Annotated in this window: 60 protein-coding genes and 3 pseudogenes (1 of these 63 only partly in view); 41 read left to right on the top strand and 22 right to left on the bottom strand. The window is 49.7% G+C overall.

Annotation, left to right across the window (positions count from 1 at the left end; translation table 11 throughout):
* The 9 genes and pseudogenes from RYZ59_RS20740 to RYZ59_RS20700 all read left to right on the top strand — a co-directional run.
* Positions 1–432, top strand: a pseudogene (locus RYZ59_RS20740) (recombinase family protein) (its annotated part extends 18 nt beyond the left edge of the window); the annotation flags it as partial.
* A 93-nt stretch (positions 433–525) separates the two neighbouring features.
* Positions 526–840 carry a hypothetical protein gene (locus tag RYZ59_RS20735; RefSeq protein WP_071444913.1) on the top strand — a complete coding sequence of 105 codons (315 nt, stop codon included), beginning with the start codon at positions 526–528 and terminating at the stop codon, positions 838–840.
* Positions 840–1,289 carry a lysis protein gene (locus RYZ59_RS20730; RefSeq protein WP_318050359.1) on the top strand — a complete coding sequence of 150 codons (450 nt, stop codon included), beginning with the start codon at positions 840–842 and terminating at the stop codon, positions 1,287–1,289. Before RYZ59_RS20735 ends, RYZ59_RS20730 begins: the two co-directional genes overlap by 1 nt.
* On the top strand, positions 1,276–1,908 hold the full coding sequence (locus RYZ59_RS20725) for a hypothetical protein (protein ID WP_071444911.1): 633 nt from the start codon (positions 1,276–1,278) through the stop codon (positions 1,906–1,908). The genes RYZ59_RS20730 and RYZ59_RS20725 overlap by 14 nt, the downstream gene beginning before the upstream one ends.
* Positions 1,905–3,800, top strand: coding sequence for a head protein (locus RYZ59_RS20720; RefSeq protein ID WP_318050362.1), 1,896 nt, complete (start codon positions 1,905–1,907; stop codon positions 3,798–3,800). Before RYZ59_RS20725 ends, RYZ59_RS20720 begins: the two co-directional genes overlap by 4 nt.
* The gene (locus RYZ59_RS20715) at positions 3,797–4,144 is read left to right on the top strand and encodes a hypothetical protein (protein ID WP_071444909.1); all 348 of its coding nucleotides are present in this window, start codon (positions 3,797–3,799) and stop codon (positions 4,142–4,144) included. The genes RYZ59_RS20720 and RYZ59_RS20715 overlap by 4 nt, the downstream gene beginning before the upstream one ends.
* Before the next feature lie 101 nt (positions 4,145–4,245).
* Entirely contained in the window at positions 4,246–7,284 is a 3,039-nt protein-coding gene (locus RYZ59_RS20710; RefSeq protein ID WP_318050364.1) for a hypothetical protein, read from the top strand.
* Positions 7,274–7,567 carry a hypothetical protein gene (locus tag RYZ59_RS20705; protein ID WP_071444907.1) on the top strand — a complete coding sequence of 98 codons (294 nt, stop codon included), beginning with the start codon at positions 7,274–7,276 and terminating at the stop codon, positions 7,565–7,567. Before RYZ59_RS20710 ends, RYZ59_RS20705 begins: the two co-directional genes overlap by 11 nt.
* Before the next feature lie 97 nt (positions 7,568–7,664).
* Complete coding sequence (locus RYZ59_RS20700; protein WP_071444906.1) at positions 7,665–8,156, top strand: TIGR02594 family protein; 492 nt, start codon at positions 7,665–7,667, stop codon at positions 8,154–8,156.
* Here RYZ59_RS20700 and RYZ59_RS20695 read toward each other — a convergent pair whose 3' ends face one another.
* The 3 genes from RYZ59_RS20695 to RYZ59_RS20685 form a co-directional block, all read right to left on the bottom strand.
* Positions 8,157–9,074, bottom strand: a complete 918-nt coding sequence (locus RYZ59_RS20695) for a hypothetical protein (RefSeq protein ID WP_131820534.1) — start codon at positions 9,072–9,074, stop codon at positions 8,157–8,159. It lies immediately after the preceding gene.
* A gap of 566 nt (positions 9,075–9,640) precedes the next feature.
* A complete protein-coding gene (locus RYZ59_RS20690) occupies positions 9,641–10,654 on the bottom strand; it encodes a head processing protein (protein WP_197385910.1) in 1,014 nt (337 codons plus the stop codon).
* A 13-nt stretch (positions 10,655–10,667) separates the two neighbouring features.
* Positions 10,668–12,356, bottom strand: coding sequence for a portal protein (locus tag RYZ59_RS20685; protein ID WP_318050368.1), 1,689 nt, complete (start codon positions 12,354–12,356; stop codon positions 10,668–10,670).
* 88 nt (positions 12,357–12,444) lie between these two features.
* Between RYZ59_RS20685 and RYZ59_RS24825 the strand changes: the two are divergent.
* Positions 12,445–13,287 (top strand): annotated as a pseudogene (locus RYZ59_RS24825) (N-6 DNA methylase); the annotation flags it as partial.
* A 2,760-nt stretch (positions 13,288–16,047) separates the two neighbouring features.
* Here RYZ59_RS24825 and RYZ59_RS24820 read toward each other — a convergent pair.
* The gene (locus RYZ59_RS24820) at positions 16,048–16,170 is read right to left on the bottom strand and encodes a hypothetical protein (protein ID WP_353622687.1); all 123 of its coding nucleotides are present in this window, start codon (positions 16,168–16,170) and stop codon (positions 16,048–16,050) included.
* A gap of 3,155 nt (positions 16,171–19,325) precedes the next feature.
* Here RYZ59_RS24820 and RYZ59_RS20675 point away from each other — a divergent pair.
* From RYZ59_RS20675 to RYZ59_RS20640, 8 genes are all read left to right on the top strand, one after another.
* Complete coding sequence (locus tag RYZ59_RS20675) at positions 19,326–19,763, top strand: olxA (protein ID WP_151237590.1); 438 nt, start codon at positions 19,326–19,328, stop codon at positions 19,761–19,763.
* Between the two features lie 10 nt (positions 19,764–19,773).
* Positions 19,774–20,043 (top strand): hypothetical protein, encoded by a 270-nt coding sequence (locus RYZ59_RS20670; protein WP_071444899.1) that lies wholly within the window; start codon positions 19,774–19,776, stop codon positions 20,041–20,043.
* 151 nt (positions 20,044–20,194) lie between these two features.
* A complete protein-coding gene (locus RYZ59_RS20665) occupies positions 20,195–20,362 on the top strand; it encodes a hypothetical protein (RefSeq protein WP_165612480.1) in 168 nt (55 codons plus the stop codon).
* A 209-nt stretch (positions 20,363–20,571) separates the two neighbouring features.
* On the top strand, positions 20,572–21,129 hold the full coding sequence (locus RYZ59_RS20660) for a VRR-NUC domain-containing protein (protein ID WP_071444898.1): 558 nt from the start codon (positions 20,572–20,574) through the stop codon (positions 21,127–21,129).
* An 89-nt stretch (positions 21,130–21,218) separates the two neighbouring features.
* Positions 21,219–21,425 carry a hypothetical protein gene (locus RYZ59_RS20655; RefSeq protein WP_071444897.1) on the top strand — a complete coding sequence of 69 codons (207 nt, stop codon included), beginning with the start codon at positions 21,219–21,221 and terminating at the stop codon, positions 21,423–21,425.
* Entirely contained in the window at positions 21,418–21,708 is a 291-nt protein-coding gene (locus RYZ59_RS20650; RefSeq protein WP_071444896.1) for a hypothetical protein, read from the top strand. The genes RYZ59_RS20655 and RYZ59_RS20650 overlap by 8 nt, the downstream gene beginning before the upstream one ends.
* Positions 21,709–21,833: 125 nt before the next feature.
* The gene (locus RYZ59_RS20645) at positions 21,834–23,135 is read left to right on the top strand and encodes a DNA-directed RNA polymerase subunit alpha C-terminal domain-containing protein (protein ID WP_071444895.1); all 1,302 of its coding nucleotides are present in this window, start codon (positions 21,834–21,836) and stop codon (positions 23,133–23,135) included.
* Positions 23,136–23,360: 225 nt separating this feature from the next.
* Positions 23,361–23,771, top strand: coding sequence for a hypothetical protein (locus RYZ59_RS20640; RefSeq protein WP_071444894.1), 411 nt, complete (start codon positions 23,361–23,363; stop codon positions 23,769–23,771).
* On the opposite strand, the gene RYZ59_RS20635 is transcribed toward RYZ59_RS20640, so the two are convergent.
* Together RYZ59_RS20635 and parM are read right to left on the bottom strand one after the other, a co-directional pair.
* Positions 23,751–24,242, bottom strand: a complete 492-nt coding sequence (locus tag RYZ59_RS20635; RefSeq protein ID WP_071444893.1) for a hypothetical protein — start codon at positions 24,240–24,242, stop codon at positions 23,751–23,753. The two genes, RYZ59_RS20640 and RYZ59_RS20635, sit on opposite strands and share 21 nt — an antisense overlap.
* A complete protein-coding gene (gene parM / locus RYZ59_RS20630; RefSeq protein WP_071444892.1) occupies positions 24,242–25,321 on the bottom strand; it encodes a ParM/StbA family protein in 1,080 nt (359 codons plus the stop codon). The genes RYZ59_RS20635 and parM overlap by 1 nt, the downstream gene beginning before the upstream one ends.
* A gap of 263 nt (positions 25,322–25,584) precedes the next feature.
* On the opposite strand from parM, the gene RYZ59_RS20625 reads away from it, so the two are divergent.
* Together RYZ59_RS20625 and RYZ59_RS20620 are read left to right on the top strand one after the other, a co-directional pair.
* Positions 25,585–26,814: a hypothetical protein gene (locus tag RYZ59_RS20625; protein ID WP_071444891.1), complete on the top strand. Its 1,230-nt coding sequence runs from the start codon at positions 25,585–25,587 to the stop codon at positions 26,812–26,814.
* Positions 26,814–28,325, top strand: coding sequence for a terminase (locus RYZ59_RS20620; protein WP_185812396.1), 1,512 nt, complete (start codon positions 26,814–26,816; stop codon positions 28,323–28,325). The genes RYZ59_RS20625 and RYZ59_RS20620 overlap by 1 nt, the downstream gene beginning before the upstream one ends.
* 28 nt (positions 28,326–28,353) lie before the next feature.
* Here the strand turns inward: RYZ59_RS20620 and RYZ59_RS20615 are convergent, their stop codons facing one another.
* Complete coding sequence (locus RYZ59_RS20615; protein ID WP_071444890.1) at positions 28,354–29,388, bottom strand: hypothetical protein; 1,035 nt, start codon at positions 29,386–29,388, stop codon at positions 28,354–28,356.
* Between the two features lie 556 nt (positions 29,389–29,944).
* Here RYZ59_RS20615 and RYZ59_RS20610 point away from each other — a divergent pair.
* From RYZ59_RS20610 to RYZ59_RS20585, 6 genes are all read left to right on the top strand, one after another.
* On the top strand, positions 29,945–30,970 hold the full coding sequence (locus tag RYZ59_RS20610) for a tyrosine-type recombinase/integrase (protein ID WP_234105101.1): 1,026 nt from the start codon (positions 29,945–29,947) through the stop codon (positions 30,968–30,970).
* Positions 30,971–31,051: 81 nt separating this feature from the next.
* Complete coding sequence (locus RYZ59_RS20605) at positions 31,052–31,372, top strand: hypothetical protein (RefSeq protein ID WP_081364652.1); 321 nt, start codon at positions 31,052–31,054, stop codon at positions 31,370–31,372.
* 9 nt (positions 31,373–31,381) lie between these two features.
* On the top strand, positions 31,382–31,834 hold the full coding sequence (locus tag RYZ59_RS20600) for a hypothetical protein (protein WP_071444888.1): 453 nt from the start codon (positions 31,382–31,384) through the stop codon (positions 31,832–31,834).
* Positions 31,835–31,916: 82 nt separating this feature from the next.
* Positions 31,917–32,399: a hypothetical protein gene (locus tag RYZ59_RS20595; RefSeq protein ID WP_071444887.1), complete on the top strand. Its 483-nt coding sequence runs from the start codon at positions 31,917–31,919 to the stop codon at positions 32,397–32,399.
* A complete protein-coding gene (locus tag RYZ59_RS20590) occupies positions 32,392–32,862 on the top strand; it encodes a hypothetical protein (protein ID WP_220755902.1) in 471 nt (156 codons plus the stop codon). Before RYZ59_RS20595 ends, RYZ59_RS20590 begins: the two co-directional genes overlap by 8 nt.
* Position 32,863: 1 nt before the next feature.
* A complete protein-coding gene (locus tag RYZ59_RS20585; protein ID WP_318050392.1) occupies positions 32,864–33,538 on the top strand; it encodes a hypothetical protein in 675 nt (224 codons plus the stop codon).
* Between the two features lie 32 nt (positions 33,539–33,570).
* On the opposite strand, the gene RYZ59_RS20580 is transcribed toward RYZ59_RS20585, so the two are convergent.
* From RYZ59_RS20580 to RYZ59_RS20570, 3 genes are all read right to left on the bottom strand, one after another.
* Positions 33,571–34,002 carry a hypothetical protein gene (locus RYZ59_RS20580; RefSeq protein ID WP_071444884.1) on the bottom strand — a complete coding sequence of 144 codons (432 nt, stop codon included), beginning with the start codon at positions 34,000–34,002 and terminating at the stop codon, positions 33,571–33,573.
* 736 nt (positions 34,003–34,738) lie between these two features.
* Positions 34,739–35,230 carry a hypothetical protein gene (locus RYZ59_RS20575; RefSeq protein WP_318050394.1) on the bottom strand — a complete coding sequence of 164 codons (492 nt, stop codon included), beginning with the start codon at positions 35,228–35,230 and terminating at the stop codon, positions 34,739–34,741.
* A gap of 22 nt (positions 35,231–35,252) precedes the next feature.
* Positions 35,253–35,693: a hypothetical protein gene (locus tag RYZ59_RS20570; RefSeq protein WP_071444882.1), complete on the bottom strand. Its 441-nt coding sequence runs from the start codon at positions 35,691–35,693 to the stop codon at positions 35,253–35,255.
* A 145-nt stretch (positions 35,694–35,838) separates the two neighbouring features.
* Here RYZ59_RS20570 and RYZ59_RS20565 point away from each other — a divergent pair, with 145 nt between their 5' ends.
* Positions 35,839–36,477: a Ref family recombination enhancement nuclease gene (locus RYZ59_RS20565; protein WP_126510743.1), complete on the top strand. Its 639-nt coding sequence runs from the start codon at positions 35,839–35,841 to the stop codon at positions 36,475–36,477.
* Positions 36,478–36,723: 246 nt separating this feature from the next.
* On the opposite strand, the gene RYZ59_RS20560 is transcribed toward RYZ59_RS20565, so the two are convergent.
* Both RYZ59_RS20560 and RYZ59_RS20555 read right to left on the bottom strand, forming a co-directional pair.
* Positions 36,724–36,954, bottom strand: coding sequence for a hypothetical protein (locus RYZ59_RS20560; RefSeq protein WP_071444879.1), 231 nt, complete (start codon positions 36,952–36,954; stop codon positions 36,724–36,726).
* Positions 36,926–37,063 carry a hypothetical protein gene (locus RYZ59_RS20555; protein WP_165612481.1) on the bottom strand — a complete coding sequence of 46 codons (138 nt, stop codon included), beginning with the start codon at positions 37,061–37,063 and terminating at the stop codon, positions 36,926–36,928. Before RYZ59_RS20555 ends, RYZ59_RS20560 begins: the two co-directional genes overlap by 29 nt.
* 253 nt (positions 37,064–37,316) lie before the next feature.
* Between RYZ59_RS20555 and RYZ59_RS20550 the strand changes: the two genes are divergently transcribed.
* Genes RYZ59_RS20550 through RYZ59_RS20540 form a run of 3 tightly spaced genes read left to right on the top strand, consistent with a single transcriptional unit; the run spans position 37,317 to position 39,497 of the window.
* Positions 37,317–37,976: a maturation control protein gene (locus RYZ59_RS20550; RefSeq protein ID WP_186805022.1), complete on the top strand. Its 660-nt coding sequence runs from the start codon at positions 37,317–37,319 to the stop codon at positions 37,974–37,976.
* Positions 37,973–38,302, top strand: a complete 330-nt coding sequence (locus RYZ59_RS20545) for a hypothetical protein (protein WP_000121260.1) — start codon at positions 37,973–37,975, stop codon at positions 38,300–38,302. The genes RYZ59_RS20550 and RYZ59_RS20545 overlap by 4 nt, the downstream gene beginning before the upstream one ends.
* The gene (locus RYZ59_RS20540; RefSeq protein ID WP_318050401.1) at positions 38,295–39,497 is read left to right on the top strand and encodes a phage tail protein; all 1,203 of its coding nucleotides are present in this window, start codon (positions 38,295–38,297) and stop codon (positions 39,495–39,497) included. Before RYZ59_RS20545 ends, RYZ59_RS20540 begins: the two co-directional genes overlap by 8 nt.
* Positions 39,498–39,533: 36 nt before the next feature.
* Here the strand turns inward: RYZ59_RS20540 and RYZ59_RS20535 are convergent, their stop codons facing one another.
* A complete protein-coding gene (locus tag RYZ59_RS20535) occupies positions 39,534–39,953 on the bottom strand; it encodes a type II toxin-antitoxin system HigA family antitoxin (protein ID WP_268052073.1) in 420 nt (139 codons plus the stop codon).
* Positions 39,950–40,261 (bottom strand): type II toxin-antitoxin system HigB family toxin, encoded by a 312-nt coding sequence (locus tag RYZ59_RS20530; RefSeq protein ID WP_000558568.1) that lies wholly within the window; start codon positions 40,259–40,261, stop codon positions 39,950–39,952. Before RYZ59_RS20530 ends, RYZ59_RS20535 begins: the two co-directional genes overlap by 4 nt.
* Before the next feature lie 153 nt (positions 40,262–40,414).
* On the opposite strand from RYZ59_RS20530, the gene RYZ59_RS20525 reads away from it, so the two are divergent.
* The 8 genes from RYZ59_RS20525 to RYZ59_RS20490 all read left to right on the top strand — a co-directional run bounded on the left by RYZ59_RS20525 (position 40,415) and on the right by RYZ59_RS20490 (position 48,309).
* On the top strand, positions 40,415–41,176 hold the full coding sequence (locus RYZ59_RS20525; RefSeq protein WP_220755899.1) for a phage tail protein: 762 nt from the start codon (positions 40,415–40,417) through the stop codon (positions 41,174–41,176).
* Positions 41,173–41,937 (top strand): baseplate, encoded by a 765-nt coding sequence (locus RYZ59_RS20520; RefSeq protein WP_240498904.1) that lies wholly within the window; start codon positions 41,173–41,175, stop codon positions 41,935–41,937. Before RYZ59_RS20525 ends, RYZ59_RS20520 begins: the two co-directional genes overlap by 4 nt.
* Before the next feature lie 2 nt (positions 41,938–41,939).
* The gene (locus RYZ59_RS20515) at positions 41,940–42,920 is read left to right on the top strand and encodes a tail length tape measure protein (RefSeq protein WP_318050406.1); all 981 of its coding nucleotides are present in this window, start codon (positions 41,940–41,942) and stop codon (positions 42,918–42,920) included.
* Positions 42,921–42,963: 43 nt separating this feature from the next.
* Positions 42,964–43,569, top strand: a complete 606-nt coding sequence (locus RYZ59_RS20510) for a baseplate protein (protein ID WP_071444875.1) — start codon at positions 42,964–42,966, stop codon at positions 43,567–43,569.
* A gap of 66 nt (positions 43,570–43,635) precedes the next feature.
* Complete coding sequence (rdgC, locus tag RYZ59_RS20505) at positions 43,636–44,544, top strand: recombination-associated protein RdgC (protein WP_318050411.1); 909 nt, start codon at positions 43,636–43,638, stop codon at positions 44,542–44,544.
* A complete protein-coding gene (locus tag RYZ59_RS20500; RefSeq protein ID WP_318050412.1) occupies positions 44,534–47,155 on the top strand; it encodes a Dam family site-specific DNA-(adenine-N6)-methyltransferase in 2,622 nt (873 codons plus the stop codon). The genes rdgC and RYZ59_RS20500 overlap by 11 nt, the downstream gene beginning before the upstream one ends.
* 41 nt (positions 47,156–47,196) lie before the next feature.
* Positions 47,197–47,616 carry a crAss001_48 related protein gene (locus tag RYZ59_RS20495; RefSeq protein WP_318050415.1) on the top strand — a complete coding sequence of 140 codons (420 nt, stop codon included), beginning with the start codon at positions 47,197–47,199 and terminating at the stop codon, positions 47,614–47,616.
* Positions 47,617–48,087: 471 nt separating this feature from the next.
* The gene (locus tag RYZ59_RS20490) at positions 48,088–48,309 is read left to right on the top strand and encodes a hypothetical protein (protein WP_268052069.1); all 222 of its coding nucleotides are present in this window, start codon (positions 48,088–48,090) and stop codon (positions 48,307–48,309) included.
* Positions 48,310–48,358: 49 nt separating this feature from the next.
* Here RYZ59_RS20490 and RYZ59_RS20485 read toward each other — a convergent pair whose 3' ends face one another.
* On the bottom strand, positions 48,359–48,652 hold the full coding sequence (locus RYZ59_RS20485) for a hypothetical protein (protein ID WP_268052068.1): 294 nt from the start codon (positions 48,650–48,652) through the stop codon (positions 48,359–48,361).
* Positions 48,649–49,275 carry a division plane positioning ATPase MipZ gene (locus RYZ59_RS20480; protein ID WP_126510731.1) on the bottom strand — a complete coding sequence of 209 codons (627 nt, stop codon included), beginning with the start codon at positions 49,273–49,275 and terminating at the stop codon, positions 48,649–48,651. Before RYZ59_RS20480 ends, RYZ59_RS20485 begins: the two co-directional genes overlap by 4 nt.
* A gap of 154 nt (positions 49,276–49,429) precedes the next feature.
* Between RYZ59_RS20480 and RYZ59_RS20475 the strand changes: the two genes are divergently transcribed.
* Genes RYZ59_RS20475 through RYZ59_RS20465 form a run of 3 tightly spaced genes read left to right on the top strand, consistent with a single transcriptional unit; the run spans position 49,430 to position 51,002 of the window.
* Positions 49,430–49,714, top strand: coding sequence for a PAAR domain-containing protein (locus RYZ59_RS20475; RefSeq protein ID WP_071444871.1), 285 nt, complete (start codon positions 49,430–49,432; stop codon positions 49,712–49,714).
* Entirely contained in the window at positions 49,711–50,493 is a 783-nt protein-coding gene (locus RYZ59_RS20470; RefSeq protein WP_318050418.1) for a hypothetical protein, read from the top strand. The genes RYZ59_RS20475 and RYZ59_RS20470 overlap by 4 nt, the downstream gene beginning before the upstream one ends.
* A gap of 2 nt (positions 50,494–50,495) precedes the next feature.
* On the top strand, positions 50,496–51,002 hold the full coding sequence (locus RYZ59_RS20465) for a hypothetical protein (RefSeq protein ID WP_318050420.1): 507 nt from the start codon (positions 50,496–50,498) through the stop codon (positions 51,000–51,002).
* A gap of 365 nt (positions 51,003–51,367) precedes the next feature.
* On the opposite strand, the gene RYZ59_RS20460 is transcribed toward RYZ59_RS20465, so the two are convergent.
* From RYZ59_RS20460 to RYZ59_RS20435, 6 genes and pseudogenes are all read right to left on the bottom strand, one after another.
* Positions 51,368–52,240 (bottom strand): RepB family plasmid replication initiator protein, encoded by an 873-nt coding sequence (locus RYZ59_RS20460; RefSeq protein ID WP_318050422.1) that lies wholly within the window; start codon positions 52,238–52,240, stop codon positions 51,368–51,370.
* 1,271 nt (positions 52,241–53,511) lie between these two features.
* On the bottom strand, positions 53,512–53,820 hold the full coding sequence (locus RYZ59_RS20455; RefSeq protein ID WP_081364650.1) for a hypothetical protein: 309 nt from the start codon (positions 53,818–53,820) through the stop codon (positions 53,512–53,514).
* Positions 53,807–54,103 (bottom strand): antitoxin PHD, encoded by a 297-nt coding sequence (locus tag RYZ59_RS20450; protein WP_318050424.1) that lies wholly within the window; start codon positions 54,101–54,103, stop codon positions 53,807–53,809. The genes RYZ59_RS20455 and RYZ59_RS20450 overlap by 14 nt, the downstream gene beginning before the upstream one ends.
* A 7-nt stretch (positions 54,104–54,110) precedes the next feature.
* A complete protein-coding gene (locus RYZ59_RS20445; RefSeq protein ID WP_318050425.1) occupies positions 54,111–54,440 on the bottom strand; it encodes a hypothetical protein in 330 nt (109 codons plus the stop codon).
* Between the two features lie 821 nt (positions 54,441–55,261).
* Positions 55,262–55,669 (bottom strand): annotated as a pseudogene (locus tag RYZ59_RS20440) (DUF550 domain-containing protein); the annotation flags it as partial.
* A gap of 312 nt (positions 55,670–55,981) precedes the next feature.
* A complete protein-coding gene (locus RYZ59_RS20435; RefSeq protein ID WP_318050427.1) occupies positions 55,982–56,170 on the bottom strand; it encodes a hypothetical protein in 189 nt (62 codons plus the stop codon).
* Positions 56,171–56,244: the final 74 nt, after the last annotated feature.

The raw sequence follows: 56,244 nt of genomic DNA, 5'->3' as shown, positions 1-56,244 counted from the left end.
ATAAACCTGGCTGATCTGCTACAAACATTTAAACAGAAAAATATCAAGTTTCTGTCTCTGACCGAAGGCATAAATACCGATACATCAATGGGGCGTTTCACATTCCATATTATGTCGGCGCTAGCGGAAATGGAGCGTGACATGATCATTGAGCGAACGCGCGCGGGCCTGGCTATTGCACGTAAAAAAGGCCGAATAGGTGGTCGCCCCCCCAAATACTCACAGGAAGATTGGGCGCAGATGGGGCGTCTGATCCTCGACGGCATGAGCCGTCATCAGGTCGCCATTATTTTCGATGTTGGTGTCTCGACGCTCTATAAAAAGTTTCCGGCATCACAGATGGAAAGTCTGGACGATGCGTATACGGATGCCGATGAACAAGCCGAGTTCAACAAGCGACCGATATGGGAGCAGGCCTTGGAGGAAGGCTAGAAAAATTCAAACGGCCCCAGCCAACTCCTTTTATTTGCAATACACATACTCACTACTCTGCACCTTTCAAATCAGTAGTTTTACGGAGGGTTTGTGGCAGAAGTAGAAGCGAATCTCATACAGGCGCTTTTCCTGTCGCTACTCAGCGGCATTGGCGTTTTCCTGCATGGGGTGCGCGAGGAAAGGATAAAAGCGTCATCCCTTAACTTGCTCACCGAATTGGTGTTAGCGGTACTCGCAGGATTGACCGCTTATTACATCGCCAGACATAAGGCCTGGGACGATAGCTTGCTATATCTCGCTGTTCTCGTTGTTAGCAACAACGGTCGCGAGGTGTCTACAGCTCTCAAAAACCGTCTTATCGACACAATCCAATATTTATTTGGGCCAAAAGGGGGCCGGGGCTAATGAATGATATTCAACAATATTTCCTTGTGGGAATGGCTGCGATAGCGGTGCTCGATCGTTTTTTGTGTAAAAGAAAGCAGGTCGTGCTACTGGAGGCCGGTGAAGGTGTAGTTAAGGACAATGCTATAGCTTTTCCGGTTAAGTTTAAGGTCAATTGCGAGAAGCTAACCGGCGCGCATATCGAATACTGGTTGCGCGACTCCAGTAACCCCACAGCGGTAATTACGGGTAAGACCAGAACAATGGATTTAACGCCCAAAGGCTTAAACCAGGAGTATTTACTTATTGATACTCGCTATCTGGATACTGGGACCTGGGAACTAACGATCCGTGTAACGCACGGCAATAGTCGAATGAATCCGCTGTATCGTATTTTCCCGCTTCAGGAATCAACTTCCCGTAATTACCTCATCACAAAGGAGAAAGGGGGATACAGTGTCATCAACTAAAGATAAGGGCTACATCACGCTTAACTTTGACGAGTTGAACGAGAAAGGCCTTGATAAGCTGAAGAAGGCTATCTCTAAATCAGGGTATGAGGTTGTCAAAATCATACCTGCAGGCACAGCCCGTCGAAAAGATGGTATCCCGGTAAAAACTTTCGAGCTGAAAGGGATTGATGAACAGGCTATGGTTGTTCAGGTCAACAACACTGGCGATATCTCTGGCATTAAGCTGAACGGCAAGAACGCACCATACACCCCCGTAAAAACTATGGCTGAGCTGGGTAAATCATTAGCTGATTTATTCCGTAAAGGCTCCACCGCATTTCAGAAAGCGCTAGCCAGAAAACTCGCGCGGGCTGCGAAAAAAGATGAGGCTGGCAATAAACCAAAAACTACCAAAGGCGTTAAATCCAGTGTGCAGATCCTCAGCGATGCGCGCGCACGTCGTGAGGAACTGAAGGGCGGTATTACCGCGACTCAAAAGAAAATTGAGTCCTTATCCTCTGATTCCGACATGACGCAAAAGTCGCGTGAAAACATCCAGGCCGAGCTAAATCTGGAGCTGGCAAAAACCAGTCAGTTAGAGAAAGAGATCGCACAACTGCAGAAGGGGGAAAAATGACCGTAATACTGACTGACAAAATTCTTCTGAAAGACGTGCCTGGCTATATAGCGCCTGCAGTTTCTGATGATATTTACAACGAACTAATGAAGGGCCAGAGCGCCGATTTGATGCTGGAAAGCGCCACTATTGAAGAAGTGGACCAGTCTTATCTTGGCGATGAGCTGGTCTATGTCTCTCATGCAGCAATGTTTGAAGCGATTAGCACTGAGCGCATGCGTTTGTCGCAGACCATGCGGGCGTTCGTAAGGGCATTAAATCGCGGTTTGAACGGAACCGACATTAAAGCAGGTACGGATGATGCTGGCCTGGACGATAGCGGTGAAAAAACGATTGGAGGGGCTGTCATCGGTAAGGTTCGCCGGGTGAACAGTATTCCAATTATGACGGCGTTGATTCCATTATCAGATGGGCAGTCAATTTCCCTGGTTTTCCACTCCCCGACTGCAGATAACGGGCGCGTAAAGAACAATGATTTGCTGGTGGCCTTCCGTTTCTTGCTGAACAAGCGCGATGTAACACATATTGTGGCCCCCATTGGCGGTCGCGATGTGTCTTTGCAGCAAGTAACGCAAGCTCTTGCAAACCTGGCAGAGCGTAACAGTGCAAAATTCACGAAGCAGCAAGATGCTCAGGTTAAATTACGCAGTGATATAGACGCGCTGAACGCTGAAAACGATCAGTTAAGCGAACAGCAATCCTCGCTGCTAACTCAAGTTGAATCACTGCAGACCAAGTTAATCACACATCAGAGCGATGAGCGGAATGTGCGGGAGAAGCTCGCTAACCAGCGTCGAATCAATGCCGAACTGGAGGCTAAAATTGTGGCTTTGCGGGGAGTATCTCAGGCCGGTACCACTGATACCGGCTCATCTTTCACAGATGCAACGCGTAAAGTGAAAGAACGTATGGGCATTGATGGTAAGGCAACTCTAAGTAATGGGGCCATAATCCGTTACAACTCCTATGACCATGACGGCGAGCTGCAGGGCAGCGTAATTATTACCGATCCATCTGGTAAGGTTTATGAAATGCCATCCCCATCATCCCAGGGCGGGGCTATGGGGGTTACAGCAACTAAATTACTTAAAGCCTATCGAGAGAACCGCGCTGATCGTTACGTTGTCACGACGCCACCACCAGAACTCCCCCCTGAGCAACCGCCAGAACAACCGCCGGAGTTGCCACCAGAACAGCCGCCGGTACCAACAGCTAAATACCGGTATGCTCTTACAAGTCGCCCAGCAAGTATCGGCTCTGTCCCTGCAGATCACACTGCAATTTTGGATGTACCGGAACAGAGCGATAAATATGGTCGTTTGGCACGTCATGGTTTCATTGAATACGATCGTAAGCTGACAGAGCAGGAGGCCTCTAATTTTGAGTTGAAGCTGATTCCGACCGAGGCGGATCTCGATGTACTGGCGAAAACCGTCGTTAGTGATTCAATGGCTAATTACGCACAGCAATATGTTGAAATGGCTGAGAGTGACCCGGCAACGTTCGGCTCTCAGGTGAAGCTGAATACGAAGAAAGCTGCGCCGAACATTGCTTACCCGGAAGGCGACGATCTCGATTACTTTATGGAGAAAGTTAAGGCCGAGTTGGTAAGCCAAACACCTCCCACGCCGCCGCAGACTAATGAGGAAACTCCCGTGGTATCTGAAGCCGATACAGCAGCGAATGATGCGTTGAGTTATCTGGATGCCGTAATGCAACTGCAGTCGAAAGACATAGCGGAAATCCGTGACGCCCGTAACAAGGTTCGCGGGGCTATTGCCGCACTACAGAATGCTGGTCGTTTTGACGAAAATGAAGACAAAGTGAATGCCGCTGCGCAACACCTGTCTGATTTACTGGTGGCAATTCAAAGAGAGGGGGCTGGAGCATGAATTTAAGCGCGCTGGAACGCCTTGACCTGAATGATCGCCTGGATGAATTGATGGTTCAGGCCACAACAGCTAAAGGGCTGGATTTGCTGGATTTGAATGACGAAATCGACGCTATTTTGGTGAAGCTGGGTTACGGTACCGAATCAATCCCAGCCGACCCAGCTGAAGATAATACGCCGTCTATCGTTAAAGACTTTCTCTCCGGGAAGTTTGTAAAACAGGCCCAAATGGATTTTGTGGATACGCTTCGCCAGGTCGGTGAGTACCTTAACGAATTTCTGACACTGGATGATATGAAGGGCCAGGCCAATGCGTGGGTTGCTCAGAATGACTACGCCATCTGATCTCTGATAACCAGCCCCGTTAATCGGGGCTTTTTCTTCTCCCCTCTGAATAACACACACTCCTTATCCTTCACGAAACCTAAAACGTGGAGGTATGACCGTTGGAAACAGCACAACAGGCCATTAGCAACACACCAGGTCTGGATAGCCTAATTACGCTGGTGGCGTCACTGCAGTTGAGACAAACCCCCATAGGGCGAACGTCGTTTGTTGTGACGAGCAAAGGGGATGAGGTCAAAACGGGCTTTAAAGTTGTTAATGCCAGTAGCCTGATAATTTCGAATAACCTTGATGGGACGATAAACCCTGCATTCCCAACGGAGCTGCAGCCGAGGGATCGTACCCGAATGTCGAGTAAGATTCAGGTGAGCAAGATCGCCGGAAACTTACGTCCAGCACAATTAACCGATTCAGGGTTAAGTAGCCACGGTGCGCCTATTGTCGGCCCTGACAACGTTGTTGAGTCGGGGAATGGGCGCTCAATGGGAATACTACGGGCCTATGAGCAAGGGCAGGCTGACAGCTATCGCCAGTATCTGATCGACCATGCAGCCGACTATGGGGTTAAGGCTGAAGATATTGCCCGGATGGATATGCCGGTGCTGGTGAGGGAGCGTGTCACCGACGTTGATCGTGCTCAGTTTGCCAGAGATTCCAACCTCTCAGATCTGCAGGAAATGGCAGCGAGCGAAAAGGCATTCGTAGATGCCGAAATGCTCGATGAGCGGCTTATGGCGATGTTTTCCCCTTCCGAAGAGGGAAATCTACTTGCCCGGTCTAATGACGGCTTCATTCAGTCGTTTATGCGCGAAATTGGGGATACTGCAACTGCAGGTCTGGTAACGACTGACGGCAGGCCGACCAAGCAGCTGATTGATCGCATTCAGAACGCTATTTTTGCAAAAGCGTACAAAGACGAACGACTTGTAAAAATGGTCGCAGAAGAACCCGATCCCGAGATGCGTAATATCCTGACTGCACTCAACACCGCAGCCAGTGATTTTGCACAAATGCAGATGCTATCTGGTGACGTTCACAAAGAGGCTGTGAATGGGCTGGTGGGTGGTATTGAGGAAGTGGACGGTCTTGATAAACAGGCCATTGCCGCGCTACAGGAGGCCATTAACCTTGTGCGCCGGGCCAAAGACTCAGGCCAGGCAATCGAAGAGGTGATCGCACAACAAGGGCTGTTTGAAGACACCAGCAAAGAGGCTGAGGCCCTGGCGCTATTTATCGTTGCCAATAGTCGCAGTTCCAAGCGTATAGGCGCTGCCTTCAAGAAGATGGCGCAAAAAATAAATGATGAGCTAATCCACCAGCAGCAGGCGCTGGGGGATATGTTTGGCGGCGGTAGCCTGTCACTTGTTGATGTGTTGTCTGCAGTCTCTACCGAAATTGAAGATGAGTTTGGTGAGGGGAAAGGGCTTAACTTTGCGATGTTCGAATCAGCACCGGGTGATAACCGTGCCTATATATCGCAAATGATCACGAGTGCAACAAGCGTTGACGAGCTGGTAAACGTCATCAAAATGACCGGAAAGCTTGCTAAGGCCAATCCGAATACTGAAGAAAATCTCGCGCGCCTGAGTGCTTCTGTGGGCAGAAACATGCTTTATTCACAGCGACCTCTAATTCAGCCATGGGTGGAAGCGCACGGTTATAGCGGCAATCTGCTTGGCGAAATGGCAACTTCTTCAGAAAATAGCGCCTTCTACTACAAGGCGTTGCAGGAAGCCATTAAAAATAATGAACCTGCGCCGTCACTGGCGGATGCCAGAAATATTGATTACCGGGTGAAGTTATTTTTGGAAGCATCAGAGGGTGGGGCCAGTCCGGATCGATTGTTCATGCTTATGCACAAGCTTGAAGACTTAATGCAATCAGACTTGAGCTGGCAGGAGTTGCGTAAGGCCTGCAGAACCTGGCTGGACAAATTCATGAAAATGCCGCATGCCATCTATGCGAAAGTCACGAGTAAGTTTGATAAAAAACTGGCTGATGCAAAAAGTATCCCTGAAACGATAGCCGCTCTGCAGTGGGCGATCGCTGCAGGCAAAAAGGCACTCACGGACATTAGCGATGTAATGGAAAGTGGAAAGGCTTCGCTCGATGCGGTAGGGCTGTCGAAAGACTTTAGCGGCGACGAGCTGGCAGATGCTTACATCGATGTTTTACGCCGCTTGAAAGCGCTTGCCGAAACTAATGATAAGGATGGTCGTCTAAAGCTACCTGAAGAGGTCGATTATTATATTGAGCAGATTAATAAAGTTCGTGACCGGCCTGAAAAGTTGAAACCATATTTGAAAGATGTTTTCACGCCACATGGCGGGATAGGTCTGGAGGTAGATCGGCTTAAATGGTTTATAGACCGTGAATCAGATGAAGCCGTTCAGCTATATGAACTTGAGAGGTTATTCAAGGATAAAGCTCCATACCCGCCTCTAATTGTTGAGAAAATACACAGTAAAGTTAAAGCGGCTATGGATGCCGTGATGCAGGCATCCCCAGTGTCAAAAGAAGATGCCGAAGCGTGGGGCAATGCGATTGAACTGGATAGCGACATTATTGAGAAAACCACTGTTACAGCAGGATGGCGTACTGGGTACGATGCGCGCGATGTTGCGGAAAAGGTCTTTACCTTGACCGGCGGCAAGCTGGATACGATGAAAAAGATTGAGCACCAGGCGAAGGTTAGAGCGAGTGCAAGCCAGAGCCGCCAGTCTGTGACGATCGACGCGGATACGGATGCCGAACATGTTATGTGGCACGAACTTGGACACCATGTGGAATTTTCTAACCCCCATTTGCTGGAGCGCGCAAAAGGCTTCATTAAATCAAAGACTGAAGGACGGTTGGTATACAGCAATTTTGGCGGGTACGGCGATGCTGAGTACAAGGTCAAAACATCACTAAGTCATTACTACATGTCAAAAATCTACATGGATAATAGGGTAAGTCTCGCGAGTGGTAAGTTATTATCGAAAGCACCATCGTTGAACAATTGCCGCTCTACTGAAGTGTTTTCAATGGCGCTGCAGTGCTACGCCGATCCTGAATTGACTGCAACTTCATACTTAAACGGTGACGGCATTATCGAGTTTTTACTGGGATGCTTTAAGGAGCTGCAGAATGCGCATTAAGGTAACAATGCCCGGAGGAAAAGCCGGTATGGTTGAATGCAGTAATGCCGGTACGCTGGTAATAGTTGAGGGAGATATCACCCAGGATGATATGCGCAATGCTCTTAACGGTGTACGGCCTAACTCTGCCGTGGGAGAGGTGAACTCTTTAAATGCTGACGCACATTTGGTCTTACGTAGCCTGGAAAGCGCTGGTTGGCAGGTGGACTGGCCTGAAGTTGACGCTGGCGATGATGATCCGAATGATGAAGATACCCCGAACATAGCCAGCACAATCCACTAAGAAACGCCCACTTCGTGTGGGCTTCTTTTTGCTCGCTACCGGTTGCAAAGTACAGAGCGGTTACTGTTTCGGCTCATTGCTAACAGAGGAAAAAAGCATGAGTCAGCCCAATGAACTCCGTTGGATAGTTGAGGCCCGTAAACACATCGGGTTACGTGAAATCAAAGGTGCGGAACATAACCCCGAGATCCTACAAATGTGGAAGGACATTAAACGTGGTGGCATCAAAGACGATGAAACTCCGTGGTGTGCTGCATTTGTAGGTGCGATGCTTGAGCGTGTAGGCATCCAGTCTACTCGATTTGAATCGGCACGAAGCTACACCTCTTGGGGAACCGCGCTGCACGATCCGGCATATGGTTGCATTGTGACGTTTACCCGTGAAGGTGGCGGTCATGTCGGCTTTGTTGTTGGTCAGGATGCAAACCGTAATTTGTTAGTGCTGGGGGGCAACCAGGGCGATGCTGTAAACATTCGTGCATTCCCGCGTAGCCGTGTAACCGGTTATCGCTGGCCTGCCGGTGAGCCGGGGCCGGAGTCATACAAGCTACCACTGCAGAATGCGCAGACGTCCACCAGCGAAGCGTAATTACCGAAAACCATCCGGTTTTTTGCTGTAATCCACGTCTTTAAAGCTGGCACGGAATATACCGTCATCACGCTGGTGGATAGATTTTTTCATGGTATCCATCAGCTTGATGAACATGTGCTTGTAACGCTTCTCGTTGGCACCGAGTACAGACTGTCGTTCGTGGTAATTGCGTTCTGCTGTATTGAGCTGCCCCTGAATCCGTGTTTTGTTAATGCGCTCATTCCACTGCTTCAGCGTTTTGCCTTTCACTCCTTCTTGCTTATCCACAGGATCACTTTCACCGGTCCCAATATTTGTCTTTTCTTTCTGACTTTTAGAAGGGGTTAATATCTTCTTTTGTGACGCATTTTGCGCCCCCTTTTCGGGTTGCGTTTTGCGCCCCCCTGATTTGTTGAAAAGCACAGCTGACGCGGCTTTCAAAGCGAAGGCCATTACTTTTTGTTTCACTCTGCTGGTGGTTTTACGAAACAGTGCGATCGCAAGGCAAAACAGCATGGCACCGCGCGTTAGTGTGCGTCTGGCAGTTTCAATACCAATTTTGTCTTGGGGTATTTCAGAAGTAAAAATAGCGCGACCGGAAGCGCCTGCAGTGAAGCGGTCGAGTGTGGCTATGGAAACTTCGGCATCGAGCGCGAGCGTTTTACGGCTGGCATAGCAAACGCCGGTGTGGGACGGATTTACTTTGTTGGCGATGCTGGCAGCAATCAGTTTCCCGGTCCGGCTGATAAGCGCCGCTGGCAGGAAAAGAAAAGCGTGACTTAGTTTATATCCCGTGGGGTAGTTCTTTTGTACTTCAAGCCAGAGAGCCTCATTGTCCATGTGGTGATAGTGTTCAAAATCTGGCAGGTCAGCGCTAATGACACAGCCCGTGATAGCCGACGACATGTCATTCCATAGTTCCTTTGCATTATCCATTCTGCTTCATTTCCATCGTTATATTGATTTAGAAAACCTCAAGACGCGGGGCTTCCTGTCACTGAGTAACATTTGGGCAAAGATGGTCACGGGCGAGCAAAAAAAAGACTTGAGTGCCGAGATCGGCGCTAGTAAACTGGACGCTAGTCTAGTAACCAGACAACAAAAGGCCTCCGCTCAGTAAAGAACGTTTTCATCTTTGTGGGCTGGGAAAAACGGATCGGGTTAATTCATATTTGCCTCCTTTTTGTCTCCTTTTATTGTTGCCTCTTTGTTTCGGCATAGTTGTTGGCTTATCACATTGAATTTCAGGGGCTTAACCCCCGGCAAGAACCACCTGGCAGGGTGGTTTTTTGCTTTCAGCGGGTAATATCACCCACAGATTCCCAAAAAGCACGATCTTTTTAGCCGTTACGATCCTGATCGTCGGGAACTGGATACTATTCTGATCTCTTGTTTTTGACAATGCTGTGTTTATTTACACCTTAGAATTAACGTTATTAATTTATTGCTGGAATGGCATAAAAAACCGCCAGTTAAGGCGGTTTGAGCGGTTTGCTACGAAGTTATTTATTCGGACGTAACCAGAGTACATCCTCATCGCTGGCGATGTTGGTTTGTTTCGCCGGATCGTGTTGGCGGGGAGGGTGATCGCCGATAGGTAGGCTGGAAGACATATTTCCTGCAGCTGATTCCAGCATCGCAGACAACACATGAATATCTTCTTCAGATTCCATACGTAGCAGCGCCTGACGTTGTTCTTTGCTGAGAAAAACAGGCAGGCTGTTTAATGTTTCTCGCATAATACGGCGGCGGGTTTTCGCCAGTTCACCGGCGCTTTCCAGCATGGCGTTTTGCTCACTAACTCGCGCCTGCATTTCCGCCAGTTGGCCCTGCAGCGCCCACATCTTACTTTCCAGGTGGCTGGTATGCTCTACGGCCTCAAACATAGCCTGATCTTCTCGCAAGGTTTCAAAGTGATGGCAAAGGTCCGTTGCCGCGTTTTCACTGAAACCTGACTCAATCAGCCCAGCAATCATAAGCTCGGTGCGTGTACCGGCAGACTCAAGCATTAATGACGCCCTGTCCAGGCTGATATAATTTGGCGTGGTTACATAGTCGAAACCATAAAAGCCGGTGACTACTGAACGGAGTGAACTGTCATTGCCGCCGGTAGCCCAACTCCAGCCACCAGCTCTTGACGCCTCCATGCCACTGACAATATGGCCTGGCTCAGTATCAAGAATCTCCTGTGTGTGCGTGACCACGCCATCATCATCTACTGATACTGAAAGGGTGCGGTTGGACGGGACATTCGTCAGAGTTACGGGTTTGCCTTCCACAACCGCTACGGAGACTTCAGGGAGAGTTAGTTTTCCTGTTTTGGCGTAGTGAATTTGTCGGCGACCATGACCATAGTAGCCGTACATTTCACCGAGAGAGATGCATTCTTTTACTTCAGGATCGTTGAAGGTATCTCTAACCGATTTCAGGATGTAATTGCGCGTATTCTGCGGTGTGTGGCGACGAATGGTGTCCACCAGAGAAAAGCGATCGGTAACTGTCTTTAGTGATTTCAAGGTGTGCTCCGTATTACTGTTGTGTCATAACAAATTTGGCGAAGTTAAGCAGTTGTTCCCGACTCCATGTTTCCGGGTTACTGTCATCACCTCTACCTGGGGCGGATTCGTACATCATGTCGTCGTGTTCTCCTGCGTCTTTGGTCGCATTGAACTCTTTGATCATGGACTGCAGCATCTGCTCATCCATTTTTAGCTGGTCGCAAAACAGGTAACGCATGAACGTTTCACTACCAGCCAATTTGGGGCTTTGCTGGATCTGGTCGAGAATTTGCGTGATAACAGCGATGAAGTTGGCACGGGAATCCTGATCTCGGGCTTCTTCCTGCATCAATGCTGTGTTCATTGAGTTGAACTGGACGGAGTAGGGGCGCTGGTTAGACAGGTAGGCTTTACCGTGTTTGTATGCCAGATGAATATCCGTGAGCCGGTAAATCACATCGCTTGCTGCCTGGCGGAGCCATTGAGCACGGATCGCGGCTTGAATAGCTGTTTGCGCCCAACCACCTTCACCTAATCCCCCTGACATTTGGTCTGCCCAGCCGAGCATGGTCGAGTCTATGCCCAGGCTTGAGCACAGCTGGCGAAGATGAAACATGACGTCTTCAATGCCGGTGATATCAGCTGGAATGTACTGGGTATCAATAGTGATGTTGTTCTTGCCATCCCCCATAACTGGTATCAGGTGGTTAAACACCGTCGGCATGGTATTCGCCTGCTGAGAACGGCGTGACAGAGATTCGCTGTTACGCTTCAGGGATTGGCTGACCGTGCGCGTGTAGTTTGCGGCGTTTACCGGATCGAGAGTGCCGGTCGTCAGTGCGATCAGCCGGTCAATTTTTGCAGCGTTGTAACGTGTGGCCTTCAGTGCATTCAGTGCGCCGCAAAGGTTCATAAACGCTTCATACGAGTTTTCCAGAAAGCTGGTCCCGTAGTTCTGCGTTTCGGTGATAGGGTGCTGGTTTTGTTCCGTTAATAGGGAATATCCACGCGTACCGGTTGTGACCGGAATAATTTTCCCTGATGGCATCCAAAACGGGTTTTTCATTGCCACGATCTCCCACGGGTCAGCCAGCATGCGCTGCATTGTTTCCGGTGAAAGAAGGTAATCGCCTGAGAACCCCGCGAGAGTCCCGCCTTTGTTAAATTCCTGAATGAAGTACGGGAGGGTGTAGTAAGACGATTCGATATTTACGATCCCGCGACCAGGCTCACCGTAGGGGCGCATATATCCGACGCCGAAAATAGCCATGAGCAACCCCCACGACGGCAGGCCGGTATCAATCATTTCCCCCAGGTCATTCATTAGCTCATTGCAGCGCGCCACGGTTTCTTTATCCCCTGGGTCTTTAGCAACGATGGAGAACGCCAGGCCCGTCCGTTTACTGGGAGATAAGGCTTGCGCGAGGTGGATATTTAACGCCTGGGAAACCGTGGCGCTTTTTGCCATTTCCTCCAGCACTGTGTACCGCGACAACCTTTCCAGAGGCAGCTCAAGGTTGATACCTATCTGATCCGCCTGTGTTGTCAGTTCTCCAGGCGCGTCTTGCCGGTTGCCAGTCAGAAATGACAGCCCCGACCGTGAAACCACATTGTGACCACTGCTGATGGGGAGTTGTGCCAGTGGCGCGGCAGGCGCACTGGAGAACATTTTTTTCAGGGCTGCAAGTGGCCCGGAGCTTGTCGTCTTTCTGTTAGCCATGTTTTGACCAGTACCTTTGTTAAATACAGACCGCTTAGATTTACGTGGATTTTATTGGGTCTATGTTTTACGGGCATAAGGTTAAAAAATGACAAACCAGCTTTCAGAGGCAATTGGTGGGGCATCAACACTAAGTGAGTTGATAACAGCCATACTTCGCGCGCGTAAGGTGCGATCGGTTGTGCAATTCGGCATAGAAAAGGAGAGCGGAGTAAGTATCCAGCGAGCCAGGCGACAAGCGAACAATGACGCTATGCGATTGCTGAATGAGCTACCTCAAAATTTTAATGGGAACAACCTGAGCGCTGAACAGCGTGAAATTCTTGCGGGTTACACCGGAGAAGGTGGCCTGACCGATGGGGGAAGCCAGTACGAATACTACACGCCGCAATTTATGGCTGAAGGTGTGTGGGATCTTCTGGCTGATTATGGCGTAACGTCTGGTCACGTTCTTGAGCCGTCTGCAGGTACCGGTATTTTCCAGGAAACGAAGCCTGCAGGTGCCATTATGACTGCAGCGGAGATCTCGTTAGTTTCCGGTCGTATTAACCAGTTGCTGCACCCTGAAGACAGCGTACAGCTGGGGGCGTTTGAGACTTTAGCGGCTAAAGTACCGGATGATACATACGACCATGCAGTCGGAAACGTCCCATTTGGCGAAAGCCGAACTGGTTACGCTGAGCTTGATCCCGCTTACAAAAACGAAACGAACGTCGGGCATTACTTCATCCTACGAACCATAGACAAGGTGAAGCCTGGTGGCCTGATTGTGCTGATGGTACCGAACGGTATGACCGACGGCGGAGGGACAAACAAGAAGCTGCGCGACCGCGTATCCCGTAAAGCGGAGTTTTTGGGTGCTCACCGTATGCCGTCCGGTACCTTTGCCGAGAGCGGAACATCAACGGTGGTCGATGTATGGGTGTTACGTAAGCACACGAAACCCCTGGCGGAGATCGTCAATGATGCCACTGACAAAATGCTCACCGGCGCGAATGTGCTGTGGCCTGTATTCATTAAGGGTAAATGGTTCCTTAGCCCCGAGGGGAAACGCTTTGTTCACGGAGAAACAGAGCGCTCATCATTCAATAATATTTTGACGGTCAAGAAGGATGGCCAACTTACCAATGCGGCAATGAAACAGGCGCTGTCACGTCGCTTTGATAGCCGAATTGACTGGTCCATGCTCACCATTGAACAGGATTTGTATCAGGGGGCCGTCGAAGGTGACAAGCGGCTGGTGGGCGATATCTGGCATACGTTCGACGGCGACAAGTGGATACGAGACACAACGACTAACCATACCGCCATTGATGCTGCCAGATTCGGTGTAGCAACGTTTGGGGATTTACAAACGAGATGCCGATCTCTGCAGGGGCTGCTATCACTGACCGCCAGCCAGATCGCCGCCGTCATGGATGTTTACCCGTCCCTTCTTTCCGATCGTCAAAAAGGTATTGTTTCATTTGCTCTAAGGCAGAAAGCCAGCCAGCGTGAACGGGTAATGCGTGGGGGCTTGATTGGCCTGACGATTAACGATGCACAGGACATGATCGCCCAGGGGCGTGACGCGGGTTCTTTGCTGGTGGACGCGGCAAGGATTACCGCCGAAGAGGTAGCGCGAAACGGATCACCTAATGGCCTGCGGTTATCCGGGTTGTCCGATAGTACCGCGAAGGCCTGGCTCACCTTCCAGGCGAACGTAACCAGAGAAGGCCAGCTGTCGGATTTGTTGACCGGTAATATGAATGAGACTGAACTGAAAACGCTGGATACCGCTAATCCAGAGCAAGTAGTCAGTCATTTATTTAGCCAGATTGACCTGATTCCCGTCACGCTGGAGCAATTTAGAGAGGTCTGTACTGCAAAGCTTCCTGAAAGTGATGACGCATTACTGGCGTATCTTGCCGGGTTCCCTGAAATTGCGCTCGATGGCTATGGAAACATGCTGCCAATGTCCCGCGCCACCAGCGGAAATGTACGCGGCAAAATCAACCACCTTGCAGGGCTGGTAAACGAGTACCCGGACGGACCCGAAAAGCAAAACTTTGTTCGCCAGATGGAGCTGATTAATGCCCGTCGAAAAGCGGCCCCAATCGACAAAATTAAAGTCAACCTCAACGCCCGTTGGCTTGACCGTCGCCTGATTAAAGAATTTCTCGCCGAACAGGGTTATGACGCCTTCCGCTATACAAAGGATCTGGAAGTTGAGAATGGCTACCTGGTGTCGGCGGATGATTACGAAGGTAAAGACGGTATTTTTACCGGGTATCAGCTGCGAACCGTCACCAGCAATAGCGGTGTAACTGAGTTTAAAAAGGCTAATAACAGCGATGGTTTCCTCAACCAGCTGGAGAACTACCTTAACGGTGTGAAGCCGCGCGGCCCGAAGGCGGGGGAATACCTTTCTCGCATAGCTAAGCTGGAAGGTAGCTTCAACGATTGGTTGCGATCACATCCTGACGTTGAGGGTGTTGTGAACGACTACAACGATGCCTTTAACAACTACATTCCGTTCGAACATTCCAGTGAGTCACTTCACTTGGAAGGACTGTCTGGCAAGCGCATCCCATTAAGCTATCAGAACTCTGAGGTTCGCCGCCTTTCGGAAGATGGGCGCGGGATCATGGGCTTTGGTACCGGCCTGGGTAAAACGACGACGGCGCTTGCCCTTGAAGCATTCAACTACCAGCACGGACGTTCAAAACGCACTGTTTTTGTCGTTCCAAAGGCGGTCTACCACAACTGGTACCACGAGGCGCGGGACTTCTACAGCCCGGAGGTCTTTGCGCAAATGCTGTTTGTCGGCATTGACGAGGTACGTGGGGAAGATGGCGAGATTCAGACATCCCAGGTTCGCAATGAAAACAACGAGCCGATGACTGATCGTGACGGCAACCCGGTAATGCGTAACGTCATTAAGGATGCCGATAGCGCCACGATTCTGGAGCGAATGAACCGCATACCGGCGTCGAATTTCCGTAGCGTCATCATGACCAAAGAACAGTTTGGCATGATCCCGCTGCGTGAAGAAACCATAGAAGAGAACTCGGCACAGGCGCTCTATAACGCTATTGATATGGGCCGTACCGATCTTCTGAAAAGTAGCCATCGTGCTGAGCTGGCGAAGAACAAAATTAAGGACAAGGCCGCTGACACTGGCACAGCGAAAAAGCACCAGGTTCCGTACTTTGAGGACATGAATTTTGACAATGTGATCGCCGATGAGGGCCACAACTACCGAAATTCACTGGCTGCTGGTCGAGAAACCGCGCAGTTGGCCTATTTGCCGAATCCTGCAGTCTCGCAAATCGCGCGCGACATGGCTGTGAAAAGCGCCTACCTGATGAAGAAATTCAACGGTCGCGGCGTAACCCTGTTAACAGCTACTCCACTGGTAAACAGCCCGTTAGATGCCTTCAACATGCTATCTCACGTCGTGCCGGTTGAAGAGTGGAAAGCCATGGGGATATTAACCCCTGATGACTTTGTTCGCGTATTTGGCGAAACCGCTAATGTGGTGGTGCAGAAGATATCCGGCGAGGTTGTTGATAAGCAGGGGCTGGTGGGCTTTAAGAACCTGGACGGCTTACGCGGTATTTTCCATCGCTGGACCACTCTCAAGACCGCTCAGGACGTCAAGGAAAGCGTCAAAATCCCCGACCTGAACGAAATCAACGTAGACGTGCCGCTAACGCAAGAGCAGGTCGATATCTACGAGGAATTGCGCCAGCGCGCGGCGAAGATCGGGCAGAAAGACGTCATTGAACGCAATGAGGATGGCACGATTTCCATCACGGCGAACAAAAACGATGACTTTATTTTCTCGGTGATCCGCGACATGGATAAGCTGGTCATTGACCCTGATCTATATCGGTCGTCAATGACGTTTATCTTCCCCGAAGACCAACGCGAAAAGGTTATGGCTATTGCCGCCGGTCTTCCCGCTGCGGCTGGTGGGGTAGAGGCTGATGACGATGAGTCTGACACGGGCCTGGTGAGCACGTTATCCAGTAAGGTAGTCGAAACCAAAGTTAGTACCCGTGGGGATGCCGTCGAGCTGGTGGTTAGCGTAGACCTGGAAGCTGCAGTGCTTCAAGCCATTGCGAAGGCCGGGATCGACATGAAGACGGTCACACATCCGATCCCACCGAAATATGCCGCTCTGATTGCCAACCTTAAAGCCGGACTGGTTAACGGTAAGCAAATCATCTTCATGGATGAGAAAAGCCAGCACGGTAAGCTACGCCGCATTTTGTCGAATGCGCTGGGTATGGATGAGAGTCAGATCGGGATCATCAATGCCACCAGCGTACAGCAGGCCACCGGCGTGAAGCTGAAAAAGGTTAAAAAGCCGGTCGAACCGACGGAAAAAGCCGACGGTACATACAAAGACGGTGCTTGGGAGAAATATTACAGCGAGCTGGCAAAATATGAGGACTACATTTCCGCGCTGAATGATATGTCGCTCACCGGCATGGAAGGGATCGCCGCTGATTATAACGAAGGTCGAACGCCGATCGTCATCTGCAACAAAAAGGCTGAAGTAGGGATTAACCTTCACAAAGGTACCACGGATATTCATCATCTGACGCTACCATGGACCCCTGCCAGCATCAACCAGCGCAACGGGCGCGGCGCGCGCGTAGGTTCATCACAGGATAGCGTGAACGTCCATTACTACTGTGGCAAAGGTTCATTTGACGAATTCCGGTTAGGTACGCTGAAACGCAAGGGTAATTGGATTGGCGAAATCATGACGTCTGATGCCTCAACGCTCAAGAACGGCGACATGGATGAAAATGACGATATTCAGCTGCTGCTGGCGGCGAACCAGGATGAGCGTAAAGCGCGTCTTGAAGCGCAGCTTTCAGCCCGACGCGAAGCGGAACGCCGTAAGGCCGAAAAAGAAGCTGAGGTAGCGCTTGATGTGTACCTGCGTTCGTCCATTGCGGCAAACGAAGATCCGACCGCGCTGGCTGACAATCTCAACGAACTGACTGCACAGCTTGGCACCCAGGAGGAAGCGGTAGAAGAGGCGCGCAACGAAGTTACGAAGGAGGAATCCGAATATAACAGCTGGGCGGAGATCCACGGTAAGCGAAGCGCTGATGTTTATCACGGTTCGTCACGACGCAATGCCCGGACCATGTTGAAATATCAGATTGAGAAACTAACCGACCTGAAAGGCCAGGTTAAAACAGCCCGTAATACCCTAACGCGCAATAAAAACGCCGCCACCATGCTAAAGCGCGCCAAAGGCGATCTGGAGCGTAGCATTGCTGCAGGTGTGATCGATATTGACCCGGATGTATTGCTGAATCCGTCTAATTACATGAAAACGAATAGCGGTCGAGTGTTAAAAACCGACGCTTATTACACCATCAATACTGATACCTCACAGCAAGTGATTGTGCGCATTACTCGCCTGTTACCGGAAAAACAGACGGTAGAAACTGAAATCACTTACACCTCAGTTTATCCGTACTCCACGTATCGCATCGGATCGAAGAGAGAAATGCCGGTGAGCGATATTATCAACCAGGTTGATGTTTCACTGGATACGGTAGAGGCAAGACGTCGGGCAGCTGAAGGCCTCACACCAGACAAGGTTGCCAGTGTCCTTACCCGTGCGCAGTTTTACGATGCGGTGACGGAGAACGTCTTACGCGTGAGGGATGATTACTGGATGGCATACAATGACGGCAAACTTGAGCTGGTCTATATCTTGCGTGGAGCCTTGCCGGATGATATCGCGCCAACGTCTTATGTTTACCCGGACAGTAGTGATGATGGCCTAAAACGTGCTCTGTTTGCATACAGCCGTAGCGGTTCGAGCATGTACTCGGCAAGACTCTTTTTCATTGCTGTATTTGGGGAAAACTACACCGCCGAGCTGGAGGCCTTTGGCGAGCAGGGGACCGTAGAGGATGTATTGCCGGTGCTCAATGAATCAATCGCTAAGGCTGAGGCCATGTATAACGATTCATTGGCAGGGGCGTCGGATAGCGACATTCGCGCCCAGTTTAACGGTAACTATGAGTCGGTTAGGGCTATGTGGAAACACCGCATTTCAACGTCATCCCTGTCACAGCTACACGAGCGATTCTCAAATAAGAGCCAGCTGGAAAACCTGTTCCAGAAACTGCGTGATGAGCGCCTGGTGGCAAAGCTACAGGTCATGAAAGATGGCAATGAAAAGTTGGCGCAAAAACTGTATGAGCAATACTCCCGCCTTAGTGGTGTGCGGTCGCTGAAGGTGATCCGCGATCTGGTTGACTCATCCACTGCCGACTTAATTAAACAGGTGAATAGCCATGATTCGCTGCTGACGTCTTCCCTCGCTGATTACCTGATGGCTGGGGTGCTGGTGGGCGCATACTCCGAAAGCCGTATATCGGTTGAGGATTTCCGCAGCGCAGAGCTGGTGCGCCGTCACATTGACGTAATTAAATATAAATTACAGGAGATTAAGCACGGGGGGGTTAAACAATTTGCTTCATCATGGGAAGAATATCTCTCTATGATGGCAGGGGAAAAAACAGCTGAAGAAATTGAAGCCGAAAAGCAGGAGCGAGAGGCAAAACAAGCGGAAGCAACAGAGTTTACCCAAGAGCAAACTGACGAGAAAGAATTAGGCTTCAGCATTCAGCAAAACTCGCTGAATCTTGAAGGAAAGCGCGTCTGGCGTCGTAGAACGTTCAAACTCAGCTATCCGGCTGGTGGTGCGCACGTTTTGTGTGATACGTCGGGACGTGCCACGCTCAAGAAAAAATCCGTGCGGGAAATGCTTAAAGAGAAATACGGTGCGACGTTCTGGAACTTTGAAGACGATCCGGTTGAAGGTAACGAGTTTACCCAGCCTGCGTGGGTAGTCTCAAGCCGGTACGACAAAGCCGAAATCCAAGCCAGCATTCAGGCCATCATTTAATTTTCATGGAGAGGCCCAGGTGACTGGGCCAAAAAGAAATGACGACATTAATCGACACCATTAAGCCGACAGAAGAGTACATAGAGACAGTATTGCTGGAGCATGCCCTGTTAGGTCGCAGCGAAGAAGAGTTTACCGCAGCATATCTAAAGGGGCTGGTGGAGCGCCTGAAAGCAGATGTTAAAACATATCGATCGTTTGGCCCATGGTGGCCCTCGCTCAAGGTCTTGCTATTGAAAGATGGCCATACTGACTTTGGGCAAATCGTTGATGGGGATGTGGCGGCGATTTACACCATGAGTCGCCCAGCTCTGACGCTGGTGGCGGCACACCTTTATGCTGACGAAGTGCTGGAGTCTGGTAATATTCACAGTGCTGTTCATTTTCTCAGTGTTATGCCGTCGGCGGATGATACTGAGCCATACCAATACACCAGCTACGACGAGTCCATCGAAAAATTCAAACTGACCAGATAAAGGAGCATACATGTCAAAAGTCAGACCCCAAACTGAACGCCGGTTTTACACTTCGGACCAGTTGCGGGAAAAGGCTGCAGCAATGGGTTGTTGCTTACGATTTGCGCGGTCACAGGGGGTTTTCGAGTTGACGATTGATAATCAGCAGGAAAAAAACTGGACGTGGGTAATGCGCCCTGGAAGCAATGAGCGGGTACGGCTGGTGCGAGAGTTGACGCGGGATGAGTGGGATCTTGCGCTCGCGAACGCACGGGAAACACTTCTTAGTTTTTCAATCTGAAGTTTTCTAACAGAAAAATACCTTGCTTTAAATATATTAAAGCCTTAGATTTTAATGGAGCAAAAGAAAAGCCCGGCATAGCCGGGCCTCACATTCACCTGTAGGTTTTCGCCGTCAAACTTAGGCCTACAGAGAACAACGGGACTATATCATGAAAACTTACGCGCAACGCGATTTTGTAAACCACCCTCAGCTTTCTGCGAAAAAAAACGACGTTTCCTCTCTGGAAAAGACCCTCATCGTATGGGGCGCACTGCTTCTTTCAACCTTCGGCGCGGCCTGGATCTTGAGTCTTATCTACCAATTCGCGATCCGTTGAACAATCTAACCTAAGCCCACGCGACAACCGAACAATATCATCGGTTTTTGCATTCTCTTCGGCGTTTACATAGCTAACAGCCATAAGCTTGGCTGTTGCTATTGTGTTTTTTTTGAAACGCCGTGAGAATAAATGTAATTATTCATTATCTCTTAGATAGCTTGATATCTTTCGGGGTGTGATACTTCATTAAGCTTCATGGAAAGGGTATGCGATTTTCATCGGAATGGCTTGAAGGATACAAAAAGAAGCGTCCAGTTCGCGCCGCCTCTTCTGACTCAGACTGGTTAAAAACAGTTGTTAAGGTTTCAGTTCACGCAGCAGCACTCGCGGCCCTGATAAAAAAACCAGAGCTGCTTAAAGGCAACCAGGAACACTACGATCAAGTACAAGTTTTTGATCGCATAGAACGGAAACACCCCGATCTCTACTCACTTCTTCATGCGACTCCGAACGGCGGATATCGCACCAAAAAAAGCGCGGCGCAAATGCCAGCGGAAGGGCAGAAAAAAGGCTATCCAGATATGTCTCTTGATAAGCCAGCCGGTATTTATCACGGGATGCGAGTAGAGCTAAAACACGGGAAGAAAAAGCCAACAAAAGAGCAGATTGAATGGCTCAATTTGCTGACAGATCAAGGCTACTACTGCATCCTGGCATTCACACCGGATGAAGCCGTCGCGGAGATGGTGGCTTACTCACAGCTTGCCGCCGGTGAATCGATGCCAGAGCACCCAAATAACAGCTACTGGAGGGCGGCGGCTTAAACGTAAGGCGATGATAGTGAAGTCAGATGTGCTGGTGGCGCGTTGCCAGCAGTTTTTTTTACATAGCATGGGTAGAGGATCGGGGTTACATGGACATTAATTACGTATACAACACACTCGAAAATAACCCCGAAATGATAGGCCAACGGGAAGGCTCTGCCGATTTTGTAACGTATGAGCCAGATGAATCTGAGGAAGGGGGAGTGTTCGTAGTCAATGATATGAAGGGAGGGATGGCACCGTTTGAGCCGTCTTTAGATGATTTGCTTGCTGATAACTGGGTGTGTCATGCGTAAACACTACTACAACCTGTCATTTGTCGGAGAAAAGGGGCATTTCAGGAGTGCGGTACTCGCATTGGATTATGACGTAGTGACCATACCTGATATCAGTTTAGCCAAACAGTCATTGGACATGGATGAGTCCACTGGCCTGATCTCAGTAAGCTATCTTGGCCTCATGACTGAGAACGAATACTTTCATGGGCTGGGGAAAGGTAGGGTATGGCGTAGATGGCTAAACGTCGCTGCATGGTTCGTACCGTTCCTGGTATTAGGTCTGGTGCTATTACTACAGTGATATGCGCATTAAGGGCTGCAGTGCGGCCCTTTTTTATGTCCGTTATCAATAGACTATTAGGAAATTACAGATTATTATTCGCCTTGTTAAATACCATAAATTCTAACAAGGAATCTTAGAGAAAAATGTCTAATGCCGCAGAACAACTCACCACTCCTACCCGCATCACCGATGAGGTTCTTCACCTTTCCTTTGTCGGCGTCTATAACCAACTGAATCTGACATTACGCCGTATCAGCGGTGACGACCTCGACCGGCGCGCGCTGGAAACCAGTATAAGCATGATCGAGCAGCTGCAGAGTGACGTTAATACGCGCCTGGATGATGAAACCAACGACTGTAACGCACTCATTGAACAGCTTGAGACAACGAAAAACCAACTACTGGAGATGAACCTGTACAAAGTAGGTGTGCAGGAAGAGGCACAGGCGAAAGAAGACGAGCTGGAAGGGTTACGTCATGACGCCAAAATGAAGGCGCTTGAGCTGGAAAACTCAATTATTAATTTGCAGAGCCAGATTGAGTCATCAGCACAGGAATTAACAACGATGCAGCTGGCCTACAATTCATTGAAAGCGTCCTTTGATACCTATAAGCGCTTACATCCTGAATCTCTTCTCCGTGAGCGTGACGATCTGACAAAGCAAGTCTCCAGGTTGCGAGCAGAGCGCAAAGACACAAATAAGAGACTTCAAACCATGCAGGGCAAGCTCAATATCGCCGATAAAGAGGTCGCTACAGCCCGTTCGAACCTGATCACCAAACGTCAGGATTTGGACCGGCTTAATGCTTTGTACGAAAACCTTAGAAAGCGGGTGGATTTTCACGACGGTCGCGAACAAGTGAAACTTCATACTGTCGTTACTGAGCAAGGGACTGAGCTTAACCTGTATATCTACAACTTCCACTTTGGGTTATTGGCGCGCAATAGCTACATTAAGGGGCATGTGATTGAGCTGGCTGATTTCCATTTCCAGATCCGCACAGCCATGTTGGTAGCGATGGACGTGGTGCCTGGTGTGTGGGGCAATCCGATTTACGAACGTCTGAGCGTATTTAAAAATGCCTGGAACCCAGCGATAGACGAAGAATTACACCAGCGGATCATGACCCGGTTAGAAATGGACTTCCCGAAAATCCACAAGCGCGCGCTGGATGCTATCGCAGCTGGCATTGATGAGTTGACGTTACCGGCTAAAGTGCTCTCTACCCTGAAATGTGCGGGATTTAAGAACGTTCAAGCCATTGCATCCGTGTTACCTTTTGAGCTGGTGGATATTAAGGGGATTGGAGAGCAGACCGCTACGGAAATCACTAACGCGATAAACAGCTGGGCTATACGCTGGGCGCGCGAGAACGGCGACATTGAAGCGTATAAATCGAATGTGATCAGCAGCGCTAAACCAGTAAAAAACAAACGCAAATAAATTAAATCCTTAGAATTAGCTTGATAATAAATGGAGCAGTACGTAAAGTACGAGGCGACATTACGACATTAATTCCTTTGCAAACGGGCTGACCATTTAATCAGCCCTTTTTTTTATCCATTTTTCTCCAAAACGTATCAGGCGCACTCAAAATTTGAGGGTACGTGATTACCTATGCTTATATTTTCCTTAGAATTAACGGTAATGTTAAGCGGAGGAAATGGAATGTCTGAACGTATAACCAGTGTCGAAGTAGCCGCAGTTATGCTGAAGTGCGGTCGTTACATGACGATTTCTGAAATCATGGCGGCACTCACCGAAGCCTATCCCGAGCTTGAGAACGGGCATACATCAGTCACGAATATCGTGCGTACCTTCATGAAATCCCCGTCTGCCAGCTGCTTCTCTTTCCCCGGCGCATATCCTCGCATGTATCTGCTTACGTCGGTTTCAGGTTATCTATTCAAGATCAGAGGTAACAGGCAGGTTTGCTACGACGATTTGCCGTTTCATAGTGGGAGTAAGAAGGATCTGGAGTTAGAGAATAAAAAAAGCCAGGAGGTTTCCCGGCTGGCTTTTAACTTATTCAACAGCATTTGCCGTGAGCGGATCGCATCAGGTATTACTATCGTCTGAAGGACGGCTAAGCCTTGCTATTGGGCGTGATACACGTTCACTCTCCACCTGGTAGGGCTTAGTGCCAGGAGTGCTGCTTTCCACTGGTTTAACAGACGTTGCATCATTCGGTAGTGGAGCTGGCTCAGACACCTTGCCCGGTACCAAAGCCTCAGACTCAACTGGGGCAGCTTGTCTGTTTTGTTTCTTTGGCTGGTGGTCAGCCGCAACCATTCCCATCAATGACATAGCCATACTGATAAAGCGCTCAGCGCGTTCGCTTTCCGGCAATGCCATCAGATCCTGACGTTCCATTAGTGCAACCAGAGCGCCCAGCCCCATTTTCTCCAGTGCATAACCGTAACGCAGACAATCCAGCATCAGCCGACGTTTAGCGGCGTTACTCTGCAGACCGTTGTATTCATTTGCCAGCGCGTCAGTTAAGGGGCTGTACTCAGCCAGCCCGGTAATCTTGATGGTTTGTTTTGTCATTAATTCCGCTCGCTAAGTTCAGCCAGTATCTCGTCACGCACTGGGTCAAGTGCGAAGTAAACGCCGCGTACAATGCTTGTTTCCGGGTATTCAGGAATGAATACCAAATCATGCCAGTCGGCGGTGTAATCAGGCATGCCATGTAGACGACCACCAATATAGTTTGCACCACCGCCTACCAGCAATAGTGCATCAATATCCAGCATGTTTCTGTGAACCTTGCGAATATCAGCGCGGATAATCTCAGCCAGTTCACTGGCGGCCTGACTGATAACGCCAGATACATCAATGCGCTTGCTGCGAGCTGCTTCCAGGCGCGAACCAATGAACCCCTGACGAATTATCGTATCAATGCTCTCGATGTTAAGGCTCTTGGCGTTGATATTTTTCCCGCTGGTGGCCTCAAACTCCTGCAGTAGAGCATAAACGCGCTCAATCATGCGATGAATACCGTTCTCAGTCGTTCGACGGCTAATAACCTGCAGGTCTTTATCCACCACAGCCATGTCACAGGTGAAGCGCCCTAAATCAACGACCAGGATGCTTTCTGCTTCTAACAAATCTGGAAAGTCAGACTGGGCAGAAATCACGGCAGGAACAGCTTCAGGGAATACCTCAACATGTGCGATACGGGCTGGCTGAATATCGGCGCTGTAATTGCGAACGGGTATCAAAAGGTTGTCGGCTTTAGCCTTGGTACGGACGCGATCAATCTTACCAATGTCAGAGTAGAACTGGTTCACCGGCAGTGTTTCCGCAAGTATCACGTCAGCACCGTCAAGACCGGCACGAACAAGGGCTTCATTAACTAATACACGATGTGCTGCACTTACCTGATAGTCAGGGTCGCAGGTATCAACCAGGTCCGTCCCTTTGTTAACGACAACATAGCTGCGCTCACGACCATCATCGGTGGTTAACCATGAGGATGATGTTTCACTGGCTAACGTTTGCTGGCTACCTGAGCGAATCAGGGACGGAGTTACATAAGTCTCCATCTTGCCATCACGTTCAAAGGTCAGGGCCACATTGCCGGAGCCTGCATCCACTGCAACAAAAACGTAGTTTTTCTTACTCATATCCTAATTCCTATTAGCTAATTTCAAAGTAATAAATCGCAATGGGAATGTACCATAAAGACTTAAAAAGTCCATATTCAAAGAACTATTTAGCAACCATATGGGCAATAAATGTGCTTATTAAAAGGACAGATAATGATCAATAAGCAGGGGGAAATCTAAGTGATCAAATAAGTGATCAAAAAAAAGTGATCATTTGCGTGATCACTCTAAAAACCAGACCGCCTATCCTCGCGGCAGTGTGGTTTTTGGCGGTAGGCGTAATGGCAAAGATTGACTGGGATTGGCACAGGGAAAATTATAAAAAACATAAACTTGAGTCAGGCGTGACTTACAAGGAGTATGCCGAATTCCATTCCTTAAACCCGAATACCGCACGTCGCGAACTGAGCAAAAAGACGGATGAAGAGGGGCTGGCGCCCACGCTGTCGGCGCGTGATCAGGCAGATGATCTAACCATCAGAAGGAAGGGAAGAAAACTCAAGCACAGCAGTGCCTTAGAGGAAATTACAGGAGAGAGTGAACCCGGCGAAACACGAGCAGGCACGAAAAATAAAAAAAATAATTCCAAAGGCACACGCGCCAAAATGATCAAACCAGTGCATGAGGGGGAAGTGATCCCACATGTACCGAAACAACGAGGTAAGGGTAAGCAATTCGAAACCGGCAATGAGGTGAATGTTGTCGCGAATACCAGAGGGAAGCCCCGCGAGGTTGATCGTGATGCGGCTGTCTCATTGTTGGAGGCTGGCCTGGAAGAATGCGAGGCATCCACAGTTAAAACAGCCGTCGAGCATATGCAACTGTTGTCGCGAACCACCGCAAGGGCAGTAGAGCTATTCGAAACAGAAATAGCCAACATGAATACCCCACGAGAAAAGGGTGACAAGGAGGGCGATGACGATGCACCGTCCGGGCCACACCCGCTGTTAAAGCTGACAAAACTCCTGATTGAAGTCGGCTACAGGATGGATGACCACGCTACCCGTATCAGTTCTATCCGTTCCTCACGAGAAAAGCTCAAGATTGACCGTGAAAAGCTGGGCGCAAAAGCGACCGAGGCACAGGTTATTGCCACCGCCTACCAGCTGCGTGATGAAAACGACTGGGATATAGCAGAAACCGCTGAGTACATCGAGCGTCATGGGGTAAAACTGCCGGACTCCATCGCCTTGAGGCTGGCTAAGGAGATCAAGGAAGCAGAACCGCCAGTAAGTGACGCCGGTGCTGTTGATGATGACCAGCTGGAAGAAGAGGCCCGTAAATATCGCGAAGCGCAGGCCGGTAAAGAAGCCTTCCTGAAAGAGCGCCGGGAAACCGTCGCCAGGATTGTAGACGAGGGCGGGTATGGCGATACGAACCATGACGGCATCCGGCGCGAAGGGGAGTTAGACCCAGATGAAGAGGGGTTAGATCTCGATTACGAGGCGACCCGCGAGTTATACGGCGAAGGCGATGAGATCGCGATAGCGCCCCCGGATGAGGACGAATAATGGCATCCGGGAAGAAGAAAATAAAATGCGTAACCTCTGATCCGCGCTGGCGTGACATGGCTATCCGCTATCGTCATGACTGGGGATTAGCGGTCGTTGAATTGTTCGGAATGCAACCGAGCTGGCAGCAGGATGAAATACTGCAGTCGGTTCAGCAGATAAAGAGCATGACGACCGTTACATCGGGGCATGGTACCGGTAAGTCATCCCTGACAGCTATGATGCTGATGATTTACATGATTCTGTACCCGGATGCGCGCGTCGTTATCATCGCGAACAAAATTGCGCAGGTAAAATCTGGCGTCTTCAAGTACGTAAAAACCTTTTGGGCCAACGCCGTAAAACGTCACCCGTGGCTGCAGAACCACTTTGTTTTAACCGACACCATGTTTTATGAAAGAAGCCGGAAAGGTGTGTGGGAAGTTCTCTGTAAAGGCTATCGCCTGGGTAATGAGGAAGGGCTGGCAGGGGAGCACTCCAAACACTTACTGATAATTCTGGATGAAGCGTCCGGTATCTCTGATAAGGCTATCGGCATCCTTACCGGCGCGCTGACGGAAGCTGATAACCGCATGCTCATGCTTTCCCAGCCGACGCGCCCGTCTGGTTACTTCTACGACTCTCATCACAGCCTGGCGAAGACTGAACATAACCCTAAAGGGATCTGGACGTCGATTGTCCTCAACTCTGAAGAATCACCGTTTGTAACTGACGACTTTATTGTCATGAAGCTGGCGGAATATGGCGGTCGTGACAGCATGGAGTACAAAATCAAGGTACTGGGCCAGTTCCCGTCCGTGATTGATGGCTTCCTGTTGGGCCGCGATGCCTGTGAGCGCGCCCAGCGTCGTAAAGTGTACCTTGAGAAAAACTGGGGCTGGGTGGCGCTTGCTGACGTCGGGAACGGTCGAGACAAATCCGTCCTGAACATTATGAAGGTAAGCGGCTATCGTGAGAAACGTCGGTTCGTTCCGTTCGTTGTGCTTGAAATGCCGGGTACCATGAACCCTACAGAGTTCGGTGACTTTATTGCGAACGAATGTACTCAGGAGCGGTTCCCCAATATCACTATAGGCGTGGATAGTGACGGCGTAGGCTCAGCTACCGCCGACCAGCTGGAGCGCAGGGGAGTTAACGTCGTCCGTATCCGCTGGGGTAAGCCTATGTTCGCCAAAACAGATAAGGACCGATTTGTAAGCCAGAGAGCCTATGCCAACATAGCAGCTCGTGACGCCATACAGACAGGCCGGATGAGGCTGGATTCGTCGCCTAAAACAGCAGAACAGGCCTCTAAAATACCCTGGAAGATAAACGAGGATGGGCGTGTTGCGATGATGAAAAAGGACTACATGCGGCAGAAGATGAATATCAAGTCACCTGACCGTTGGGATACGTACTGTTTTTCAACGCTGATATCGTATCGCCCTGCTAATGATGACCTGGGTGGAGACATGGAAGAAACCCGCGCAGATGCACTGGCAGAACTGTCGAAATATGATGATGTGATTTAAGGAGGGGGCTGGTGGCCCCCTGCCAATTTCAATCTTTCTTAATCAGAATGTTAAAATTCTTACCGCGTCGGCTGCGTGTATCTCCAAACATGGAACGCAGCTCTGAGATAGAAAGAATATTGTTATTATCGGTCGCAAATTTTCGCTCAAGTAATTTCCGATCCTCTTCTGTAAGCAATTCGAGCTTACGCCTACCCGCCTCTATTGAGCGGTTAGCTTTTTCTATTTCAGCCTCTGTTTTAGCCTTTGCCAGCTTAGTTTTAGCCCGTCTTTCAAAGTGGGTAATACGGCTTAAAATTGATTGCTCAACGATAGTTTTTTGCGCAGCCTTAGCCTCTGCAATCTCTATTTGATCAATGCCGTAAATATCCCCAACCGTAAATATTGAGCATTTCAATGGTTTTATAAGACTATACTTATTGAAATATTCTGTTTTAGGCTCTGTTGATATTTTTATGTCGTCCTTTGTCCATTGCGGGTGATAAATCATGACGCCATGAGTCCCGCAACGTGCGCGCGTACTCTCGTTTTCACCTTTAAAAACAACATCTAAGACAGTATCCTGATACCCACTAACACGGTGTCGGAACTTGTGTCCTTCGGGGTATGCTTCAAATGTTTCCATTTCCTCAGTGAGCGCTTTAACGGCTTCATTTGTATGAGGAAACTTTCTAAGTTTCTTTATTTGCTTTTCATACCTATTAAGCAAATCCTCGCGTGTATGAGTGCATGTTGTTGCAGCATTAAAAAAACCAATAGCTACGGACACTGGTTCAATTATTAACATTGGAACCGGTGAATATATAGCTGTCGATATGGCTATGCTTTTGTTTTTCTTCATCTCAGTAGCAAGTTCAGCAAACTTTTTCCACCGAATTTGTAAATCAACAGCTTTATTAAAAATAGCCTCATCGTTTGAAAATGCGATAGGACGAATCTTCTCGTCTTTGGCATTTCTGCTGTGACAGATGGCGAGTGAATCAACCAGTTGCATCCAGTCTTTTTTGGTCTGCAAAAACAACTTGTACTGCTGCTCAAACATCACGTCATTAAACGCTGGCATTGTGTGATTGTCCTTTTGGTTGTACTAACACGTTCTTACCCACTTGCTACCCACATTGAAAGTAATCAACGAACACGATAAAGCCTTAGAAAGACAGCGATCTCAATAAAGCCATGCTTCCAGCACCTTATGTGTCACGTCGTCTGGCAGGTGATCACGCAAAATGATCACCAATCTGAGGTAACGACGACCAGGTAACACAATGACCGACCTGAATCCCATCGCCCTCATCCTGAGTTAGCTCATTCATGTGGCCTGTCATGGGTACATACTAAAGCAAACCTTTCCCTTTATATATACTTTTGATTCTAAGCTCACTCACGTTTGAGCCAAAATAGGCAAAAAAATAACTATAGATAATGGGGGTTATATAAAGTTACGTGCTATGATCAGTTTAACGGGTTATCTTGGTGATCATTTTAGAGGCCTGTGAAAGATTGGGACCATTGGCGTTGCTGGTGGCCTTATTTTTTACGTAGCACGTCGTTTCTTAGAAAGTATGTATTTTGCATGAGGCCGTTTCACACGGTTCTCACGTTATCAAGGAGGTCATAACTTGAACTATCCGAATATTATCGACATGAATTCGAGTTTTCCCGAGCTTACGGGGATCACTCCAGAGGAAGTTGCACAGAATCTACGCAAATTCATGGCGGATAAAGAGGCATATTCTGAAAATACGTTCAAAAAACTAACATCGGTTGTCCGGGCGTGGGCTGTGTGGTGCCAGAAAAATCAGATCGCGCCGCTGCCGATTATGCCCGATTGCGCCAGAGCTTATTTTCTGGAACTACATGAAGCCGGTGTTGCATCCACCAGCATCACCAATCATTTTGCGATGCTTAACATGTTGGCCCGAATTTGTGGGCTTCCCGATCTGAAAAACAGTACAGAAGTGCAGCTGGCGATGAAGAAAATTCGCCGCCAGTCCGTTCTTGGCGGAGAGAAAACCGGACAGGCCGTCCCGTTCCGGCTCGCCGACCTGCAGTTAGCCAGTCATATTTTGTCCCAGTCCGACCGGCTTGCCGATTTGCGAAACCTCGCTTTTCTGTATGTAGCCTATAACTCGCTTCTTCGAATACAGGAAATCGCCCGAATCCGGGTAAAAGACTTATCCGTTAACGATGAGCGGATAATCATGGACATTTCTCACACAAAAACAGTCGTGACCGCCGCAGGTGTCATCAAGCATCTGAGTGTTCCAGCCAGTAACATGTTGAAAAAATGGCTAAATACTTCAGAGCTGATCAGCCATCCCGACGCGGTTGTGTTTTGTCGTGTATTTAAAAATGATCGGGTACAGATATCAGAAACGCCGATGACGACGCCTTCACTGGAAAAAATATTCCAGGATACCTGGCGGCTGCTGGGCAGACCATCGCAAACTACCAACAAAGGCAGGTATGAAATGTGGTCTGGACATAGCGCCCGGGTCGGAGCTGCACAAGATATGGCTGAGCGCGGTGTGAGTATGGCGCAGATAATGCACGAAGGAACATGGTCAAAACCAGAGACAGTAATGCGCTATTTACGACGCCTGAAGAACGAAAACAGCGCCATGAGTGACATCATGGAAAGGTAGATACATATTATTCTAAGGCTTTTATTTGTTGTAACGTGACTGTTATTAGGACAAAATCGGACACACGCCAAAGGAGGTGTTATGTCGGATCTTGTCCTGCTTCACAGACACTTTGTCATTGACCATTGCAAGGTTAGTTTTACTGCAGGCATCAAACATGGTCGTGCCGTGGTAGTTTTTGGCATTGCCACCCAATCCGAAGTAACCCCCCTCCTGACGCTTGAAAAAGAGTACCCGGACCGTAACGCCGCTTGCCAGTACGTACAGCGAGTGACCGAAACGGCAGCGCGCAAGTTGCTGGTTTACTACCAGAACGAGCACCAGCCATTAGTTGACCGCATCAATAACGTGTTTTCCGGGCCAATCCGACTGGAATATTCCAGTCGCCACAAACCAGCGTAAGAGAAGCGAATGTCCGTATCGTCAAACGTTGTGCGCCTGTTCGTCGCCGTTGCAAGCGCCCATGACATAAATGATCCAGTCGGCAACTTCAGCAACGGGTCTTATGTGGACTCATACAGTGGATATTACTTCGGTCCTGACATTTTCCAGCATCCCAAGACATTAGCCACTCTGGTTAAGAACGGGGTGATCGAGTTTTGCCGCGACCAGGAGCATGGAGAAGTGATCCGTTTCGACGACCGGCGCGACGTTCTTGACGAGTTCCAGCGCGGGATAATTGACGCGGAGGCCGGTAATCCTGATGACGCGGAGGACTCCACCAGCCCTTACGCCTACCTTGCCGGTAGAAAGTTCTTCAATCAGCGCCAGCGCTACGGGGGAATGGCGTACAGAGAGGACCAGGGACGTGTCTGTCATGGAATGGTGTGTGCTGACACCGGGGAACGATGGGAACAAGGGTGATAGACAGAAAAAAGGGGGCCATTACAGCCCCCCTTCTTCATTGCGATTTAGCCTTTGAAAAAGCCACTGACAGGATAGCAAATTGAACAACGCCTTCCCACAATTACAGATCTTTTCTTCTCCATACCCGGACGTTGCCGCCGCCATTATCGCGATCTATTGCGGTGAAAAGCGCGGCCTGACGCTTTCCCGCCGGGATTTTACCGCCCTTCTACCTGGCGTCAGCACCGATCACATTCGCAAAACGCTACGTGACTTTCTTGAAAACAAGACGCTGGCCCGGAGCGGATGCCGGTACCGGCTCGCGGTTACTCCCGCCAGAATTATTGGCATGAAGCCGTACCGCCTTTATCGCGTGGATTTACAGATTCTGCGACTCATTCAGTCAAGAGGCGTCATTACGGCAAGCGACATGCTGCGGGTAAACGGCGTGTCACGAACGATATTTCTGAGATCTGCCGCAAGGCTGAAAAAGCTGGGACTGATTGAGTCCTATCAAGACAAACCACTCCCGGCAGCATGCCGGTATTACAAATTTAAAACACAGGAAAATATCCATGAGTAAATTACAGATTTGCAAGATTGATGAAGGCGCAACGGTACCAATGCTGGCTGGTGGCTCTACTTTCCCTATTGAGGCTACAGACATTCGTTTTGAGGCCGTCATCCGCAATGCCGGTAATCACGCAAAGGCGTACTGGCTGAAAACAGGGCTGGCGTTTAACGTCCCTGAAGGCCACGTGCTGAAGGTTTATTCTGCACCTGATATCGCAAGAGCTAACCATGCCAGACTTGCCGAATGCGTAGCGCTGGTGGAGCCTGGCGACCATTCAGAGCTTATTCTGCGAATGGTGATCGACGATGGCGGTAAATCATTTGAGCCTAAAGCGGGGATGATTGTCGCCCGTGCAATGCTGGAAAAGATTGTCTGCCCGGAGCTGGAAGAAGTAGACAGCTTTGATGTGCCGAAATCGGCTAAAAACACCAGCCAACCCAAAGGGGATGTAACCGCAAAGGCTGGTAAATAACATGGAATACATCATCGGCAAGGGGGTGAGTGTCTTCACCCTCGATGGCAACGAAATAGACCAGAACAATATTGATCTGGCCTTGTTTACCCTTACCGGCTTCACCCCCATTAATACCAATGGCGTTACGGTATGGGAGCGCGGTAGCGAGCGCTACTGGACGCCACCAGACACGCAGATAGAGGACGCGGATAGCATTTCTGAACATCTGAATGCGAAGGTAATGGTACCGTCACAGGATGCCAGTTTCGCGCAACGGCTTTTGCGCCTGGTGCCGATGGTGGTCAATCCGATCGTGTTTATTGAAGGTCGTTTGGTTGGTGGCTGGCAGGTCGAGAATAACCCGGAGCCGAGCACCGGCGACATTATGACAAATGGTCATCAATCCCATTCTTACCAGGACACCGTTTTGCCCATGGCTATTGCAATGGTGTTTCTGCAGGTGCAGGGGCTGGGCCAACAAGCCTGGGTCTATATTGGGGAGCACGATGGCGCGCAGCCGGAGCTGCATTATGTGGTCCCTCACCCGCGCACACTGGAATTGCTGGAAAGCACACCAGCATTCATCCGCGCGCCGGAGCTTGATAAGTTCGCGGTAGTCGGCCCGTCGCCAGACTTGATACAAGAAGCGTTTACGACCGCTAAGCTAAAGCAGGCCGCGCGCGTTCCTGAGTAATCACCGACCGGCCCCCACCAGGGGGCTGTTATTCACCCTTCAGCATCTTCCGCTAACAATTCAAGCATTGACGGTTTAGGGTTATCAGCCACGATCTGAGTTGGTGAGCTGCAGGCGTCTACTTCCGCCTCTTTGCGGGGCTTGCTGTCGGCATTCAGCCACTGATGGATTAGCGCAGGCATCTGGCCCTTAGTTAAATCGGGTTTAAACCACAAGCTGTACGCCGTCCGGGAGCCACCAGCAGCTGCATACTCCGCGAAATTGACAATGTAACCCTCCACTCCCTTTTTAAACTCTACGTCATCCATTTTATTACCATTTAACGCGACCATGCCTGAGTCCTGATAAATGATAACTTTGCGCGTACCGCACTCGAAATTAAGCGCACGTAAGCTGGTGGATTGTCCTACTGTCGGAACAGAGATTAGCAATGCAGAAATTAAAACCCGTTTTATATTTTTCATATTTCCCTACCAGACTAAAAAGCAATAAATATGCTTTCACTTATATCTGGCGAGATAGGTTATAGGACTTTCCGCAACAATAGTATGTTATTAAGCAATAATCTTTAACGCCCCAACCTGAGCGCGTCAGCTGCCGCGCGCCCTGTGGCTCATGGCTTCTTGCTATGACTGGGCGTGTTGGCTATTAGACATTATTTTCTAAGGGTTTACTTTAATTTTAATTATAACAACTAAAGGAGGGCAATGAGCAGGTTACTATAAAAACTCATTTGCTCACCTGCCCCTGAAGAAAATAACATAGCCACCAACGAGAAATGATAAAAACAAAGGGCTGAACATGAAAATCAAACTAAAGCTTGTTATCTTTACTTTTAAAATAAATCTTCATATTGAAAGATTGTGTAATTGAATAACCAACAGTACGTTTACGCTCCGTAGTGGTCTATGATTAATCCGCTATTCAATAAACAAAAACGAGGCTTTACATGGATGAAGAATATATCGAGGCTTTAAACCTGAACCCAAACCATAGATTTGAGTTAATCAGTAGCCGAAACGAGGACCGCAAAGGGCGTGATACGGACTATTACACGTATCGTGAGTATGACGAACAAGGCAACGACCTTGGTACCATTACAGTCGCCGATACGACGTCACATTTCCCGCCACAAAGACGGACGATTACACGGGCTTAGAAAGTTAGGTAGGAAAGGGGGTAATTGTACCCCCTATATGGTTAGTTACCGACGGCTACTGCAGCATACGCTTCACGCATCGCCTCATGGAGTTCCGCAAACTTCTCTGCCTTGTACATCGTTTCCCATGACAGCCAGTTGGTTGTGACCATGGCCCAATGAGGCCCGCAATTAAGCATAGGGTCCAGAGGCACCTTTGCCCCTTCCTGGTACACCGCCTCTATCATTCGAACGCAGCCCCCAAAATCATCAACGTCACGGGGGTAAGCATGCTCAGCGCTACAGCTCCCCGTCAGCATAGCTGCCATATAAAGACTGCTGGCCCCCACATCATCACTGGCAAGCCACGCATTCAATCCTACCCCCTTCAAGCCCACGACAGGCTTACGGGCGAACTCCTTAACGATTAAATTGGCTGCTTCGATTATCGTGTTGTAACGGTGGTCTACAGTGAGGCCAGGAATCTGGCGGCACAGTTCTGTAGAAATGGCACTTATTAAAGCAATCTGGTCTATCTGGTGGGTGTCGCTCATTGCTGGCTTCCTTGTAATGGATTCAGGCGACCTGGTGGCAGGTAACGCCCATAGAACGGATAGCGGCGCACACGTCCGGGTTATCATCGAACGCACACAAAATGTTTTCGGTACCGATGTTCCTGATCCAGTCGCGCTTAACCTCAGCTGGTGGTCGGTGCTCTTTCTCCCCACGCATGATCAGGCGGTCATAAGGGATCTGGAATAGCGATAACCAGGCAGCGGTTTCCGCATAGGCCACCTCTCCCCGGCTGGTAAGTATGAAAATCCTGTAATGTCTGCTCAGTGCCACCAGCAACGCGATATTCGCCATGATGGGAGTATCTTTCTCACACGCCAGGCTAAAACGGTCCCAGTTCGGCGCGTAACCCATCATGTCCGGGCCAGGAATCAGATACTCACGGTGGCGGTGGTCAGCCAACGTATTGTCCAGGTCAAACACCACGATATCTGCAGTGGTCACAAAAACACTCCTGTCATTCGTAAGTGAACAATAAAAATTAAATGTAATTCTAAGGTGTTTGTATTTATCGAATGGATAAATTACAACATTCCGTTTTATACTCTGAGAATACCATTAATTCTAAGGTATTTTAAAAGGGTTGTTCATGCTTAGTACAGAGGATCGGGATGCACTCTACGAAAAACAGCGAATCGCAGCGCAACGGCAGCGCGAGCGTCAGAAAACCAAGCTGGCTGACCCAGCTTATCGGCAACATCAACAGGAAAAACGCCAGGCGGCAGCACAACGATCCGCCGAAAAACGATTAGCCCGTATCCGTTCGCCGGAGTATCAGGAAGCGCAGCGTGAAAAACAGCGCATTAAGCGACAGGAATCGGCACAGAAACCACGTACAACACTTACCGTTACCAAACCCCGCAAAACCTCAACGCGAGGACTGAAAGGCCGAACCCCGACAGCAGACGAACGGCGCGTAATGAATGCGTTAGCCAAACTCCCCTGCACCGCTTGCTGGCTGCATAAGCACCACCAGCCAATTGTCAGTCTGCATCATGTAAATGGGCGCACTGCAGCTGGCGCGCATATGGATGTTTTACCGTTGTGCCGGTGGCATCACCAGGACGCGGCCCCAAAAGCAGATCGCGAGCAATACCCGTGGCTGGTGCCGGTTCATGCCAGCGGGAACGTTGGCGGAAAGGCCGAATTTACGCGCCTGAACGCCTCGGAAGAGGATTTGCTACTCATGGCCTACAAACAGGCTGGAATAACCAGAGAGGGGCGCTAATGGCTCGCACAACAACGGAACGGGCCTTAAATCCCCACGGTCACGTATATGTACTGGATGGATTGACCAAACTCCATATTTGCAAGATTTGCGGAACCTGTGAGCGCCGGAACGGACAATATTGGTGGGCTGGTAAGTGGAGTAAGACAGAGCCGCCGTGCGGCCTCAATACTGAGGAACAACGGGACTGGCATAAAAGCGCCAACCCCGACAACGAAGACAGCTAACACACTGCCTGCTTTCTTATCACCACATCTTTCTGGCGCGATCAATTTGCTTACGAACATGCTCGCTGGTTGCATTAGGATGCGCGCCACCAAGATACGAAGTCATTTCTTTAGCAAAATCATCAAATGAAGCACCATTCGCTTTTGCGTCTTTTATTGCTGATTTTGCTTCTTTTTGGTCAATTGGATGACCAGCAAAAACTCCATCAGCACATCCAAAGCTACGCCCAACCTTTTTCTTCCAAGGCATCTTCTTCTCCTTTTTTGATTGTCATAATCGCCGAGTACACCGGCTGCGAAAACGTCACCGAAAACAAGCGGTTGAATTCACGCAGACCAGTATGGCGTAAACGATACATAATTCCACCGCTTAAGCTGCCTATTCTTGATTATGAAGGAGGTCAACCAACCCTTACTCAACTCACCGTGACTAATAATTTTTCCTTTGACATGAAAAAACACAAAGTACAAACCGCATAAAATCCTCGCAGCTTTTGTGTTCCCTTGAGGGTACTTTTGACAATTTAACTTCCTGCTTTAGCGCGGTTGGGAACATCAATAGCCAGTAAGGGGCCGCAATCGCGGCCTTTTTGCTTTCTGGAGGATAGAAAATTGAGTCAAAAAATAGCTGTTTTCAGTCTCTCAACATCAAACCCGCTCTATGTCACCGCTATCTATAACGATGACAACAACCTGATAATGAGCATCCCGAAACCACTCCCCAACTCATTAAAACAACAACGAGTAAAAGTGATCCCCGCCATCGAGAAGCTACTTAAAGCTGACTTTAAGGTGCTGGTGGATGAAACCAGTGGGACCATTGCGAGTGAAAGCGGCGCTCACCATGTTTCACTGAAGACGCGACATACAGACTCGCGCGCAGCCGTTCTCGTCGGCATCGAGCGCTACAACGAATTGCGCCTCCAGAAAGCCATTTCTCTTCCTGAGAAAAACCCCGGCGCATATGAGATCCCGTCTTCTATCGTGGACATTGATTACAACGCCGCCGGTGACGAGGTGTATCACATCAACTGGCAGGATATTCGACCCGAGCACCTGCTCACGATCATGTGCTGTTTTGCCACGGTATACCATCCTGTCACCTCTGCTGCGTACATCAAAGCAATGACCGGCGGCGGCGAAGAACGCGAGCAGCACCCGCTATTACGCGTTTTCGGGAACCTCATTAAGCATCAGGAAGTGACCAGTGCAAACGCCGTTCCGCCATCGCTAACCGGGCAGCGAATCAGTGATAACGAGGTCATTCTATGAGTTACAACCGCCTGGATGACCGCACAATTGACGATCCTATCCTGCTGGCATTGTTTCATCAGGAAGTCATTGCACGGGCCACCAGCTACAGCGCCGACAACATCTCTTACACCATCAAGCCCGATGAGGTTTACCGTTCTGATTTGTCGGCGTTTCGCTGTTACGGTAATGAAGAATTACGTTGGGTATTCCGCCTGCTGGTGGGGCATGAATCTGAAACTGAAGCCATGCCGGTTGGCACAACGTTAACCGTGCCGCCGGTGGCCTGGATACGTGACCGGATGCGAGACTATGCGTCGGGAACAGTGGAGTTAATCAGTGGCTGATTTTCCCCGCGCCAGTAACGGGCGATACCAGACAGAAGGCCTCAGCGCGCGCGAGTTCGAACGCCTATTCAACCAGATTGAGAAGGATAAGCGAAGCAAGCGCCGCGCTGCTCGCCGCACTCTGACGCCGTTTTCACTGAAGAACAAAACAGCCGAAGATATCATCTCGCTGGGCAAGAAGAAAAAAGGCGGTACGTTCTTCACCGTCGAAGATCTAAAGGCATTTGAAGGTCGCCGCAAGGATATTCGACAGACGTTCAATTCAGGCATAGCCGGGATCACCTATGCCCAGCTCATAGCCGGAAGTGAGGCGATCGACGTTAAACGTGCTAACAACGCCGTAGACGACGGTTCCGGCATTAAGCGAGCCGTGCCTTCATCATTGAAACATAACGTCGTCACGGTCAGCGTGGAGGCCTCAGAACGCTCCGAAGACCAGCATCACCGCGTGAAAGTGCGCTTTGAGGAATGGGATTCACTGATTGATGAGCTGGGGGATGAGACTAGCGCGGTAAAAGTGACGAAAAAGCTGTGTGCTGGTCGCGTATCCTTCGATTGTGATTGTGGTCGTCATCAATACTGGTATCGCTACATCGCGACCGCCGGTAACTTTGCCCTGGCACCGCCAAAAGAATATGCCTTCCCCAAAATCCGTAACCCTAATCTCAAAGGGATCGCCTGTAAGCACGTGATCCACGCAATGACCCGACTCCAGTCGGCAAGCTGGCAATTGCGGATCGGTCAGGCCATGCTGCAGGCCGCTAAGCGTGTAGGGTTCGGTGACGACAAGCGGCGTACTACTAAGCATTTCACCGAGGAAGACCGGAAAAGATTCAACAAGAACCGTAACTCACAAACTAACCAGGGGGCGATGCGTCAGGAGTGGGATAAATACCAGCGCCGCCAGAAAGCGCTGGGTAATCAGATTGCGCGAGACAGTACAAAGCTACGCACCCTCAGCGATAAACTGCTAAAAGCCCGTAAAATGACGCAAAAACAACGGGCAAAGGCAGAAGAAAGTCAGCAAAAGCTTAAAGCCGAGCAGGATAAAAATAAGGTGCTGCAGCAGCAGCTCGCCGACCGTTTCAAGGTGGAACGCCAGGCGTTTATTGATGCGATGATAATGACTGGTGTATCACGTCAGGATGCCGAGAAGCGCTTCCTGGACTACGTGAAAAACAAAGGCAGGGGTTAATACAAAAGCCCCCAACCTTTCGGTCAGGGGGCTGTTTTACGCGTCCATGAATGAGCTGGGCGGAATGTTGAAGCGCCGCGCAAGTGCTTTCATGTGATCCAGTGTTAATGAGCGAGTCCCGTTAAGGATACGGCTCACCAGCGATTTCTTACCAATCTCTTCCTCAAAATCACTCTGAGTCAGTTTGTGCTGGTCCATCAGGACACGCAGCAGGGCCACGCCGCTTGGTAACGCTGCAATACGGTCGTTGAACTCTGCGAACTCTTCCGCCTCATCTTCATACTGGGCAATTTTCGCAACCAGCATGTCCACCAGCGGATGATCTGGCTCGTGTTCAATCAGGTATTCAACCAGCGTCAGCGCGTCTTCATAGTCCTTGCGAGAGGCATTGCCCCCCAGGAGGGGGACAATGCTAACCAGGCTGTTTGCCGCCTGGATAGCATCGGTGTACATCATTCTTTAGTTCTCCGGTAAAAATCTGTCAGCTTGTCGTATTCGGCGTGTGTGGTTATGTGCTTTATAAAGATTTTTCCACGTTCAAAATCAGCAAAAAACATCACCCTTAAATTCCCACCGCCAACATCGATCACCCACCACTTCTCCCGATATTTCATTCTGTCCAGCGAGGCAAATCGTTTCTTCATTTCGTCCGGTGAAGTGTAGTTCTCTCTCTTCAAAGTCCGGTATACGTCGTCTAGTGCCGCTGCCTGATTGGGGAATTGCCTGGTGGCTGTATCGAAAGGTGCTCTCGATACAACGTGCATCCTTCGCTCTCCTTATGTTTCCATCTTGGAAACATAATATCGCACTCCCGCAGAGTTGACAAGTTGGAAACTGAAAATAATTTGTGCCTCTGCAATTCACAATCTCCATACAGTGCTCACATACGCAAATTAACCCCGTCAGTGAGGCACAGAATGGGCCGTTTTGATGAATGGTTTGACGACACAAGGCCGGTAACAGTCACACCGGTTAGCCCTGCCGTTATCCAGCCAGAGGAAACAACCGAAGCCACCCCACCAGCAATTACCGATATGGATGAGCTGGTGGAGGTGGATATTGCTGCCCCGCAGCAGCCAGAAGAAACGCTTTTTGATGAGATAGGCTCAACAGAAAGCGCGCCGGTCGCAGCATTGCCAGGTGAACTGGCGACACGCGACCAGGACATAAGTCTGAAGCCGCGTTTTAAAGGCCACTCCCCGCTCAATTCGATGGTGCGCCAGGACTGGATGAAATTCATAGACCTGCACCCGGATAACTTTGACGCCCTGCTCTTTCGACCAGACCCCGAGGATGTGGGCGAGGTTGACGAAGAAAGCGGTATTGAAGGCCCGTCCTACACCGAACTGAACAACAACCAGCGTGACCTACGCTATCTCGATCCGGTCCCGGTCAAGGTGTTGGATTGTCCTGATGAACGGGATTCATTTCAGGCCGTTGATTCTGACGGCGAACAGGACGGGCTGAGTGATGAGCTTCAGTTACTGCGTATAGCCGCAGAAAACGTTTCTATCGGTTCAATACTCACCTGGAATGAAGAAATGGCATCCGGGAAGTTGGCCCAGCGCTGGTGGTATGTACATCGCATTTACAGCTTAGGTACACAGCACGTCGGCTCGCTGTATTACTGCATTCCTGCACGAAACATGGATACAACTGAGGGAGGGATCGTTAAATGAGTAGAGAACTTTTAGCCAAAACGCGCCAGTGGAAAAAAACACGTACAGGGAAGTTCGAAATAACCGGATTTTCCGCGATCGATGAAGCAGTGGCGCGGGAAATTAATAAAATTTTCAGCGACGTCGTAGTGACTCACCCCAACAGGGGCCGTGAGCGGTTTGCTGAGTTCCTGAAGCGTAAGCCGGAAGACCGCGTATTCGTGGGCAATTTTGATAACGTGGTTGAATTTTTGGGCGCGGTTCGTCGCGCAGCTGCTGGACGCCGTAGCATTCCATCCGATAAAAATATTAACCGCGATGCCATGCCGTTTATCAACATTTCACGGACCTTTGACGCTGACTACGAAAATAACGACAACCAACGTCATCGGCGCGAAGTAGGAGACTTAATGGCTGATGATGGCGAAACACCGATCGCTGAGGTGGACGCCATGCAGGTATTGCTAACCTACAGCGTTACGTTGATTGCTGCCGAAAAATCCACTCTCAGCCTGATGTGTAACACCTTAGCGTCATCATTACGCTGGCGCGAATCCACCAGCTTTACGGCTATCGACTATCTGGTTAACGCAAAAACGGAAATTGATTGCTCTTTCCAGGATGCAAAGGCTATCGGCTACAGCGATTTATCAACTCCGATTACCGAAAACCGGATATTTGCAGCCCAGGCGACGTTAACGGTTATGGCAGACATGCTAACCGCGTTCGAGGTCGATGCGAGCGAGGTTCGTGTTCATACGTACAGCGGCACTCAGGGTTAGTTATGGCTCAGTTACAGCAATACTTTCTTCAGTCGGCAACGCTTAACGATCAGGTCATCCCCCGAGAATGGATAAATTCGGTTCTCTATATTGAGAAAACAGCGCTTACCGGCCCCCTTCTGCGTCTGGAGGTGAGGGATGCCACGGGTTCTATTGTTGACGAATACAAAGCGGCCTACGGCGCTAAGCTGGTGGTCGAAACGGGCGATCCCACCGGCGACCGCAAGACGGTAAAAGAAACCTTTTTCGTTACGTCAGCACCGGCACAGGGCGATGTGATCCAGATAACAGCGATCCTTGACGCTCTGAAGACAATCAAGACGCCCACCAGCGCAGCAAAACTGTTTTCAAACAGACAGCCAAGAGACATTCTCAAAGACTTTGCAGGTTCTTTAACCGTTGAGGCTGATACGTTTAAAAAAGCAGGAACGTATCACCTAAATATGGGAGAAAAGCCATCGCTGGTGCTCAGCCAAATAGCTGCCGATCATGGCGCTCTGGTGTGGATAGCGCGCGGTAAGTTTTACGTGAAGGAAATGGCGCGCTTAATCAAGACAAAAGCGGCGATGGTGTATGAGTCCAATAACCCCTCAGCTCAATACACGATCAGCCGTTCCGAGCACATCAATCAGGATTTTGCCGCCACACAGGATAGCCAGTATCGCTTTGTTGGTTACTCAGAAACTGATGGGTATGTCGAAACTGGGGACGCCTCCCTGCCCGTTCGCTATGTTTCCGATGCAGATATTTCCACGCTGAAGAACATGCAGCAGGTCCTGGTACCGAAATTAGACATTGAGGTATCAGGTAACACAGATATCACTGCAGGCATGGTGATCGGTATCCAGATCCATCGCTACGACCAGAAAAACCAGGTAGATGAATCCCTCCCGAAAAACTTCATTGTTGAGCGAGTAGCGCATTACGAAGACCGCATATCGTATATCACGCGCATGATATTAGGAGTGCCATACATTGAGTAAGAAAAGAGCTGTCATTGTGGGAACTAAGCACCCTGGCGGATTAATGCGCGCGCAAGTAAGGGTTTTGCCGGATTGGGTTGGCGTACCGGATGAATCGTTACCGTGGGCGGAATACATGATGCCCATTGGCAATGCTTTTACACCAACAGTTACCGGTGATCTGGTGTGGGTAGAGTTTCCATATACCGATGTTCGGGGAAAGCCTGATACACGACGACCGTTGATTGTCGGCGCAGCCTCCGATTCGCCTGGCGGGGTTCCTAACGTTGCGCCTGAAGCGTCCGGGCAAGGTTCCGCGTGGGAGCCGCCGCCGGTTGATGGTGCGCCAGCGCGTCCACAATTCACACCAAGTGAAGATTTTGTTGTGCATCGCAATAACGTTTTTGAGGTTCGTACAGCTGGTGGCGGGTATGAGATAGCCAATACTGCAGCTGGTACGCGCATAGGCATGAATGAGGACGGTAAAGCCTACATTATCGGACCTGGTGATGTGGTCTTTGATGCTGGTGGAGACTTCATTGTAAAAGCTGGTGGAAAAATCAGCCTAAAATCTAAGGGTAAAACAGAAATAACAGCAGGCACAGCAATGGACCTAACTGCAGCTGGCAAGCTGAGCGGCAAAGCATCGCAAGTTGATTTTTCAAAATAAATAACATCAATTCTAAGGCATAATGTGATTTAATCGACCTGTCTTTATCAGGTAGGTAATCACAGGATGAAATCTCCTTTCTTAAAAAACGTCTGTATCTATCGCCTTTCGCGTGATTTTTCCCTGTCACGCGAGGCGTTTCACGAGCAATTAGCCCAGTTCGCTTTCACGCCTTGTGCAGCTCAGGATATGGCTACGTCTGGCTGGGTTAACGTTACCCCGGAGACAATGGTTGTTGAGCATGAAGGCTCTTACCTGATCTGCTATTGCAATGAAAGCAAGATACTCCCCACGCATGTAGTCAACGAGGAAGTGGCGAAGCGTGTAAACAAGGTAGAAAACACGCAAGGCCGTAAAGTTCGCCGCGCCGAACGTCTGGCCCTCAAAGATGAAGCGCTGATGGCTCTCATTCCGCGCGCATTCACTAAGTCCTCCATGCACTACGTCTGGATAGACCTGAACCTGCAGCGGGTTATCGTCGAAGCCGGTAGCGCCAGAACTGCAGAAAACATACTGGCCCTGTTACGTAAAACCATCGGTTCTCTGCCCGTTGTGCCGTTGATGATGGAAAACCCCATTGAGCTGACGATGACCGATTGGCTCAAATCAAATCAGATGCCAGCAGGTTTCACTATCGGTTCTGATGCCGTGCTTAAAGCCATTCTGGAAGACGGCGGCGCACTCCGCGTTAGCAAACAAGATCTGTTTAGCGATGAAATATCTACGCACCTGGAAGCTGGTAAGCTGGCGACCGCTGCGGGGCTGCACTGGCGGGACCGAATGTCGTTTCGGTTGATGGATGATATGACGATCAAAGCCATTAACTTCGCCGACGAGCTGCGCGACCAGAATGACGATATCGATCGTGAAGACGCTCATTCCCGGCTGGTGGCTGATTTCATACTTTTCTCAGGCGAGTTCAACGCCATGATGAGCGATCTCACCGTTGCGCTGGGTGGCGTCTGTGAACGCTGACCAATCTATACACCACCAGCTGACCTATGGCTCAGTATGTAGCGGAATTGAAGCTGCCAGCGTTGCCTGGGAAGTGCTGGGGTTACGTCCCTGCTGGTTTGCCGAAATAGAAAAATTCCCGTCTGAAGTATTGGCACACCATTGGCCTGACACCCCCAACCTGGGGGATATGACAGTTATCGCAGACCGTATCAGTTTGGGGGAAATATCCGCCCCTGACGTGCTGGTGGGCGGCACTCCATGCCAGGCATTCTCTCTGGCTGGCCTGCGCCACGGCCTGCAGGATAAGCGCGGTCAGTTAACTCTCTCATATGTGGAATTAGCCAATGCAATCGACGCAAAGCGCCGCGAATGCGGTGAAAAAGAATCAATTATCGTCTGGGAGAACGTCCCCGGTGTACTCAGCTCCGCAGATAACGCATTCGGTTGTTTTCTCGCTGGACTGGCTGGAGAAAATGAGCCATTTGAACCAGGTCAACGACCTGAGCACGGAAAATCCAGTGCTTTCTGGAATTGGAACAAAAAAACCGGTCAACACGTTCCAAAGTGGACAAAGTGTGGTTGGGTTAATGGACGACAGCGAAAAGTGGCCTGGCGAATCCTTGATGCCCAATACTTCGGAGTGGCCCAACGACGCAGACGTGTGTTTGTTATCGCAAGTGCTCGAACCGATATTGATCCCACCAAAATATTATTTGAGTTCGACGGCTTGCGCCGGGATATTGCGCCGAGCCGAAGCGCGGAAAAGGCGGCTTCCGCCCTTACTTCAAATGGCGTTGGAGTCCGAGGCGCAGACGATAATCAAGCCCAAGCAGGACACCTGATCGCTATGGCGCACGGTCAGGGCGGAGCCGAGATTAAAACAGACGACTCCGCGCCTACACTCACCTGTAACCACGAAGCGCCGATTGTTATCAAACCGTTGCCTGAAGGACATGCCGATTTTGCTCCTGGCATTAACGCCCCACACACAAAGTCTGACGCAGGCACTGATGTGCTGGCTGTTCATGGAACGCAAGACCCCGATACGCTAATAAACGTGGCTCACACATTGGGACGAAATCAAGGCCAGGAGAATGCTGTTATCGCTTTCAACAGCAAAGACTATGGCGCTGATGCAACAGATAATCTTTCTCCGACGCTTCGCGCTGGTAACAGCGTAGACAGTAACCAGAATGCTGGTGCTCCGCCAGCGGTGGCCTATAGCTGCGTTGATTCCCAGACGAGCTACCATCATGGACAGGAACATACTGTTATCGCTTTCCAGCCCGGCAACTGCACCCGCGCTGCTGGTGCGGCTCCGAGCGAAGAGGTATTCCCGACCCTCAAATCTGACCACGGCAGGGGGATGAGCGATCAGTTCCCGCACGTCGCCTACAGCCTCCAGCACGAACAGATAGACCGCAGTACGCCGGACGCAGCTACAACCGCTAATATGACGGTCCGCCGCCTTACGCCCGTGGAATGTGAGCGGCTTCAGGGATTCCCCGACAACCACACACTAATCCCCGTAGACAAGCGCAAGAAGATTACCGCTGAAGAGTACGCATATCTTCGCCACCACAATCCAGAAATGACGGCAGAGAAGGCCTATAAACTGGCAGCTGATGGCCCACGCTATAAAGCCATTGGTAACTCTATGGCAGTTCCGGTTATGCGATGGCTGATGACGCGCATTCTTACCGAATTACCGGTTAATGCACAACTGCAATCCCCCTCTCCTGAACCTAAAGCCGTTGAGAAAATGACAAAGAAAAAACGCAAAACCTCTAAGGCGGTGAATACGTCGTCTTTTGTACGCCCGTTCCTCAAATGGCCCGGCGGGAAATATGCCCAGTTGGACCAAATCATACCGTTTATTGGATCGGGTAAGCGCCTCATTGAGCCGTTCGTCGGCGCTGGTTCGGTATTCCTCAATGCACAAGGCTTTGAGCGGTACATCGGAGGGGATACCAGTGCAGACCTTATTGGCCTTTACCATGCACTACAGCAAACTCCCAGCGCGCTGGTGGATAAAGCCAGGGCAATGTTTGATGGGTATAACTCCGAAAAGGGTTACTTCGACATTCGCGAGAAGTTCAACCGTATTCACTACACACCACTGGAACGCGCTGCGGCACTTCTTTACCTCAACCGCCATTCTTACAATGGCCTGATGCGCTACAACCTAAAGGGCGGGTTCAACTCATCCTACGGCAAGTATAAAGCCCCCTATTTCCCTGCAGATGAAATGGAAGCCTTTAGCAAGCTCTCTCCTTCATGCGAATTTCACTGCCAGTCTTTCGTGGACACTATCCGCCAGGCCGGTGAAGGCGATGTGCTGTTTTGCGATCCTCCCTATATGCCGTTACCGGGTAAGGAAGGATTCACAACATACACCGGCACTACGTTCACCGACGAACACCAATGGCAATTGCTCAATGAAATGGTTGCAGCCCACCAGCGAGGCGCGCGCGTGATTGCTACGAACTCCAGCAACGAAAAACTGGTTAAGGCATACCGCAAAGCTGGCTTTAACGTGCGCGACCTGTTTGCGCGCCGCTCAATGTCATGCAAAGGCGACTCTCGTGAGGTAGCTATTGATATCGTAGCCACGCTAGATGTGGCCTAAGAATGTTTAATTTTCAACAACCTGTAACAAAGGATTTAATAATGGATAAACAAGCTTTTGCAAGCATCTCAATCGTTAACGCCATTCCCATGACTCGGCAGGCATACAACGACATGCGTGGATGGAAACTCCCTGAAAATGAGAATGGTAAAGATGAAGGATATTTAGTCGAACAAATAGATTTTAACTCTGTAGATAGTCATGTTACGTGGGTGCCTAAAGATGCGTTTGAACGTCATCATTTGGCAATGGGGGTTAATGCTGAACATACGTTGCCGTGGAAGCTGCGAGAGCTGGCAGAAAAAGCACAGCTAGACCAGCGATTATCTGGACTGACGATATATCTCGAAACTGAACATTTCAAATCTCTATCCAGCGCTCAAAGATTATTACTAAATGAGCAGCACAGGCTGATGACTGAATATTCAAACGTACTGCAAGTTCGGCTTGATTCAAATTAAGTGTTTGTCATGACACACGATGAACTCAACCAAATAGCCAAACGCTGGCTACTCAGGGCCGAAAGTGCAAAGGGACCAGGTTGCAAGGTCGCTTTCGTGGAAGTCGGCGCAGTAGGCGATACAGAGCGCGCTGACGCATGGGGTTATCGCTGGGGGGACCATGGGGGAAGTGTGCTGGTGGAGTCCAAAGTAAGCCGTACCGACTTCCTACGAGACAAACATAAGCCCCATAGACAAGCTGGTAAGGGATTAGGCGATTATCGGTACTACATTTGCCCGGAGGGAATGATTACCCTTGACGATCTCCCCGAACGCTGGGGGTTACTGTGGGTGAATAAGCGGGGTCATATAAAGCTCATGGCAGGTCATATCTGTTGTCTTGTGGGGAACAGCTGGGCAGGTAATCGCCCCCTGGTCAATATGTGGAGGCACGAATGCAACATCGATGTAGAGCGCGACCTGATGGGCTACATGGTATCCAGAGTTGGTGATCCTGATTCACTTCTGCAGGAACAACGAGGTTATTTACGGCTTAACCAGCAGCAGGCAACCCGCATCATTGAATTAGAGAAAGGTGAACGCCGTTACAGAAACGAGATTGCCAGGCTACGGCATACGCTGGAAAGAAACGACTGGCAAGATCCCACTCAGACTAGCGCCGCTATCCCCCGTAAGCTGGACCCCATACTCTAATAACAAAAAGCCCACCGAGGTGGGCTTAATCATCTTACCGTAGATCAGTTCAGTCTTTTTTCGTCTGCTTCAGGAAATTCATAACCTTTTCTGGCGGTAGTTCTGCCAGAGCCAGCAAGCCAGCTTTAACAACATCTGTACGCGTGAGGCTTACTTCCCCCTCAGCTGCAGCTTGCTGTAAATGAGTGGTTATTTGGTTCAAATAGTTATCGGTTAGTGACACCGTAACCGGTCGGCTTTTCGCGCGGCCTTTTGATGCCACCACGGGAACAACACCGGCATTGGCAGAGCCTCCAGAGATAAAAGCATCTTCGCCAGGTTTGGTTGCAGCACGGTTTCTCACAGAATCACCTCATCAACTAAATTACGAATCTCTTCTTTTGCCTTCTCGTTCTCCGCTTCAAAAATGGTTGTGCTTGACGCCCACGTGTCACGGAAAACTTTACGGTCACAAACACGGTTTGAAGCCTGAGCCATTGCCGGGAAGTCTTTCAGCACTTCTGCCGCCAGATTACCTTCATTCACAAAGAGGTTGGTTGGCGTCATATTCAGAACAAGGTACCCGCGAACCTTTTCATTGAAATCTTTAGCTGCAGTGAATACTTCACAGGTGTGCGGCACAACATCCAGATCCATCTGTGAAGGACGAAGAGGGGAAATAAATACATCAGCCGCCATAAGCCCGGAACGTAGCTCGCTACTGTCTCGCCCAGCACTATCAGCTATTACAAAATCATAATGCTGAGACATTTCTAAGAGAGTGTTTTTGATGTTGCCGGTAGCCGATACTACTGGTACGCGCGGCAAATTTTCATCACGGTTGTTATACCAGGTCAGAACTGACTTCTGATCGTCGGCATCGACAATCATAACGGTTTTCCCTAACTCCAGCAGATACGCCGCAATAGAAACGGCCAGCGTCGATTTGCCCACGCCACCCTTTTGAGACCCCAGTAATATAATCATCGTGCAACCCCGCGTCATACTGTCATATTGAATGACACTATTATAATGTGACAATAACAGAAAAAACAAACACCCAGCGTCCCAATATGCGCATTTCACAGAGTAAATCACAGACCACCTACCCTTTCGCTGCGTAACCAACACAGGAGGCGTTATGAGCGCAGCAGGAACTATTGATTCCGTTTGCTCTGGTCATGGTGGATTTCCATCCAGGAAAACAGCAGAAGCAGAGCCATTCCTAACCATCAATGGAAAGCCGGTGCTGGTGGATGGAAACCTCTTTCCCGATCACTCAGACGGCAATTCCACTCACAGCGGCGTAGCGGTATCTACACGCCCCTGGTTCACCATAAACGGGAAACCTATCGCATGCGTTTCCGATCCCGTGTCGTGCGGCTCAGTGGTAGCCACCGGCGATGATTTTTTTCAGGTGGCATGATGTTAGATAACGATAAACAAATTGATGCTTTCGGCATCCTGACGGCACAAGGCTCAGCGACCCCAGCGCCCATTATTAGTTACCGCAAAGCGACAGGCCTGTCTGACAGCCTAAAGAGTACCGTTACCGCTCTTTACCTGGCTGACGTCACATACCCTCCATCAATATCCGGGTACACGGATATGCTACCCAAATACATCAATACACTGGCTGCAGCAGCTGCGGAGGCCAGCCGATTTATTGCAGCGATTCAGGGGTACACCACGCCATCGGATCTTCTGCAGATGAAAATCGGCTGGGAATGCTATGCAAAAGGCAACCGCTTAACGCCGGTACCGCCATTTGCGCTGGTGGAAGGGTTATGTGACACCGCCACCAGTGAAAGCATGATCGACGCACTGAATCATGTTGAGCTAACGGCACTGTCAGATGCGATGACCCTCATTAACGAAAAAATGCTTGCCGCCGCCGTTCCGCCCGGAGGCGAAGGAGAAGCAACTTCCCCGCCGGTACCGCCCAGCTTTACACCAGCTGAAATTGAAGCGCTGAAAGTTGCAACTGAAACGCTTTCCCCGCTGTTTTCGGTACTTGATGCCACCAGCACAGTAACCAGCAATTACACAGACCGGGTAAATAACTCTACGGCTGTAGCCACAAAATCACTGGCTAATGCCGTAGCCATAACACTGACGGTAGGGCTAACCGCCGATCCTGTTATGTCACAAGCCATAGCGTCAATCATGCCCCCCGGCGTTATAGACGCACTCAAAGAGGAATGAACATGTTAAGTGCCTGGCGAACGCCGGTTATAGCAGTCACGCTGGCCCTACTCAGTTACGTATTGATTAAGGGATATAACGCCTATTCAGATCACGTTGAGTACGTAAAAGGTCTGGAAACCGACAATAAAGCGCTGCAGGAAGACAACGACAGCCTTGATGCCCAAAAACGCGGCCTAAGTGTCGCTCTCCAGCAACAGCAAGAGCAAAACGAAGAGTTGCGGCTTGAACTGCAAAGGCGCGCCGACCTTCAGGCTGAAAGCAATAAGAAAGAGAGTGATCTGGAAGAACAGCTAAGCAAACAGAAACAGGAAACAGCAGATGCAATTTCAAACCTTACTAAGCAGCTCCAGAAGGCGGGGCTTCGCAATTTGCGTCTTCCTGACGGTGTTATCAGGATGCAACGGGAACGCGCCGAGGAAGTCAACCGCAGAGCCAATCGTCGTGACAAAGGTAGTGAGCCTACCAAAGCAGGAAGCCAAAGCGTACCTACCGTGCCTGATTCCTGAAGATCCTCCAGAACACCTGGAACTATACCCTGCCTATACGATGGTGCTGTTCGATGCAATTGAAGAATGCAACTCGCGTAACGCAATCCGGTCTGACTACAACATGAAGCTATGATGGAGTGATGATGGGTATGGGAAAGGCTGCAGTTGCGGCCTTTTTTTTCAGACTGGGTTTAATTACGGTTACTTTCATAATGGAGCCAGTAAATACGGTTACTTTCATAAAACATCGCGCCTGCAGGCCTACTATTCAGCCCTGCGACCACCAGCAACGGGGCAAAACATGCAACTAACCGTACAGTAAACTAACCGTATACGCATACAGGAGCATGCAACTAACCGTATTATGAAACTAACCGTATTCCTCAGCTGGAGGCAGTCAGCTTTGGCGAACGGGAATGGATAATAAACTGTACCTCCCTGCCCTTCTTCGCCTCAGAGAACTCCAGATAACCAATAGACACAAGGTCAGCCATAGCGCGACGAACTACAACGTTCTGGTCGCAGACGCGAGATTGCATCGCCAGACGCTCACGTAAGCGCTTCAGTGATACGTACAACGTGCCGGAAGGCATGGACTCGAAGTAGATATACAGCGATTGAGCGGCTTCCTTACGAGATAACTCACCCAGCGCCTTTAAGCCCAGTAATACCTTATGGTCGTAGCGGTACAACTCCCACAGGTTCGGATCGCCAACAATCTCAACCTGGTCAGAGTCTGTATCAAGCGTGGCTTTCTGCACCAGGTGCGTGACCATGGCCTTTTTTCCGTCTTTGGAGCGGAAGGAAAGCGTCACACTGGAAAGGTTAAACATGGAGTCAAACAAGCGTTTACGCGCGCGCTGGTTAATATCCGTTGGACGTAGACCACACATCCTCGCAAACTCAGTAAATGGCAGGGTTATCTTTTCCGATGTGAAGCCATAGACACTGAAAGCGCTAATGATCCCTACCCACGTTTTAAAATCCGTGGACATATTTAGCTTAGCGCCGTGAATTTTAATATCTGTGTAGCCCTCTCTACGGGCCACCTCAAGGCTGGAAAGCTCATCCGAGGCATCTATGAGGAAATCACGTTTGCCGCGCTCACGTGGCGATACAGGCGTGAATACGCTAAGTCGGAGCAAAGCGACAGGCTGAACCGTCTTATTGCTGTTTGGCGTCAGTTCATAAACTGTGTATGAATCTTTTTTAGTGACAGCAAAGGGGCTGACGATCTCATTGTTATTCAAAGACATTCCTATTTATCCACATAGGGAGCTTAAAAAACAAGCAAATTATGAAAGTGACCGTAATCGGATTATGAAAGTAGCCGTATTTATTATGAAAGTAAACGTATTATTTATGAAAGCAACCGTATTTATTATGAAAGTGACCGTACGATCTGCTGTTTTCTTTACTTATATCAAATAGATACAGCGTCGGTGATCTTTATTGATCTTTTAATGATCTCTATTGGACTAAAAGAATTGATCTATCAGGTGGATATGTGGATAAACGCAAGCGGTAAACCTGCGCATCTTTCCGCAAGAGTGGAACCACAAAAGTGCAGTTACAAAAAATGCTACTCATCGTAAACATGCCGGGATATGTGATGTTTGCTGTTAAAAAGGCGTAATTGAGTAGAGAATTTCCTCTCTTCAGATGAAGAAATCAGCACTCGATCAAAATTTCTATTTTTTTTCTCAATTATTGACATTCCCGCCAGCCCTTATAAGACGTGCGTTTCATGTTTTTTACCCTTTTGCAACCTCAATTTATCGTGAAGGTCAACTCTTGAACGAAAAGTAAAGCTCTCTACAATACTTGGGAGAAGCAAGATGTGAGGCTGTATCAGGGTGCAAACCCCTATATGTGGTATTTGAAGGGCTATCCGGGACAGGTATGAAAAAGCCCGGTTGATGAGACCGGGCCTTTCAATCGGTATGAAGAGTTCGCACCTCTTCCACCGCGCCAAATGTATCTGGCAGCTCGGGTAATCTTAACCAGTTGAACAAAACGCTTCAAACCTTTTTAGACGTAAAACAGATTCACCACTGATTAAGAAGTGAATTTAGTTCCAGGTTCTTGGTGATGCTTGAACCTTACTCAAACCAAAATTCGAGCCGAATGTATCTGGCAGCACAGGTACGATAACTGCAAAGGAAAACCCAAGAGTGTTTGCAGCTAGGCGCGAAAAAGTAAGGAACCAACATGCAAATGTTGCTGTTGTTTTTACAACTTGCGCACCCTGTAACGGTCATCATTCTGACCTTGTGGGGATTCTTTAAAGGCCGCTAACACTGAAGCCTATGGAGGCTCAATATGGTCACTTTGCTACTCAAGATCGTACCGCCAATAATCGAAATTGCTATGGCGGTTATTGATTACCTAAACCAATGCCTGTAAGGCATGTTATTAGACAAAGACCCGCGCCTGCGGGTCTTTTATGACATACCACTACCATCAATGGGCAAGTCTTCTTCAGATAGACACGAGATAAATTACCTGCAGAATGATAGTTGACCAGCTACCCAGCTTGTTTACGGCATTTTGGGCATCGGTTGTCGCAGTAATACGGAAAGCTGTTATCCAGCTCGTCAACCCAGCGCTTGTGATCGTAGCAGTAGAAAACCTCCCACGGCAGACCATACTCAAACATCCATTCTTGGACCTGCGCTGTCATCGGTATTGGCGGGATCGTACTCTGGTTGGTGCTGTAGCAATTTAAGCGTTCTTCTGCCTCACGCAGCTGGCGCTCAAGGCTCGCTATTTGCTGACGCATCAGCCGCCGTTCTCTCAGCATTTTGAAGTAAATGCTCTCGTCAGTGACCGCCATCTTCCCCCCTGCATCCCGGACACGTCCCGTAAGTATCGTGCGGGAAGCTACTACACAACTCATCAAGCCAGCGTTCGTGCTCATAGCACCAAAAAACCTCCCACGGAACCCTGTGCTTTTTCATCAGCGCCATCAGGTTTGTCGGCATATCTGCCGGTTGGCATTCTTCAGGAAGCAGTTGCCCGGATAGCTGCCTTTCCATACGGTGCAGCTGGCGCACAAGTTCTGCATTATCCCTTTCCAGTTGCTCACATTTGGCCTGGAGTTCAGCTTTAGTTGGCATAATTCCCCTAAATTACGGGTAGCTCATCAGTCACAGCATTTAATGCGGAGTTGATGAAGAATGTAACGACTCCCATGACCGTTACATCATCAAGAGCATCCCCTTCAATGGCTTCGCCGTCGTCGGTTATCAACACTCTCCCCATAACACGCGCAAAGTGAGTACGACCGCAGAATGAGATCAACACCAGGTTGCTCTGTTTTGGCTTAAATGAGCGGTTAACAACGGCGTAGCCGGTTGATGTTTGTATGGTCAAACAGTTAGCATCGTTATGGCAGATATCGTCTACGGTAAGACGGCGTTCGACATAATCGTTTGCTGGTGATGGAAAGCCCACGGGAATACCTCGCACAATAATACTGTTTATGTATACAGTATTATTGTGCAGGGGCATGGTGTCAATCCTGGTTACTTGCTGTACTTCTCTTTGATATGCGTGACTGCTCGGTCAACTATGCGGATCAGGGCTTCGGCGTCGGCACCATCAGCCAAATGTGCTTCGTGTTGCGCCGTCCATTTTAATGGCTCTTTTGCTATGGCCAGCATGTCCAGCGCCCGGTCTGCACTGTCCTCTACTATCATCAGTTCAGCCAGCTCCAGGTGCTGTTGCTTCACCAGCGCCTGCACCTCTTGCTGGTGGCAAATTAACAGCTGGTTAAGTTGCTGACCATGACGGGCCAGCAGTTCGCTACGTTTACTCACAGAATGATCGCTTACAGGTTTAGTGGTGGGCGTGTTTTTGTTGTTGTTCCAGGAACCCACTTCATCATCGGGTTTACCCTGAAGCATGGCGGCGCGGCAGGCGTTAAATCCATAGATATACGCCCCCTCTTTCGTCAGTGCTTTGACGTACGCAGGTGCTTCTTTGCATTCCTCCGGCACCACCGGCGCTCTCGGTCTGCCCTGCCTATCTGACGGCGCTAACGGAGCGTTAGTCAGTGCATAGGCCAGCATTTCAATATCCGGCTGGGCTGGCTTCGGCAACATCGCTTTAATTGCTTCGATACCTGCATCATGTTCGGCTCGCTGTTCCGGCGTCATAGCTTCCAGTTCAGCGTAATGCTCAGCCCTGCGTTGAATAGCCTCCAGTACTAGTCTGGTTTTAACACCTTTCCCGAAGCGCATTCCCGGCTCCAGTAATACGGGGCATGGCAATGTTTCGGGATATTCCGGTACTACCGGCGCTGGTTGCTCTTTGATGTGCAGATGCGGCTCACCATCTTTCGGCTCAGGCCATTCGCGCTGTTTGTTAACCGCCAACTTTTCTACCATCGCCAGGGTAATCTGCTCATCACTGATACCGGCACGACGTTGCGCATCCCATAACAGGAATTGCATGTCAGCCCATTCACTAAGGTCGCCAGGTTCAGCAGCTGCCTCGAGCGCTTCTTTAGAAAGGTGCTTCAGAGGACCAACTGGACCGACATCGCCGAAAGTAGCCTGTGACCACTCGGCATGTTCACGGCGTACTCGGTCGCGTTCCGGCGCTGGTGCGTCGTCCCATTCCCTAATAACTGCCGCAAGTTTCTCAGCGTCAGATGCAGAAATATCGCCATCAATAAACATGACTGGCTGCACTACCGGCGCTGGCGGTGCTGTGTAGAGCGGAATTACCGCATCTCCCATTGGCTGAGACAGGCACTTAAGGTGAAGCTCACCCATCTTGGCATAAGCCAGAGTTTCCTCAGCGGCATAAAGCACAGGCTCAGCACCAAACGCCGCAATCGCCCCATCAATCACCTTCACTGCATCAGCCATTGCGCAGCCGAGATTACCGCCGTCGCTTTGTGCTGCTGCTTTGCTGAGTATTTCTCTTATCTGGTGCAGGCGATCGAGTGATACAGGACCGTGCGCCGGGTGGTTGTTAGTTGTCATGGGTTAGTCCTTCCCGATAACTGCGTTAATTTGATTAAGAACGATATCTGTCATCACGCCTTTCCCGTTTGCGGCAACGTGGGACAGAATTTCTCTGCGTGCGGCTTTGAGAGTTCCGACACTCACCATGACCATTTGCCTATTCTCGTTGTTTGCCGCCTGCAAACGCTCTAAAGGAGATTTGTCAGTCATCTCACTCCCCCTTGTATCTTGAAAAGTGGTTAAAATAACATCCGTGTGATTTGGCAAGGCTCATGCAGCACGAA

Origin of the sequence: Citrobacter sp. HN-141, from assembly GCF_033341895.1 — a bacterium.
In the GTDB taxonomy this organism is placed as follows: Bacteria; Pseudomonadota; Gammaproteobacteria; order Enterobacterales; family Enterobacteriaceae; genus Citrobacter.
The sequence above is the reverse complement of the archived record's forward strand: the minus strand, read 5'-3'. Positions and strand labels throughout refer to the sequence as shown.

Bases quoted from the DNA above. Each gene is read 5' to 3' on its own strand.
- RYZ59_RS20730 (WP_318050359.1), top strand. From the start codon at position 840: ATGAATGATATTCAACAATATTTCCTTGTGGGAATGGCTGCGATAGCG.
- RYZ59_RS20720 (WP_318050362.1), top strand. From the start codon at position 1,905: ATGACCGTAATACTGACTGACAAAATTCTTCTGAAAGACGTGCCTGGC.
- RYZ59_RS20715 (WP_071444909.1), top strand. From the start codon at position 3,797: ATGAATTTAAGCGCGCTGGAACGCCTTGACCTGAATGATCGCCTGGAT.
- RYZ59_RS20705 (WP_071444907.1), top strand. From the start codon at position 7,274: ATGCGCATTAAGGTAACAATGCCCGGAGGAAAAGCCGGTATGGTTGAA.
- RYZ59_RS20700 (WP_071444906.1), top strand. From the start codon at position 7,665: ATGAGTCAGCCCAATGAACTCCGTTGGATAGTTGAGGCCCGTAAACAC.
- RYZ59_RS20695 (WP_131820534.1), bottom strand. From the start codon at position 9,074: ATGGATAATGCAAAGGAACTATGGAATGACATGTCGTCGGCTATCACG.
- RYZ59_RS20685 (WP_318050368.1), bottom strand. From the start codon at position 12,356: ATGGCTAACAGAAAGACGACAAGCTCCGGGCCACTTGCAGCCCTGAAA.
- RYZ59_RS20675 (WP_151237590.1), top strand. From the start codon at position 19,326: ATGACGACATTAATCGACACCATTAAGCCGACAGAAGAGTACATAGAG.
- RYZ59_RS20670 (WP_071444899.1), top strand. From the start codon at position 19,774: ATGTCAAAAGTCAGACCCCAAACTGAACGCCGGTTTTACACTTCGGAC.
- RYZ59_RS20665 (WP_165612480.1), top strand. From the start codon at position 20,195: ATGAAAACTTACGCGCAACGCGATTTTGTAAACCACCCTCAGCTTTCT.
- RYZ59_RS20660 (WP_071444898.1), top strand. From the start codon at position 20,572: ATGCGATTTTCATCGGAATGGCTTGAAGGATACAAAAAGAAGCGTCCA.
- RYZ59_RS20655 (WP_071444897.1), top strand. From the start codon at position 21,219: ATGGACATTAATTACGTATACAACACACTCGAAAATAACCCCGAAATG.
- RYZ59_RS20650 (WP_071444896.1), top strand. From the start codon at position 21,418: ATGCGTAAACACTACTACAACCTGTCATTTGTCGGAGAAAAGGGGCAT.
- RYZ59_RS20645 (WP_071444895.1), top strand. From the start codon at position 21,834: ATGTCTAATGCCGCAGAACAACTCACCACTCCTACCCGCATCACCGAT.
- RYZ59_RS20640 (WP_071444894.1), top strand. From the start codon at position 23,361: ATGTCTGAACGTATAACCAGTGTCGAAGTAGCCGCAGTTATGCTGAAG.
- RYZ59_RS20635 (WP_071444893.1), bottom strand. From the start codon at position 24,242: ATGACAAAACAAACCATCAAGATTACCGGGCTGGCTGAGTACAGCCCC.
- parM (WP_071444892.1), bottom strand. From the start codon at position 25,321: ATGAGTAAGAAAAACTACGTTTTTGTTGCAGTGGATGCAGGCTCCGGC.
- RYZ59_RS20625 (WP_071444891.1), top strand. From the start codon at position 25,585: ATGGCAAAGATTGACTGGGATTGGCACAGGGAAAATTATAAAAAACAT.
- RYZ59_RS20620 (WP_185812396.1), top strand. From the start codon at position 26,814: ATGGCATCCGGGAAGAAGAAAATAAAATGCGTAACCTCTGATCCGCGC.
- RYZ59_RS20615 (WP_071444890.1), bottom strand. From the start codon at position 29,388: ATGCCAGCGTTTAATGACGTGATGTTTGAGCAGCAGTACAAGTTGTTT.
- RYZ59_RS20605 (WP_081364652.1), top strand. From the start codon at position 31,052: ATGTCGGATCTTGTCCTGCTTCACAGACACTTTGTCATTGACCATTGC.
- RYZ59_RS20600 (WP_071444888.1), top strand. From the start codon at position 31,382: ATGTCCGTATCGTCAAACGTTGTGCGCCTGTTCGTCGCCGTTGCAAGC.
- RYZ59_RS20590 (WP_220755902.1), top strand. From the start codon at position 32,392: ATGAGTAAATTACAGATTTGCAAGATTGATGAAGGCGCAACGGTACCA.
- RYZ59_RS20585 (WP_318050392.1), top strand. From the start codon at position 32,864: ATGGAATACATCATCGGCAAGGGGGTGAGTGTCTTCACCCTCGATGGC.
- RYZ59_RS20580 (WP_071444884.1), bottom strand. From the start codon at position 34,002: ATGAAAAATATAAAACGGGTTTTAATTTCTGCATTGCTAATCTCTGTT.
- RYZ59_RS20575 (WP_318050394.1), bottom strand. From the start codon at position 35,230: ATGAGCGACACCCACCAGATAGACCAGATTGCTTTAATAAGTGCCATT.
- RYZ59_RS20565 (WP_126510743.1), top strand. From the start codon at position 35,839: ATGCTTAGTACAGAGGATCGGGATGCACTCTACGAAAAACAGCGAATC.
- RYZ59_RS20560 (WP_071444879.1), bottom strand. From the start codon at position 36,954: ATGCCTTGGAAGAAAAAGGTTGGGCGTAGCTTTGGATGTGCTGATGGA.
- RYZ59_RS20555 (WP_165612481.1), bottom strand. From the start codon at position 37,063: ATGTATCGTTTACGCCATACTGGTCTGCGTGAATTCAACCGCTTGTTT.
- RYZ59_RS20545 (WP_000121260.1), top strand. From the start codon at position 37,973: ATGAGTTACAACCGCCTGGATGACCGCACAATTGACGATCCTATCCTG.
- RYZ59_RS20535 (WP_268052073.1), bottom strand. From the start codon at position 39,953: ATGATGTACACCGATGCTATCCAGGCGGCAAACAGCCTGGTTAGCATT.
- RYZ59_RS20530 (WP_000558568.1), bottom strand. From the start codon at position 40,261: ATGCACGTTGTATCGAGAGCACCTTTCGATACAGCCACCAGGCAATTC.
- RYZ59_RS20525 (WP_220755899.1), top strand. From the start codon at position 40,415: ATGGGCCGTTTTGATGAATGGTTTGACGACACAAGGCCGGTAACAGTC.
- RYZ59_RS20520 (WP_240498904.1), top strand. From the start codon at position 41,173: ATGAGTAGAGAACTTTTAGCCAAAACGCGCCAGTGGAAAAAAACACGT.
- RYZ59_RS20515 (WP_318050406.1), top strand. From the start codon at position 41,940: ATGGCTCAGTTACAGCAATACTTTCTTCAGTCGGCAACGCTTAACGAT.
- RYZ59_RS20510 (WP_071444875.1), top strand. From the start codon at position 42,964: ATGCGCGCGCAAGTAAGGGTTTTGCCGGATTGGGTTGGCGTACCGGAT.
- rdgC (WP_318050411.1), top strand. From the start codon at position 43,636: ATGAAATCTCCTTTCTTAAAAAACGTCTGTATCTATCGCCTTTCGCGT.
- RYZ59_RS20495 (WP_318050415.1), top strand. From the start codon at position 47,197: ATGGATAAACAAGCTTTTGCAAGCATCTCAATCGTTAACGCCATTCCC.
- RYZ59_RS20490 (WP_268052069.1), top strand. From the start codon at position 48,088: ATGGTATCCAGAGTTGGTGATCCTGATTCACTTCTGCAGGAACAACGA.
- RYZ59_RS20480 (WP_126510731.1), bottom strand. From the start codon at position 49,275: ATGATTATATTACTGGGGTCTCAAAAGGGTGGCGTGGGCAAATCGACG.
- RYZ59_RS20475 (WP_071444871.1), top strand. From the start codon at position 49,430: ATGAGCGCAGCAGGAACTATTGATTCCGTTTGCTCTGGTCATGGTGGA.
- RYZ59_RS20470 (WP_318050418.1), top strand. From the start codon at position 49,711: ATGATGTTAGATAACGATAAACAAATTGATGCTTTCGGCATCCTGACG.
- RYZ59_RS20465 (WP_318050420.1), top strand. From the start codon at position 50,496: ATGTTAAGTGCCTGGCGAACGCCGGTTATAGCAGTCACGCTGGCCCTA.
- RYZ59_RS20460 (WP_318050422.1), bottom strand. From the start codon at position 52,240: ATGTCTTTGAATAACAATGAGATCGTCAGCCCCTTTGCTGTCACTAAA.
- RYZ59_RS20455 (WP_081364650.1), bottom strand. From the start codon at position 53,820: ATGGCGGTCACTGACGAGAGCATTTACTTCAAAATGCTGAGAGAACGG.
- RYZ59_RS20450 (WP_318050424.1), bottom strand. From the start codon at position 54,103: ATGCCAACTAAAGCTGAACTCCAGGCCAAATGTGAGCAACTGGAAAGG.
- RYZ59_RS20435 (WP_318050427.1), bottom strand. From the start codon at position 56,170: ATGACTGACAAATCTCCTTTAGAGCGTTTGCAGGCGGCAAACAACGAG.